The 55,604-nt window shown below is 63.6% G+C and carries 54 protein-coding genes and 1 pseudogene (1 of these 55 running past the window's edge); 26 read left to right on the forward strand and 29 right to left on the reverse strand.

Annotation, left to right across the window (positions count from 1 at the left end):
• Nucleotides 1–224: 224 nt before the first annotated feature.
• The 9 genes from NKJ11_RS12640 to NKJ11_RS12680 all read left to right on the forward strand — a co-directional run bounded on the left by NKJ11_RS12640 (nt 225) and on the right by NKJ11_RS12680 (nt 11,587).
• Nucleotides 225–1,256, forward strand: a complete 1,032-nt coding sequence (locus tag NKJ11_RS12640) for a substrate-binding domain-containing protein (protein WP_013529471.1) — start codon at nt 225–227, stop codon at nt 1,254–1,256.
• 95 nt (nt 1,257–1,351) lie between these two features.
• Nucleotides 1,352–2,887 carry a sugar ABC transporter ATP-binding protein gene (locus tag NKJ11_RS12645; protein ID WP_352612860.1) on the forward strand — a complete coding sequence of 512 codons (1,536 nt, stop codon included), beginning with the start codon at nt 1,352–1,354 and terminating at the stop codon, nt 2,885–2,887.
• A 76-nt stretch (nt 2,888–2,963) separates the two neighbouring features.
• Nucleotides 2,964–3,887, forward strand: coding sequence for an ABC transporter permease (locus tag NKJ11_RS12650; RefSeq protein WP_236383556.1), 924 nt, complete (start codon nt 2,964–2,966; stop codon nt 3,885–3,887).
• Nucleotides 3,888–3,912: 25 nt separating this feature from the next.
• Nucleotides 3,913–4,893, forward strand: a complete 981-nt coding sequence (locus tag NKJ11_RS12655; RefSeq protein ID WP_128304541.1) for a sugar-binding transcriptional regulator — start codon at nt 3,913–3,915, stop codon at nt 4,891–4,893.
• A complete protein-coding gene (locus tag NKJ11_RS12660) occupies nt 4,890–5,885 on the forward strand; it encodes an aldo/keto reductase (RefSeq protein WP_352793448.1) in 996 nt (331 codons plus the stop codon). Before NKJ11_RS12655 ends, NKJ11_RS12660 begins: the two co-directional genes overlap by 4 nt.
• A 21-nt stretch (nt 5,886–5,906) precedes the next feature.
• A complete protein-coding gene (locus NKJ11_RS12665) occupies nt 5,907–7,604 on the forward strand; it encodes a glycerol-3-phosphate dehydrogenase/oxidase (RefSeq protein WP_128304539.1) in 1,698 nt (565 codons plus the stop codon).
• The gene (locus tag NKJ11_RS12670) at nt 7,595–8,437 is read left to right on the forward strand and encodes a class I fructose-bisphosphate aldolase (RefSeq protein ID WP_352793449.1); all 843 of its coding nucleotides are present in this window, start codon (nt 7,595–7,597) and stop codon (nt 8,435–8,437) included. The genes NKJ11_RS12665 and NKJ11_RS12670 overlap by 10 nt, the downstream gene beginning before the upstream one ends.
• Nucleotides 8,438–8,459: 22 nt before the next feature.
• Complete coding sequence (locus tag NKJ11_RS12675; protein WP_352793450.1) at nt 8,460–9,974, forward strand: FGGY-family carbohydrate kinase; 1,515 nt, start codon at nt 8,460–8,462, stop codon at nt 9,972–9,974.
• The gene (locus NKJ11_RS12680; RefSeq protein ID WP_352753820.1) at nt 9,971–11,587 is read left to right on the forward strand and encodes a GMC family oxidoreductase; all 1,617 of its coding nucleotides are present in this window, start codon (nt 9,971–9,973) and stop codon (nt 11,585–11,587) included. The genes NKJ11_RS12675 and NKJ11_RS12680 overlap by 4 nt, the downstream gene beginning before the upstream one ends.
• A gap of 12 nt (nt 11,588–11,599) precedes the next feature.
• On the opposite strand, the gene NKJ11_RS12685 is transcribed toward NKJ11_RS12680, so the two are convergent.
• Complete coding sequence (locus NKJ11_RS12685) at nt 11,600–12,517, reverse strand: LysR family transcriptional regulator (RefSeq protein ID WP_352793451.1); 918 nt, start codon at nt 12,515–12,517, stop codon at nt 11,600–11,602.
• 131 nt (nt 12,518–12,648) lie between these two features.
• Between NKJ11_RS12685 and NKJ11_RS12690 the strand changes: the two genes are divergently transcribed.
• Entirely contained in the window at nt 12,649–13,287 is a 639-nt protein-coding gene (locus NKJ11_RS12690; RefSeq protein ID WP_352440803.1) for a DsbA family protein, read from the forward strand.
• 35 nt (nt 13,288–13,322) lie between these two features.
• Nucleotides 13,323–13,934 (forward strand): NAD(P)-dependent oxidoreductase, encoded by a 612-nt coding sequence (locus tag NKJ11_RS12695; protein WP_352440804.1) that lies wholly within the window; start codon nt 13,323–13,325, stop codon nt 13,932–13,934.
• A gap of 171 nt (nt 13,935–14,105) precedes the next feature.
• Here the strand turns inward: NKJ11_RS12695 and NKJ11_RS12700 are convergent, their stop codons facing one another.
• The 5 genes from NKJ11_RS12700 to NKJ11_RS12720 all read right to left on the reverse strand — a co-directional run bounded on the left by NKJ11_RS12700 (nt 14,106) and on the right by NKJ11_RS12720 (nt 19,568).
• Complete coding sequence (locus tag NKJ11_RS12700) at nt 14,106–14,882, reverse strand: ABC transporter ATP-binding protein (RefSeq protein ID WP_352440805.1); 777 nt, start codon at nt 14,880–14,882, stop codon at nt 14,106–14,108.
• A complete protein-coding gene (locus NKJ11_RS12705; RefSeq protein ID WP_352440806.1) occupies nt 14,879–15,883 on the reverse strand; it encodes an ABC transporter ATP-binding protein in 1,005 nt (334 codons plus the stop codon). Before NKJ11_RS12705 ends, NKJ11_RS12700 begins: the two co-directional genes overlap by 4 nt.
• Entirely contained in the window at nt 15,880–16,710 is an 831-nt protein-coding gene (locus NKJ11_RS12710; RefSeq protein ID WP_352440807.1) for an ABC transporter permease, read from the reverse strand. Before NKJ11_RS12710 ends, NKJ11_RS12705 begins: the two co-directional genes overlap by 4 nt.
• Nucleotides 16,707–17,693, reverse strand: a complete 987-nt coding sequence (locus NKJ11_RS12715) for an ABC transporter permease (RefSeq protein WP_352793453.1) — start codon at nt 17,691–17,693, stop codon at nt 16,707–16,709. The genes NKJ11_RS12710 and NKJ11_RS12715 overlap by 4 nt, the downstream gene beginning before the upstream one ends.
• 264 nt (nt 17,694–17,957) lie before the next feature.
• Complete coding sequence (locus NKJ11_RS12720) at nt 17,958–19,568, reverse strand: ABC transporter substrate-binding protein (RefSeq protein ID WP_352440809.1); 1,611 nt, start codon at nt 19,566–19,568, stop codon at nt 17,958–17,960.
• Nucleotides 19,569–19,938: 370 nt separating this feature from the next.
• On the opposite strand from NKJ11_RS12720, the gene NKJ11_RS12725 reads away from it, so the two are divergent.
• Nucleotides 19,939–21,129, forward strand: coding sequence for a M24 family metallopeptidase (locus NKJ11_RS12725; protein ID WP_352440811.1), 1,191 nt, complete (start codon nt 19,939–19,941; stop codon nt 21,127–21,129).
• A 130-nt stretch (nt 21,130–21,259) separates the two neighbouring features.
• Here NKJ11_RS12725 and NKJ11_RS12730 read toward each other — a convergent pair whose 3' ends face one another.
• The 3 genes from NKJ11_RS12730 to NKJ11_RS12740 are packed head-to-tail and all read right to left on the reverse strand — an operon-like array spanning nt 21,260 to nt 23,755.
• A complete protein-coding gene (locus tag NKJ11_RS12730) occupies nt 21,260–21,676 on the reverse strand; it encodes a cupin domain-containing protein (protein WP_352793454.1) in 417 nt (138 codons plus the stop codon).
• A gap of 5 nt (nt 21,677–21,681) precedes the next feature.
• Nucleotides 21,682–22,545, reverse strand: a complete 864-nt coding sequence (locus NKJ11_RS12735; RefSeq protein WP_352793455.1) for a phosphoenolpyruvate hydrolase family protein — start codon at nt 22,543–22,545, stop codon at nt 21,682–21,684.
• A 13-nt stretch (nt 22,546–22,558) separates the two neighbouring features.
• Nucleotides 22,559–23,755 (reverse strand): Tm-1-like ATP-binding domain-containing protein, encoded by a 1,197-nt coding sequence (locus tag NKJ11_RS12740; RefSeq protein ID WP_352793456.1) that lies wholly within the window; start codon nt 23,753–23,755, stop codon nt 22,559–22,561.
• A gap of 111 nt (nt 23,756–23,866) precedes the next feature.
• Here NKJ11_RS12740 and NKJ11_RS12745 point away from each other — a divergent pair, with 111 nt between their 5' ends.
• The 7 genes from NKJ11_RS12745 to NKJ11_RS12775 all read left to right on the forward strand — a co-directional run bounded on the left by NKJ11_RS12745 (nt 23,867) and on the right by NKJ11_RS12775 (nt 30,591).
• Nucleotides 23,867–24,562: a TetR/AcrR family transcriptional regulator gene (locus NKJ11_RS12745; protein WP_352793457.1), complete on the forward strand. Its 696-nt coding sequence runs from the start codon at nt 23,867–23,869 to the stop codon at nt 24,560–24,562.
• A gap of 359 nt (nt 24,563–24,921) precedes the next feature.
• Entirely contained in the window at nt 24,922–26,238 is a 1,317-nt protein-coding gene (locus NKJ11_RS12750; protein WP_127293507.1) for an ABC transporter substrate-binding protein, read from the forward strand.
• 65 nt (nt 26,239–26,303) lie between these two features.
• The gene (locus NKJ11_RS12755) at nt 26,304–27,209 is read left to right on the forward strand and encodes a carbohydrate ABC transporter permease (RefSeq protein ID WP_013529495.1); all 906 of its coding nucleotides are present in this window, start codon (nt 26,304–26,306) and stop codon (nt 27,207–27,209) included.
• 1 nt (nt 27,210) lies between these two features.
• Entirely contained in the window at nt 27,211–28,170 is a 960-nt protein-coding gene (locus tag NKJ11_RS12760) for a carbohydrate ABC transporter permease (RefSeq protein ID WP_013529496.1), read from the forward strand.
• Complete coding sequence (locus tag NKJ11_RS12765) at nt 28,167–28,388, forward strand: hypothetical protein (RefSeq protein ID WP_127293505.1); 222 nt, start codon at nt 28,167–28,169, stop codon at nt 28,386–28,388. The genes NKJ11_RS12760 and NKJ11_RS12765 overlap by 4 nt, the downstream gene beginning before the upstream one ends.
• Nucleotides 28,385–29,488 carry an ABC transporter ATP-binding protein gene (locus NKJ11_RS12770; RefSeq protein WP_352440816.1) on the forward strand — a complete coding sequence of 368 codons (1,104 nt, stop codon included), beginning with the start codon at nt 28,385–28,387 and terminating at the stop codon, nt 29,486–29,488. The genes NKJ11_RS12765 and NKJ11_RS12770 overlap by 4 nt, the downstream gene beginning before the upstream one ends.
• Nucleotides 29,488–30,591, forward strand: coding sequence for an ABC transporter ATP-binding protein (locus NKJ11_RS12775; RefSeq protein WP_128304526.1), 1,104 nt, complete (start codon nt 29,488–29,490; stop codon nt 30,589–30,591). The genes NKJ11_RS12770 and NKJ11_RS12775 overlap by 1 nt, the downstream gene beginning before the upstream one ends.
• Before the next feature lie 13 nt (nt 30,592–30,604).
• On the opposite strand, the gene NKJ11_RS12780 is transcribed toward NKJ11_RS12775, so the two are convergent.
• The 3 genes from NKJ11_RS12780 to NKJ11_RS12790 form a co-directional block, all read right to left on the reverse strand.
• Nucleotides 30,605–31,036 (reverse strand): DUF4437 domain-containing protein, encoded by a 432-nt coding sequence (locus NKJ11_RS12780; RefSeq protein ID WP_128304525.1) that lies wholly within the window; start codon nt 31,034–31,036, stop codon nt 30,605–30,607.
• Nucleotides 31,037–31,207: 171 nt separating this feature from the next.
• Entirely contained in the window at nt 31,208–32,179 is a 972-nt protein-coding gene (locus NKJ11_RS12785) for an AraC family transcriptional regulator (RefSeq protein WP_352793458.1), read from the reverse strand.
• 290 nt (nt 32,180–32,469) lie between these two features.
• Nucleotides 32,470–33,453, reverse strand: coding sequence for an AraC family transcriptional regulator (locus tag NKJ11_RS12790; RefSeq protein WP_352440818.1), 984 nt, complete (start codon nt 33,451–33,453; stop codon nt 32,470–32,472).
• A gap of 92 nt (nt 33,454–33,545) precedes the next feature.
• Here NKJ11_RS12790 and NKJ11_RS12795 point away from each other — a divergent pair, with 92 nt between their 5' ends.
• Nucleotides 33,546–34,760: an MFS transporter gene (locus tag NKJ11_RS12795; protein ID WP_352774980.1), complete on the forward strand. Its 1,215-nt coding sequence runs from the start codon at nt 33,546–33,548 to the stop codon at nt 34,758–34,760.
• Nucleotides 34,761–34,856: 96 nt separating this feature from the next.
• Here the strand turns inward: NKJ11_RS12795 and NKJ11_RS12800 are convergent, their stop codons facing one another.
• Nucleotides 34,857–35,204 carry a GFA family protein gene (locus tag NKJ11_RS12800; protein WP_023812455.1) on the reverse strand — a complete coding sequence of 116 codons (348 nt, stop codon included), beginning with the start codon at nt 35,202–35,204 and terminating at the stop codon, nt 34,857–34,859.
• A gap of 106 nt (nt 35,205–35,310) precedes the next feature.
• Here NKJ11_RS12800 and NKJ11_RS12805 point away from each other — a divergent pair, with 106 nt between their 5' ends.
• Entirely contained in the window at nt 35,311–36,606 is a 1,296-nt protein-coding gene (locus NKJ11_RS12805) for an amidase (protein ID WP_128304521.1), read from the forward strand.
• Between the two features lie 18 nt (nt 36,607–36,624).
• Here the strand turns inward: NKJ11_RS12805 and NKJ11_RS12810 are convergent, their stop codons facing one another.
• Genes NKJ11_RS12810 through NKJ11_RS12830 form a run of 5 tightly spaced genes read right to left on the reverse strand, consistent with a single transcriptional unit; the run spans nt 36,625 to nt 40,876 of the window.
• A complete protein-coding gene (locus NKJ11_RS12810; protein WP_128304520.1) occupies nt 36,625–37,011 on the reverse strand; it encodes a hypothetical protein in 387 nt (128 codons plus the stop codon).
• A gap of 42 nt (nt 37,012–37,053) precedes the next feature.
• Nucleotides 37,054–38,034 (reverse strand): hydroxyacid dehydrogenase, encoded by a 981-nt coding sequence (locus NKJ11_RS12815; protein WP_128304519.1) that lies wholly within the window; start codon nt 38,032–38,034, stop codon nt 37,054–37,056.
• A gap of 5 nt (nt 38,035–38,039) precedes the next feature.
• On the reverse strand, nt 38,040–38,756 hold the full coding sequence (locus NKJ11_RS12820; protein ID WP_023812459.1) for a FadR/GntR family transcriptional regulator: 717 nt from the start codon (nt 38,754–38,756) through the stop codon (nt 38,040–38,042).
• 2 nt (nt 38,757–38,758) lie between these two features.
• Nucleotides 38,759–39,928 carry a mandelate racemase/muconate lactonizing enzyme family protein gene (locus NKJ11_RS12825; RefSeq protein ID WP_023812460.1) on the reverse strand — a complete coding sequence of 390 codons (1,170 nt, stop codon included), beginning with the start codon at nt 39,926–39,928 and terminating at the stop codon, nt 38,759–38,761.
• Nucleotides 39,929–39,988: 60 nt separating this feature from the next.
• Nucleotides 39,989–40,876 (reverse strand): sugar phosphate isomerase/epimerase family protein, encoded by an 888-nt coding sequence (locus tag NKJ11_RS12830; protein ID WP_023812461.1) that lies wholly within the window; start codon nt 40,874–40,876, stop codon nt 39,989–39,991.
• Nucleotides 40,877–41,276: 400 nt separating this feature from the next.
• Here NKJ11_RS12830 and NKJ11_RS12835 point away from each other — a divergent pair, with 400 nt between their 5' ends.
• The 3 genes from NKJ11_RS12835 (at nt 41,277) to NKJ11_RS12845 (ending at nt 44,563) form a co-directional block, all read left to right on the forward strand.
• Nucleotides 41,277–42,332: a sugar phosphate isomerase/epimerase family protein gene (locus tag NKJ11_RS12835; RefSeq protein WP_352793460.1), complete on the forward strand. Its 1,056-nt coding sequence runs from the start codon at nt 41,277–41,279 to the stop codon at nt 42,330–42,332.
• A gap of 150 nt (nt 42,333–42,482) precedes the next feature.
• Nucleotides 42,483–43,670 (forward strand): Gfo/Idh/MocA family protein, encoded by a 1,188-nt coding sequence (locus NKJ11_RS12840; RefSeq protein ID WP_352793462.1) that lies wholly within the window; start codon nt 42,483–42,485, stop codon nt 43,668–43,670.
• Between the two features lie 41 nt (nt 43,671–43,711).
• A complete protein-coding gene (locus tag NKJ11_RS12845; RefSeq protein WP_352793463.1) occupies nt 43,712–44,563 on the forward strand; it encodes a sugar phosphate isomerase/epimerase family protein in 852 nt (283 codons plus the stop codon).
• A 263-nt stretch (nt 44,564–44,826) separates the two neighbouring features.
• Here the strand turns inward: NKJ11_RS12845 and phnE (NKJ11_RS12850) are convergent, their stop codons facing one another.
• From phnE (NKJ11_RS12850) to NKJ11_RS12885, 8 genes and pseudogenes are all read right to left on the reverse strand, one after another.
• The gene (phnE, locus tag NKJ11_RS12850) at nt 44,827–46,194 is read right to left on the reverse strand and encodes a phosphonate ABC transporter, permease protein PhnE (protein ID WP_352793464.1); all 1,368 of its coding nucleotides are present in this window, start codon (nt 46,192–46,194) and stop codon (nt 44,827–44,829) included.
• A 2-nt stretch (nt 46,195–46,196) separates the two neighbouring features.
• On the reverse strand, nt 46,197–47,153 hold the full coding sequence (gene phnE / locus NKJ11_RS12855; protein WP_352728065.1) for a phosphonate ABC transporter, permease protein PhnE: 957 nt from the start codon (nt 47,151–47,153) through the stop codon (nt 46,197–46,199).
• A 57-nt stretch (nt 47,154–47,210) separates the two neighbouring features.
• A complete protein-coding gene (gene phnD / locus NKJ11_RS12860; RefSeq protein WP_352723355.1) occupies nt 47,211–48,119 on the reverse strand; it encodes a phosphonate ABC transporter substrate-binding protein in 909 nt (302 codons plus the stop codon).
• A gap of 151 nt (nt 48,120–48,270) precedes the next feature.
• Nucleotides 48,271–49,128 (reverse strand): phosphonate ABC transporter ATP-binding protein, encoded by an 858-nt coding sequence (phnC, locus tag NKJ11_RS12865; RefSeq protein ID WP_352793466.1) that lies wholly within the window; start codon nt 49,126–49,128, stop codon nt 48,271–48,273.
• 277 nt (nt 49,129–49,405) lie between these two features.
• Complete coding sequence (locus NKJ11_RS12870; protein ID WP_128306073.1) at nt 49,406–50,023, reverse strand: DapH/DapD/GlmU-related protein; 618 nt, start codon at nt 50,021–50,023, stop codon at nt 49,406–49,408.
• Nucleotides 50,020–50,727: a phosphonate C-P lyase system protein PhnL gene (gene phnL, locus NKJ11_RS12875; RefSeq protein WP_023812471.1), complete on the reverse strand. Its 708-nt coding sequence runs from the start codon at nt 50,725–50,727 to the stop codon at nt 50,020–50,022. Before phnL ends, NKJ11_RS12870 begins: the two co-directional genes overlap by 4 nt.
• 322 nt (nt 50,728–51,049) lie before the next feature.
• On the reverse strand, nt 51,050–51,826 hold the full coding sequence (gene phnK / locus NKJ11_RS12880; RefSeq protein WP_023760811.1) for a phosphonate C-P lyase system protein PhnK: 777 nt from the start codon (nt 51,824–51,826) through the stop codon (nt 51,050–51,052).
• 134 nt (nt 51,827–51,960) lie between these two features.
• Nucleotides 51,961–52,788: pseudogene (locus NKJ11_RS12885) on the reverse strand (alpha-D-ribose 1-methylphosphonate 5-phosphate C-P-lyase PhnJ); the annotation flags it as partial.
• A 65-nt stretch (nt 52,789–52,853) separates the two neighbouring features.
• Here NKJ11_RS12885 and NKJ11_RS12890 point away from each other — a divergent pair.
• A complete protein-coding gene (locus tag NKJ11_RS12890; RefSeq protein ID WP_023812473.1) occupies nt 52,854–53,057 on the forward strand; it encodes a hypothetical protein in 204 nt (67 codons plus the stop codon).
• 2 nt (nt 53,058–53,059) lie between these two features.
• On the opposite strand, the gene NKJ11_RS12895 is transcribed toward NKJ11_RS12890, so the two are convergent.
• The 3 genes from NKJ11_RS12895 to phnG are packed head-to-tail and all read right to left on the reverse strand — an operon-like array spanning nt 53,060 to nt 55,248.
• Nucleotides 53,060–54,172, reverse strand: coding sequence for a carbon-phosphorus lyase complex subunit (locus NKJ11_RS12895; RefSeq protein ID WP_352793467.1), 1,113 nt, complete (start codon nt 54,170–54,172; stop codon nt 53,060–53,062).
• A gap of 3 nt (nt 54,173–54,175) precedes the next feature.
• The gene (phnH, locus tag NKJ11_RS12900) at nt 54,176–54,787 is read right to left on the reverse strand and encodes a phosphonate C-P lyase system protein PhnH (protein WP_352555810.1); all 612 of its coding nucleotides are present in this window, start codon (nt 54,785–54,787) and stop codon (nt 54,176–54,178) included.
• Nucleotides 54,787–55,248 carry a phosphonate C-P lyase system protein PhnG gene (phnG, locus tag NKJ11_RS12905; RefSeq protein ID WP_023812476.1) on the reverse strand — a complete coding sequence of 154 codons (462 nt, stop codon included), beginning with the start codon at nt 55,246–55,248 and terminating at the stop codon, nt 54,787–54,789. The genes phnH and phnG overlap by 1 nt, the downstream gene beginning before the upstream one ends.
• Nucleotides 55,249–55,380: 132 nt before the next feature.
• On the opposite strand from phnG, the gene phnF reads away from it, so the two are divergent.
• A protein-coding gene (gene phnF / locus NKJ11_RS12910; protein ID WP_023812477.1) for a phosphonate metabolism transcriptional regulator PhnF crosses the window boundary here: on the forward strand, nt 55,381–55,604 show its beginning. It continues 526 nt past the right edge of the window; 224 of the gene's 750 nt are visible here — the first part of the coding sequence; it begins with the start codon at nt 55,381–55,383; the stop codon falls past the right edge of the window.

The raw sequence follows: 55,604 nt of genomic DNA on the forward strand, positions 1-55,604 counted from the left end.
GGCTTCAAATCGGAACACCGGCCGGAATGAAATCGGAATGACTGGCCGGCTTCAAATCGGAATCGATGGCCGGCTTCGTCGGAATACGCAGACAACATGCGCCGAGGCTGTAATGTCCCGATCGTCGGCTTTCGGAGGAAGGTCGGCATCATCAAATCCATACGGCAGCGCTCGCTGAGCGTCTGCGACGGTCATTGAGGATGGCTTCGGCCAAGGGAGGAAACTTGCGCAAATTTCTGAGCACGCTCGCAATCGCGGCGGCTGCATCGACCTGCTTTGGGTCGATGCAGGTACGCGCCGAAACCCCCAACCCGTTCAAATGCGAGCCGGGTGAAAAATACGTCATGAACGTCATGGTCTCGGGCGTCGAATACTGGTTCCCGGTCTATGAAATGTTCAAGCAGGCCGGCCAGCAGTTCGGCTGCGAGACCGCCTATACGGGTACGCCGGAATACGACGTCAACAAGCAGATCGCGACCTTCGACCAGGCGCTGGCGCAGAAGCCTGCCGGCATACTGGTACACCCGATGAATTCCGATCCGTTCATCGAGCCGATCAATCGCGCCATCGAACAGGGCACCGCGGTGGTGACCTTCGCCGCCGACTCGCCGAATTCCAAGCGCGTCTCCTACATCACCTCCGACAACAATGCCGAAGGCACCTATGCCGCCGACGCCGTTGCCAAGGCGATGGACGGCAAGGGCGAATATGCGGTGCTGGAGAATCCCGGCCAGGACAACCACGACAAGCGCGTCAACGCGTTCGTTGCCCGCATGGAAGCCAAATGGCCTGACATGAAGCTCGTCGGCCGCGCCGCTTCGAACCAGGATCCGACCAAGGCCTATCAGGCGGTTCTGAGCCTGGCGCAGGCGCATCCTGATCTTGGCGCCGTGTTCATGCCGGAGGCCAACTCGGCCATCGGCGCTGCCCAGGCCGCCAAGGAAGGCGGTGGCAAGATCCGCGTCATGCTCGCCGACGTTAATGCCAAGATCCTCGACATGATCAAGGCCGGCGAGATCTTCGGCTCGGTCAATCCAAACCAGGGCATGCAGGGCTATATGGGCTTCATGCTGTTGTGGATGGCCAAGCATCCCGGCCTGATCGACCCGATGAACGACGCCAAGCGTTCGGGTTTCAACCCGATGAGCGTGCCCTTCGTCGACAATGGCTTCTCCATCGTCTCCAAGGACAATGCGGACGACTTCTACTGGGACAAGTACCTCAAGCGTCGCGGCACCAAGGGCATCGAGGAATAGTCTCGATCTCGCCGCCCGGCCTCGGCATGGCCGGATTAACCGGGAAGGAGGCTTCGGCCTCCTTCCTCCCCGCAGGTTCATCGCAGGAGCACGGCGTGACCCAGGCGCCCATTCTTGAAATCCGTGGCCTGTCCAAGGCGTTCGGCCCGGTCAAGGCGCTGAGCGACGTACGGTTCGAGCTGCGGCGCGGCGAAATCCATGCACTGTGCGGAGAGAACGGCGCCGGCAAGTCGACGCTGATGAACATGATCGCCGGTGTATTGCAGCCCGACGAGGGCGACATCCTGATCGATGGTGAGCGCATTTCGATCCACTCGCCCGCGGCCGCCCAACGCCTCGGCATTGCGCTTGTTCACCAGGAAATCGCGCTCTGTCAGGACGCGACGGTTGCCGAAAACATCTACATGGCCGCGATCAACAGCCGGCGCGCGCCGCTGATGAATTTCCAGAGGCTCTACGCCGATGCCCAGAAGGTCATGGATCTGCTCGCGCCCATTCCGGTGCGAACCAGGGTCGCCGACCTTTCCATTTCCAACCAGCAACTCGTCGAGATCGCCAAGGCGCTGACGCTCGACTGCAAGGTGCTGATGCTCGATGAGCCGACCGCGGCGCTGACCGAAAGCGAAGCGCAGCGGCTGTTCTCGATCGTGCGCGGGCTCAAGGAGCGTGGCATTTCGGTGGTCTATATCAGCCACCGCATGGCCGAGATATTCTCGCTGTGCGACCGAGTCACCGTCTTCCGCGACGGCCGCTACGTGGCGACCGATCAGGTCGCCGCCGTCTCACCGGACGATGTCGTGCGCAAGATGGTGGGCCGCGAAATCACCCAGCTCTATCCCGACAAGCTGGCGCCGCAGGTGCCTGGGCGCCTGCTCCTCTCGGTCGAGGGGCTTTCCGATGGGCGCCGCTTCGCCGACGTCGATCTGCAGCTTCGCGCCGGCGAAATTCTGGGCATTGGCGGCCTGATCGGCGCCGGCCGCAGCGAGATCGCACAGACGGTCTGTGGCCTCAGGCCAATGACGGCAGGAACCGTCGCGCTCGACGGAAAGCAGCTCCGGCTGCGCGGCTATGGCGATGCGGTCAAGGCGGGGCTGGTCTATCTCTCTGAGGATCGCAAAGGCTCCGGCGTGTTCCTCGATCTGCCGATCGCCGCGAACATCTCGGCGCTCGACCTCGGCCGGCTCACCGGGCGCCTCGGCCTGCTCGACCGCAAGGCCGAGGATCGTCAGGCGAGGGAACTGACCGGCAGGCTCGGCGTGCGCATGGCCGGCATCGAGGCCGCCGTCTCGACGCTGAGCGGTGGCAACCAGCAGAAGGTTGCCATCGCTAGGCAGCTGTCCGTCAGTCCCAAGGTCATCATCATGGACGAGCCGACGCGCGGGATCGATGTCGGCGCCAAGGTCGAGATCCACCGGCTGCTGCGCCAGCTTGCCGGCAGCGGTGTCGGCGTCATCGTTATCTCGTCGGAACTGCCGGAGCTGATTGGCTTGTGTGACCGCGTTCTCGTGGTGCGCGAAGGCAGGATCGCCGGCGAACTCACCGCCGACGAGCTCGGCGAGGAAGCCATCATCATGCTCGCCTCTGGCGTTCAGGATAGTTCAAATCAAAGGCAGGCCCAGAATGTCGCCTAGGGAATCAGGAGAAGCGCTCGTGCACGCCGAGATCAAGGCCGCCGGGCGGCGCATCAATCTCGCTCAGCTCGCCTCGATGCGCGAGGCCGGGCTGATCGTCATCATCCTGGCGCTGTGCATCGCCATGAGCTTCGCCTCTCCGCACTTCCTGACATGGGGCAATTTCCGCGCCATGCTGATGAGCTTCTCCATCGAAGGGATCGTCGTCGTCGGCATGACGATCCTGCTCATCGTCGGCGGCATCGACCTTTCCGTCGGCTCGGTCGTATGTTTCTCGATGGTGGTCTCGGGTGCGCTGTTCCTCGCCGGCCTCGACCCCTGGACGGCAAGCCTGATCGGCATCGGCGTCAGCGCGCTGATCGGCGCGGCGATGGGCTTCTTCGTGACCGTGATAGGCCTCAATCATTTCATCACGTCGCTGGCGGCCATGGTCATCGTGCGCGGCATGTGCCTGGTGGTCACCAAGGGCACGCCGCTGTCGCTGTTCACACTGCCGCCGGCTTTCAAGGCCATCGGCCAGGGCAGTTTCAACAACATTCCCTATGTCATCCTGATCTTCATCGTCGTGGTGGCCATCTTCGACTTCCTGCTGCGTCGCGCCACGGCCTTCCGCAAGGTTTTCTACACCGGCTCCAACGAGAAGGCCGCGCAGTTCTCCGGCATCAGGACCAATCAGGTGAAGTTCTGGGTCACGGTGCTGTGCTCGACCCTCGCTGGACTGGCCGGCGTCATCTACATGGCGCGCTTTGGCGCGGCGACGCCGACCTTCGGCGCCGGCATGGAGCTCAACATCATCGCCGCGGCCGTCATCGGCGGCGCCTCGCTGAATGGCGGCTCGGGCACCATCTTCGGGGCAATCCTCGGCATGGCGCTGCTCTCGGTGGTGACGAGCTCGCTTATCCTGCTCGATGTCTCGGTCTATTGGCAGGACATGATCAAGGGATGCATCCTGCTGGCGGCGGTGTCGATCGATCACTTCCTGCACCGCAAAAAGTCCTGAACCTCAAAGGCGGCGAAGCAAGACCATGGCCCCTCCCAACACCCGCGACGACATCGCCGCTGTCCGCCAGATGCATCAGGCGCTGGTCCTGCATTATGTCGAAGGCAAGACCCAGGCCGAGATCGCCGGGGAACTCGGCATCTCGCACGCCACCGTCAACCGGCTCATCAAGCGCGGCCACCAGCTCGGCCTCGTCGAGATCAAGATCAAGTCACCGATCGACCATCTGGTCGACCTGGAAGCGCGGCTGGTGGCGCTGGGCGGCATCGAGCGGGCGATGGTGGTTCCGTCGGTCTCCGAAAATCCGCACACGGCCCTGCAGCGCGTCGGCGAGGCGGCGGCTGGGCTGCTGCTCGACACCATCAAGGATGGCGACACGATTTCGATCACCGGCGGCAAGGGTGTCAGCGCGCTGGTCGCCGGTCTCAAGCCGGGGCGCCGCTACGACGTCGAAATCATTCCCGCCACCGGGCTGGTCCAAGGCAAGCACTACACCGACGTCAACCACGTCGCCTCGCTGATGGCCGACAAGCTCGGCGGCCGCGCCTATCAGATCCATGCGCCGCTGTTTGCCGATACCGCGCAGCAGCGCGAGATGCTGATGGGCATCAGCTCCGTCGCAGACGTGTTTCGCAAGGCGCGCGAGGCCGATGTCGCGGTGGTGGGTGTCGGCTCCATCCTGACCGACGATTCCAGCTACTACGACCTGCATCCATCCTCGAATGCCGATCGCCAGGCGATCGAAAAGTCCGGGGCGACAGGCGAGCTGCTCGCTCATCTCATCGACCGCGGGGGCAAGCTTTGCAACTACTCGCTCAACCGTTCGCTGGTCTCGTTGACGCTGGACGAGTTCGCGACCATCCCGCGCTCGATCGGCATTGCAAGCGGCCCCAGCAAGGTCGCGCCGATCCTCGCCGCCCTGCGCGGCAACCATCTCGACACCATCGTCACGGACGAGGCCACGGGGCTCCAGATCCTCGAACTGGCCGAACAGGAGGCAGCATGAATTCTCGACAACTCCAGCGGCAGATCGGCAAGTCCGGCATATCGGCGTCGGCCGTGGGCTTGGGCACCTGGGCGATTGGCGGATGGATGTGGGGCGGCACCGACGAGAAGGAGTCGGTCAGGGCTATAGAAGCCTCGATCGATGCCGGCCTCAGCCTGATCGACACAGCGCCGGCCTACGGTCTTGGCCGCAGCGAGGCGATCGTCGGCACCGCCATCAAGGGCAAGCGCGACAAAGTGGTGATCGCGACCAAATGCGGGTTGAACTGGCATTCCGGCAAGGGCGGCCATTTCTTCGATCAGGACGGCAAGCCTGTGCATCGCTATCTCGGCGCCGCCGGCATCGCCTATGAGGTCGAGCAGAGCCTGCGCCGTCTGGGTACCGACTACATCGACCTCTACATCACCCATTGGCAGGACCCGACGACGCCGATCGCCGAGACGATGGCGGCGCTGGAAAAGCTCAAGGCGGCCGGCAAGATCCGCGCCATTGGCGCCAGCAACATCAGCGCCGAGGATCTCGGCCGCTATATCGATGCCGGCCAGCTCGATGCGATCCAGGAGCGCTATTCGATGATCGACCGCGACATCGAGAGCAGCCTGCTGCCGATCACCCGCCGCCATGACATTGCCACCCTCAGCTACTCGTCGCTGGGGTTGGGGCTACTTACCGGCACGGTCGACCCTGAGCGCACATTCGGCGGCGACGACCAACGCAAGGACAACCCACGCTTCTCCACGGCCAACCGGCAGAAGGTCGCAAAGCTGAAAGAGGCAATCGCCCCGATCGCGGAAAGCCACCAGGCGTCGATGGCGCAGATCGTCATCGCCTGGACGCTCGCCCAGCCGGGCATCACCTTCGCCCTGTGCGGCGCACGCAATCCTGAGCAGGCGCTCGACAATGCACGGGCCGGGGAGATCACGCTTGCCGCAAGCGAGCTTGCGGCAATCGACGCCGCGGCAGCCGCACATCTCACCGCGATGGATGCCTGAGAAAAAAAGGCAACAGCCCCGATGAAGCGTAGTCATACAATCGCCGGTCTGCGCGACCGGCCGGACATTGCCGTGCTCGTCATTGGTGGCGGCATCAACGGCATCAGCGTCTTTCGCGAACTGGCCTTGCAAGGGGTCGATGTCGTGCTGGCGGAAAAGGGCGACTATTGCAGTGGTGCCAGTGCCGCCCTGTCGCGCATGGTGCATGGCGGCCTGCGCTACCTCGAAAACGGCGAATTCAAACTGGTGCGCGAATCGCTGCTCGAACGCGACCGGCTGCTGAGGAATGCGCCGCACTATGTGGCCCCATTGCCGACGACGGTGCCGATCTTTGATATGTTTTCCGGCCTCGCCAACGGTGCGGTGCGTTTCCTGGGGCTGACGCGGCGGCCCAGCCGGCGCGGGGCGCTGGTCATCAAAGCCGGGCTTGCCATGTATGACCTTTTCACCGCTGCACGGCGTTTGATGCCGACGCACCGGTTCAGGGGCCGCGCCGAAACCCTGAAGACATGGCCGGCGATCAACCCGGCGATCCGCAATTCGGCGACCTATTACGACGCCTGGGTAAGCCGGCCCGAACGCCTCGGCCTGGAGATGCTGCTGGACGCCACGGCGAGCGCGGCGAACGCCCGCGCCTTAAACTACGCTCAGGTATCGTCGACAGGTGACGGCCTCTCCATTACCGACACGCTGACGGGCGAACAACTGCCGGTGCGGCCGCAACTGGTGATCAACGCCAGCGGCGGCTGGATCGACCTGACCAACAAGGCCATCGGGGCAACGGCGCAGACTATGATGGGTGGCACCAAGGGCTCGCATCTGATCGTCGACAACAGCGAACTGTTCGACGCGCTCGGCGGCCACATGGTCTATTACGAGAACGAGGACGGACGCATCTGCATCCTGTTTCCCTATCTAGGCAAGGTGCTGATCGGCTCGACCGACATCCGGGTCGATGATCCGGACAAGGTCCGTTGCGAGGCGGACGAGCAGCGCTACATCCTGCAGTCGCTCGCCTTTGTTTTTCCCTCAATCAGAGTGGCCGAAAACCAGATCGTGTTTCGCTTCGCTGGCGTGCGTCCTTTGCCGGCCAGCGAGGACAGTTTTACCAGCCGCATACCGCGCGATCACTTTTGCGAGTTCGTGGAAGCGAACGGGCATCTGCCGGCGACGTTGTGCATGATCGGCGGCAAGTGGACCACCTTCCGTTCGTTTGGAGCGCTGGCCGCCGACATGGCGCTGAAGCGGCTCGGCCTCGCGCGCAGCAAGGGCACGCAGGACATGGCCATCGGTGGCGGCCGTGGTTTTCCGGCCGACCCGCAGGTCTGGTGCGCATCATTCGCTGGCGAGCATGGCCTGCCGGTCGAGCGCGCGCACACACTTCTGCAGCGCTACGGCACGTCGGCCGGGGATTTCGTTTCGCATCCGGCAGGCGAACAAATGCTGCCGCAGTCGGACTATTCGGCAAGCGAGATCGGGCGCATCATCGAGCGCGAGCAGGTCGAGTGCGTTGCCGACCTGTTCCTGCGCCGCACCACCATCGCCATTTCGGGTGGCCTCAGCTTCGACCTCGTCAACGCCGTTCTCGACATGCTGGCGGCGCACAAGGGTTGGAGCACCAGCGAGGCCGCCACTGAGCGCTCGACCTTCCTCGCCTTGCTGGCAGACCGGCACGGCATCGACCTCCAGACGCATCAAAGGAGCGCCCTATGCGCGTAAACAAGAAAGTCCGCATGAACCGTCTGTTCGGCGGCGGCCGCTGTCTCGACGTCGCCATCGATCACGGCGTCTGCAACGAGCCGAGTTTCCTTGCCGGGCTGGAAGACATGGCCAGCGTCGTCACCCAGCTGGTCAAGGCCGGCCCCGACGCCATCCAGATGAACTACGGCCAGGCCGATCTGCTGCAGGCCGTGCCGGGCAAGGACAAGCCGGCGCTGGTGATGCGCATCGACATGGGCAATCCCTATAACAGGATACGCCACCGGGCGATGTGGGCGGTGCTGCAGAACGAAGCCGAGCCCTTGCTTGGCGCCATCGAGATGGATGCGGCTTGCGTCGTGGTCAATCTGTTCATGCTGCCCGACGAGCCGGACCTGTTCCGGCAATGCGTGCAGAATATCGCCCGCGTGCGCGCGGATTGCGAGAAATACGGCCTGCCGCTGATGATCGAGCCGCTGGCCATGCTGCCGGTCGCAGAGCATGGCGGCTACATGGTCGACGGCGATTCCGAAAAGATCGTCACCTTGACCCGGCTTGCCCGCGAGATGGGTGCCGATATCGTCAAGGCCGATCCGACCACCGATCCCAACGACTTCCACCGCGTCGTCGAGGCGGCGCGCTGCCCGGTGCTGGTGCGCGGCGGCGGCAAGGAGGATCTGCGTGCCGTGTTCGACAAGTCGGCTGCCTTGATGGCACAGGGTGCGCTTGGCATGGTCTATGGCCGCAACATCTACCAGCATGCCAACCCGAGCGCCGTCGTGCGCGGGCTGATGGCGATCATTCACGACGATGCCAATGGCGGCGTGGCCTGGGATCTGTACAACCAGGCATAGGCTGCGGCCTCGGGAGGCGCCAATGGCAAGCTACATCCTCGGCCTCGATGCCGGCAACACCGTCATCAAGGCCATCCTCTTCGACTTGTCCGGCCGCGAGCTGGCATTCGCCGCCCGTGACGGCCGCTCGTCCATGCCAAAGCCCGGACATGTCGAACGCGACCTCGACGAACTCTGGCGCAACGCGGTTTCGGTCATCGGTCAATGCATTGCTGAAGCCGGTATCGACGCCGGCGAGATTGTTGCCATCGGCTGCGCCGGCCATGGAAACGGGCTCTACGCGCTCGATCGCGATGGTGCGCCATTGATCGGCATCCAGTCGCTCGATACACGCGCGGTCGGCATCGTTGCCGAATGGGCAAAAGAGAATGTCGGCGACCGCACTTATGCACATTGCCTGCAACGGCCGTGGGCGGCGCAGACACCGACCCTGCTTGCCTGGCTCAAGCGCTTTTCGCCGGCTTTGTTCGCCAACATCGGAACTGTGTTCCTGTGCAAGGATTTTGTCGTCAACCGTCTGACAGGTGCGCGCAGCAGCGATACTTCAGATATGTCGGGCTGCGGTCTGCTGCAGATGCGGGATCGCCGCTACGAGCCGGATCTGCTTGCCGCCTATGGGCTCGGCGATTGCATGGACCTGCTGCCGCCAGTGCTGGAATCGGCCGACATTGCCGGCCATGTGGGCGCGGAGGTGGCGGCCCTGACTGGACTGCGCGCCGGCACGCCTGTCGTCGCCGGGCTGTTCGATGTCGTCGCCAGCGCGGTCGGTTCGGGCGTGACCAGAACCGGTGCCGCCTCGGTCATCGCCGGAACCTGGAGCATCAACCAGGTCATCACCGACGAACCGATCCGCGACCCTTCGATCTTCATGCTGTCGACTTTCGATCGCCAGCGCTATCTGGCGATCGAATCCAGCGCGACCTCGGCCGCCAATCTCGAATGGATCGTTCGCGAATTCCTCGAACATGGCGGCGAAGCCGGCAAGTCGCCGTTCGAATTGTGCAGCGAACTGGTGGCGTCAGTCGATCCCAACAGCGACATCCCGATCTATCATCCCTTCCTGTACGGCTCGCAGCAGAATGGCCATGCGCGCGCCGGGTTCTACGGCATCGCCGGCTGGCACAGCCGAGCCCATCTGCTGCGTGCGCTGTTCGAGGGCGTTGCCTTCGAGCACAAGCGCCATGTCGAGACCTTGCACAAAGCGGGCGCCGATTTCGACCAGGTGGTGCTGTCTGGCGGCGGCTCGCGCAGCAGCGTCTGGCCGCAGATATTCGCCGATGTGCTCGGCGTGCCCGTCACTGTGGCGCGCAGCCGCGAAACCGGCGCGCTGGGAGCGGCGATCGCGGCGGGCACCGGGGTCGGCATCTTCGCGGACTACAGCGCAGGTGCCGCCGCCATGACTGCGGCCGCTCGACACTTTGTGCCTGACGAGGCGGTTGCCGACGCGTATGCACGGCGGTATCGACTGTACGGCGAGATCAACCAGGCGATGACCCCGATGTGGGAGCGCATCGCCGGACAGCAGGCGCGCACGTGACCGAAGCTCCACCGTCCCCGTTCGGCAGTTACGACTACGTCATCGTCGGGGCCGGCTCCGCCGGCTGCGTGCTCGCCAACCGGCTCTCCGCCGATCCGCGCAACAATGTGCTGCTGCTCGAGGCCGGGGGCAGCGACCGCTATCACTGGGTCGATATCCCGATCGGCTATCTCTTCTGCATGGGCAACCCGCGCACCGACTGGATGATGAAGACCGAGCCGGAAGCCGGTCTCAATGGACGCAGCCTCAACTATCCGCGCGGCAAGGTGCTCGGCGGCTGTTCATCGATCAACGGCATGATCTACATGCGAGGCCAGGCTGCCGACTATGATGGTTGGCGGCAGGCCGGCAATGCCGGCTGGGGCTGGGACGACGTGTTGCCCTATTTCCTCAAATCGGAAGACTATCACGGCGGCAAGAGTGCCATGCACGGCGGTGGCGGCGAGTGGCGGGTCGAACGGCAGCGGCTGTCGTGGCCGATCCTCGACGCCTTTCGGGACGCTGCCGAGGAACTCGGCATTCCGCGCACCGAAGACTTCAACACCGGCACCAATGAAGGCTCGGGTTATTTCGAGGTCAACCAAAGGAAGGGCGTGCGCTGGAACACGTCGAAGGCGTTTTTGCGCGGCATCGCGGGGCGCAAGAACCTGCGCGTGGTGCTCGGCGCGGAGACCGAACGGCTCGAATTCGACGGCCGGCGCGTCACCGGACTGGTTTTCCGCCAAGGCGGCCGCCTGCACCAGATCCGCGCTGGACAGACGATCCTTGCGGCCGGTGCCATCAACTCGCCGAAGCTGCTCGAACTGTCGGGGGTGGGCCGCCCCGACCTGCTTTCGAGCATCGGCCTGGATGTTCGTCATGCCTTGCCGGGCGTTGGAGAAAACCTGCAGGACCATTTGCAGATTCGCACCGTCTTCAAGGTCGCCAACACCGCCACGCTCAACCAGCGCTACCACAATCTGGTCAGCCGTGCGTCGATGGGGCTGGAATACGCGCTCAAGCGCAGCGGGCCACTGTCGATGGCGCCGAGCCAGCTCGGCATCTTCGCCAGGAGCGATCCACGCCTCGCAACGCCCGATCTCGAATATCACGTGCAGCCGCTGAGCACCGACCGTCTGGGCGAGCCGCTGCATCGCTTTCCCGCGGTCACCGTCTCGGTCTGCAATCTGCGCCCCGAAAGCCGGGGCAGCGTGCACATGGGTTCAGCCGATGCGCGGGAGGCGGCGAAGATCCGCCCGAACTATCTTTCCACCGAGGGGGACCGCAGCGTGGCCGTCGCGTCGTTGCGCCATGTCCGCAGTCTGATGAAGGCACAGGCGGTGGCGCGCTTTGCGCCGGAAGAGATGCTGCCCGGCATGCAGTATGACAGCGACGAAGAGCTCATCCGCAAGGCCGGCGATATCGGCACGACGATCTTCCACCCCGTCGGCACCTGCAAGATGGGTTCGGATACGATGGCGGTGGTCGACGAGGCCCTGCGTGTTCACGGGCTTGGCGGGCTGCGCGTGGTCGATGCCTCGATCATGCCGACAATCGTTTCGGGCAATACCAACTCGCCGGTCGTCATGATCGCGGAAAAGGCAGCCGAGATGATCCTGCAAGAGGCCCGCTGACCGCCATCGGCTTCAAGCCGCGGCAACACCGCGCGATCGCCGTCTCTCGGCCGCCGCGAGCAGATCGACGAAGGTGCGCACCTTGGCGGGCCGGAACCGGGCCGGCGGAAAGACCGCGTGGATGCCGCCTGACGGCAGGCTCCAGTCGGCAAACACCGGCACCAGCCGCCCCTCGGCGATATCGTCGCTGACGCTGTAGTCCGGAAAGACGCCGAGCCCGATGCCGACGAGCACGCAAGCCAGGGCGGCGGGGCTCTTGTCGCACATGATGACCGGATTGAGTTCGGTCAGCACCGTTTCGCCGTCCCTGGAAAACAGCCATTGGCCGATGCCGCGCAACTGGGTGTTGCCGACCCAGGCCAGCGATCTTGCCTGGCGCGGCGTCACGTCGGGCGGCAGGCTCGCCGCGAAGCCAGGGCTCGCCACCACGATCTGCCGGATCGTCCCCAGGCGCCGCGCCTGGTTCGAGGAATCGGTGAGCCAGCCGACGCGGATGCCGAGATCGATCTGCTCGTCCACCAGATTGCTGACGGCGTCGTCGAAGATCGCCTCGACGCGCATATGCGGATAGGTTCTGAGATAGGCCGCCATGACCGGAGCCACCATCTTGGTGCCGTAGTCGAGTGGCGCCGTGAGCCTCAGCGTTCCGCTCGGTTCGACGGCTCCGCGCGAGATTTCGCCATAGGCCGCCTCCGCTTCGCGCAGGATGATCATCGCGCGGTCATAAAAGAGGCGACCCTCTTCGGTCGGCGTGACACGCCGGGTCGTGCGCTGCAGCAGCGTTGCGCCCAGCTCCTCTTCGAGCTTGCCGATCTGATGGCTGACCACGGCCTTGGCGACGCCAAGCCGGTCGGCCGCGGCAGTGAACGAGCCGGTTTCCATCACCGTGGTGAAATAAGCCAGCCGATTGAGGTTCAGAAGTTCGGCCAAGCTGGCTGCCCTTTGTATGATCAGATCAGACAGTTTGTATAATTGGGCGCCATTTATCGCAAGGCCGCCGTCTGCCACATACGAGCGACGGCCTCGATGAGTCCGGTGGCCGGACAGGAATGGCAGCGACTATGAGCAATTCAGAAGTGACCTATCTTTTCGATCCGCTCTGCGGCTGGTGCTATGGCGCCACCCCGATGCTCGACCGGTTGCCGGCCGCCGGCCTGAACGTCGAACTGCTGCCGACCGGCCTGTTCTCCGGCGCCGGCGCGCGTCCGATGGATGAAGGTTTTGCCGCCCATGCCTGGGCGAACGACCAGCGCATCGAGCGCCTGACCGGACAAGTGTTCACACCGGCCTACCGGCACAATGTCCTTGGCGTCCGCGGAACCCTGCTCGACTCGCATGCCGCCACGCTCGGTATCAGTGCCGCCGGCCTGGAAGATCCCAGCCGCCGGCTTGCCGCGCTGAAGACGATCCAGCGGGCGCGCTACGTGGATGGACGCGATGTCGTGACGATCGGCGGTGTGGCCGAGGTGCTCGCCGCCGCCGGCATGGCGGACGCCGCCGAGATGCTCAAGGCGCCGACCGAAACATTGCTGACGGCCTACCGCGAGATGGTCGGCCGCGGCCGCGCGCTGTTACAGCGCCTGCATGCCGATGGCGTGCCTTCGCTGGCGGTCATCCGCAACGATGCGCCCCGGCTCATCGGTTCGAACGCACTGTTCGGCAGCTTCGACAATCTCGTCGCCCATATCGCGGCGGCGTGATCCCCAGCAAATCTTCAACAAGGGAACTGAAAGACATGGCAAAAGTCGCTCTCATTGGTGCATCCGGCGCAGTTGGTTCGCGCCTTCTCAAAGAACTCTCCGATCGCGGCCACACCGTCACCGGCATTGCGCGCAACCCGGAAAAGATCGCGGCGCTGCCACGCGTGACGGCCAGGAAGGGCGACGTCTTCGACGAGCAGGGTCTTGCCGATCTGATCCGCGGCCATGATGTGGTGATCAGCACGGTGCATTTTCTGGACAGCGACGCCGACACGCTGATTGCCGCTGTGCGGGCCTCCGGCGTGAAGCGCTATCTCGTCGTCGGCGGCGCCGGCAGTCTCGAAGCCGCACCGGGCAAGCGGCTGGTCGATAGCCCCGACTTCCCGGCGATCTACAAGGCAGAAGCGCAGAAGGGCGCCGACTTTCTCGACAGATTGAAGACGGTCAGCGACCTCGATTGGACGTTCCTGTCGCCATCCGCGATGTTCGTGCCGGGCGAGCGCACCGGCAAATTCCGCCTCGGCAAGGACACGCTTCTCGCCTCCGACAAGGGGAGCAGCATTTCCTTCGAGGACTACGCGATCGTCATGGTCGATGAGATCGAGAAGCCGGCCCACATCAGGCAGCGCTTCACCGTCGGCTATTGAGCGAACGGGTGGTGGCGGCCGGAACTCAATCGAGGCCGGCCGACGCCAGCCGCATCAAGATTTCGCGGGCGGCGACGCCCCGGTAGGTCATCGGTGCCGACGCCGTCCCGTCTCGGTGCCTTGGGCAAAGCAAATGCTGGGCTGTCATGCCTGCGATCTCACTTTTCGGGATCATGGTCCGGCCCGGTTCAATCTTGGCGCGGCCGCCACCAGCGCCTTGCCGATGGCTGATTGCGGCGCGCCGATGACGGTTTGGGCATCGCCGTTTTCGGCAATTCGGCCGGCGTCGAGAAGGATGACGCGGTGGGCGACCGACCTGATGACGCCGAGATCATGTGAAATGAAGAGATAGGCGATCTTTTCCTGGCGTTGCAGGTCGAGCAAAAGCTCGAGGATCTCCCCGCGCACGGAGACGTCAAGCGCCGACACCGCCTCGTCGAGCACGATCAGCGACGGCTTCGTGACGATGGCGCGGGCAATGGCGACACGCTGCCGCTGGCCGCCGGAGATTTCATGAATGGCGCGCGGCGCGAGATTAGCCGTCAGCCCGACGCGCTCCAGCAACGCGGCGATGCGGCGCGGGCGCTCGGCGCGGGAGGCGATGCCATGGATGCGCAAGGGATCGTCGAGCACACGCGCCACCGTGGCGCGAGGGTTGAAGGCGGCCAATGGATCCTGGAACACCATTTGCAGGCGTGCGCGGCGTGCTCGCAGCGCGGCGCCGCTCAAGGCCAGGAAATCGTCGCTTTCGAATTCGATGCGTCCGTCGTCCGGCTCGATCAATCGCAGCACCAACCGCGCGATCGTCGACTTGCCGCTGCCCGAAGGTCCGGCCAACGCCAGCGTCTCACCGGGGTCGATGTGAAAGGAGACATCGTCGACGGCAGCGATGGTCTTGCCGCCGCGACGGTAGCGCTTGGTGAGGTTGGACACCGCCAGCAGGCTCATGCGTGGAGCCTGGCTCGGTTCAGCAACGGCCTGGTGTCGAGGCCTATATGGGCGTCGAGCAATGCACGCGTATAGGGCTGGGCCGGGGCGCCGACAATCTGCGCCGTCATGCCAAGCTCGACCAACTGGCCATGACGGAAAACGGCGATGCGCTCGGCAAGCTCGGCCGCCAGCGCGATGTCATGGCTGATGAACAGCAGCGTCATGCCGTCCTCGTTCACCAGTCGTCTGATCAAGGCGACGATCTCGGCCTGCACGATGGTATCGAGCGCGCTGGTCGCTTCGTCGGCGATCAGCAACTTCGGACCGGCCGCAATGGCGGCGGCGATCGCCACACGCTGCTTCTGGCCGCCGGAGAGCTGATGCGGGAAGGCGCGCAAGGCCGAGTCCGGATCTGGCAGGCGGACGCGCTCGAGCAGGCTTTTGGCCCTGGCATAGGACTGGGACCAGGTGAGGCCGAGATGCGTGCGCGCCACTTCGGCGATTTGCTTGCCGATGGTCATCACCGGATCGAGGCTGGCGGACGGGTCCTGGAAGACGAAGCCGATGTCGCGGCCGAGGCGGGGGATTTTGTTGAGTTCGGGTTTGAAAGGCTGGCGTTCCGTCACACCCCCCTCTGTCCTGCCGGACATCTCCCCCGCAAGGGGGGAGATCAGCAGCTTCGCCGACCGCTCCCCTTCCGCGACATTGGTGATTGGCGAAGGCAGAGGTGAGAGCGTAATCTCCCCCCTTGCGGGGGAGATGTCCGGCAGGACAGAGGGGGGTGCCTTGGCGCCCGATGAGGACAAAAACCAATCGATGCGACCTCCAACCTTGGCAGAAGCCGGCAGCAGCCCGGCAATGGCCAGTGCCAGCGTGCTCTTGCCCGAGCCGCTTTCGCCGATGATGGCGAGGCGTTCGCCAGCGGCGATGTCGAGGCTGACGCTCTTCAGTGCCGCCACCTCGCTGCCGTCGCGGCGGTAGGTCACCGTCAGGTCGCGGATCGTAGCCAGGGCGGTCACGAAAGGCCTCTCCTGACTGCCGTCGTCTCGACGATGCCTTCACCAGCGAGATAGACGCCGAGCACGGTCAGAACCAACGCTATGCCCGGGACGATCGACAGGAAGGGCGCGGTGCGCAGCACGGCGCGGCCTTCTGCTATCATGCCGCCCCAGGTGACCCGGTTGGGGTCGCCCAAGCCGAGGAAAGACAAGGCCGCTTCGGTGAGGATCGCGGCGGCGACGATCACCGACGACATCGCCAGCACCGGTGGCAAGGCGTTGGGCAGCACCTCGCGAAAGGCGATCGCCAGCGGGTGCATGCCGATGACCCTGGCCCCGGCGACATAATCGCGTTCGCGAATGGAGAGGACTTCAGCGCGGGCTACTCTAGCCGGTCCGGTCCAGGTGCCGAGAGCGATGGCAATCACGACGACGCCGAGCGACGGTCCGACGACGCTGACGAAGGCCAGCGCCAACAGGAAGCTCGGCACGGTCTGAAAGGCGTCGGTGACGCGCATCAGCACCTCGTCGACGAGGCCGCCGGCAAAGCCGGCCAATGTGCCGACCACCGCGCCGACGACAAGTGCCGCCGCCGCGGCCGCGAGCCCGACGGCCAGCGACGTGCGGGCGCCATGAAAAAGCTCGGCCAGCACGTTGCGGCCAAGCCGGTCGGTGCCGAGCGGCAGCGACCAGTCCTGGAACGGCGGCAGCAGTGCGGGGCCGGCGATGGCTTGGGGATCGCCTGGGAACAGCAGCGACGCCGACAGCGCCATGGCAATCAGCGCCGCGAGGAGGATGGCACCGGCAACCGCCTCAGGCACGCGCAGAAAGCGGCGGAGCGGGCTCATGCGCGGGCCTCGCTCGCGCCGACGCGCGGATCGAGGAAGGCGTAGGCGATGTCGACGAGCAAATTGATAACGATGACCAGGACGGCGCTGGTGAGGATAATGCCGAGCAGAAGCGGGGTGTCGCGGGAGGCGACCGCCTCCTGCGCCAGCCGGCCGAGGCCGGGCACGGAAAAGACGCTCTCGATGACGACGCTGCCGCCGAGCATCTGCGCCGACTGCAGGCCGAGCATGGTGACCAGCGGCAGCAGCGCATTGCGGGCGACGTGGGCGAGCACGATGCGACGGCGTGACAACCCTTTGGCGCGTGCGGCCAGGACGAAATCCTGCCGCCAGACCTCGGCCATGCCGGCGCGCATCATGCGCAGATAGAGCGCCAGATAGATGAAGCCGAGGGCGGAAACGGGCAGGATAAGATGGACAGCGATGTCGGCGACGCGATCAAGGCCGGTCTTGTCAGAGGCCAACGTCTCGATGCCGCCGATCGGCAGCCAGCGCAGATCGACGGCAAAGACGACGATCAGCACCAGTCCGAGCCAGAACCCAGGCACGGCATAAAGCGCCAGCGAACCGATCGACAGGAAGCGATCGCGAAAACTGCCCGGCCGCGCGCCGGCATAGATGCCGAGTGCCGAGCCGAGCCCGAAGGAAAGCGCGGTGGCGCTGACCATCAACAGCAGCGTGTTGGGCAGGCGCTCGAGGATGACGTCGCGGATCGGCCGGGAGAAGGTCACCGACTGGCCGAGGTCGAGATGCAGCAGCGCCCAGAGGTAATTGGCGAGCCGCGTCAGCTCCGACTGGTCGAGACCCCAGCGATGACGCAACAGCTCGATCATGCCGGCGTCGCCGCCGGTCGAGACGATATAGGCGTCGACCGCGTCGCCGGGAGCTGCTTCGAGCAGCAGGAAGGTGCCTATGACGACGATCAGCACAACGAAGATGCTGCCGACGAGGCGACGGCGGATGAGCGTGAGGGCGCGGGTCATGGGAAAAGGACGCCGGCCTGATCGTGAGAGGTGCGGTGTCTGGGCACCCCCCTCTGTCCTGCCGGACATCTCCCCCGCAAGGGGGGAGATTGGATGTCACCGACGGCTTCGCCAATTTTCGAGGTTGCATAATTGGCGGGGCGGACAAATAGCCGATCTCCCCCCTTGCGGGGGAGATGTCCGGCAGGACAGAGGGGGGTGTGAAGGAACTCGGCCTTCGGCCAAATTCCCCTTTTCTCGCGAACTTTCATCCGCGCAATTCTGTCACGATTCCAGATACGTGTCCGCCCAGTTCGACACCGCCCAGCGCGGGTTGTTTGCTATGTTGCCGACAGTGTCGCGCGCGACGCTGATAAAACTCCATTCGGCGACGTTGATCAGCGGCAGGTCGGTGGCCACCTCCTTCTGGAATTCCTTGTAGAGGTCGGTGCGGGCTGATGTGTCGAGCGTTTCTGATGCCTTGGCGATGAGCGCGTCGAGCGCGTCGTTCTTGTAGCCGCCCTGGTTGGAGAACGGCACGCCGTCCGGAATGCCGCTCTGCACCAGGATGGTGGTCGAGATCGCCGGGTCGCCGCGGAACACCGGCGGGCCGACCGCGAGGTCGAAGGCGTGGTCGGTGTAGACCGCCTTGATGTGCGCGGCCGAGTCGTTGTTGACCAGTTGGGCGTCGATGCCGATGGCGGCGAGCGCCTGGCGCAGATAGTCGCCGAACTGCTTGGTCTCGTTGAAATAGGGCGCAGGCAGCAGTTTTAGCGTGAAGCGCTTGCCGTCCGGACCTTTCTTGTAGCCGGCCTCGTCGAGCAGCGCGTTGGCCTTGGCGACGTCGAAGGCATAGGTCGGCACATCGGCGGTGTAGAATTGCGGATCGTTCTTCGGCACCGGACCGGTGGCCGTGGCGGCATAGCCGAGGAACACCGTCTTGACGACGAAATCCTTGTCGATGGCGTGCGCGATCGCCTGGCGCACTTTCAGGTCGGCCAGTTCCTTGCGGCGATGGTTGATCTCGACGACGAGCTGATAGGTCAGCCCTTCGTAACCCTTGGAGATCACCTTCAGGCCTGGCACCTTGGAGATGCGGTCGAGGTCGGCCAGCGGCACGGCGGAGAAGGCCGCCAGTTGGATCTCTTCAGCCTCCAGCGCGCTCGCCGCTGACGTGCGATCCGGCAGCACCTGATAGATGATCTCGTCGAGATAGGGCTCGTCCTTGCCCCAGTAGTCGGTGTTTTTGGTCAGCCGGTAATATTGGCCGGCCTTGTACTCGCCGAATTTGAACGGCCCGGTGCCGACGGGCGCGTTGTTGGCCGGGTTTTCCTCGATCTTGCCGACCTCGTAGATGTGCTTCGGCACCACGCTGCTCAGCGCCGGCAGCGCGTTGCGGATCAGCTGGAACGGCGTCGGCTTGGCGAATTTGAAGACGGCGGTGAGATCGTCAGGGGTGTCGACGTTGGCCAGATCCTTGAACACAGTGCGGCCGAGATTCTGCAGCGGCTTCCAGATCTGCAGCGCCGAAAAGGCGACGTCGGCCGAGGTGAACGGCTTGCCGTCATGCCATTTGACGCCGTCGCGCAGTTTGAACGTCGCCGAGAGCCCGTCGGCGGCACCTTCCCAGCTCAGCGCCAGCCGTGGCGCAAGCCCGTCCTTGCCGTCGAATGAGGCTTCGGCCAGCGTTTCGACGATCTTGCTGGAGATGAAGAACACGCCGTTGGAGGCGACGATCGCCGGGTTGAGGTTGCGCGGTTCGGAATCGGCGGCAAGCACCAGCCGCCCGCCCTTCTTCGGCGTCTGCGCCCAGCCCGATGTCGGCATGGCGGTGGAGGCCAGCAGCATTGCCGAGCCGGCAAGCATCGTGCGTCTGGAAATCGTGAAACCTGACATGATCGAACTCCGTCCTCTCCGCGACCCGGTCGGGTGCGCCAATACCCCTCGGACGCCGGCAAGCCCGCCAGCATCCCTTGCGGCGGTGATTATGAGCTTTGCCGAGGGTTTCGCCAGAGACGGAATTGGCGCATCCTCGCTTGGCTTTGAAATTTTCGTCCGCTGGACCAGTTTGGAGGGCGTGGCTCATTTGATCATTCTGGTAGGACCAGATTGATTGAATATGCGACGAATGACAACAAAGAGACATAGAGAGACGACATTTCATCTCTTTCTGGCTGGACCAGAACGGGCAAAATGGTGCAGATTTGACCACTGCCAAGGGATCGGGAGCGGAACAGCGGCGATCCGGCTATTCAGGGAGAGAGAGATGAACATTGCTCCGGGCAAGAATGCGGTCGGCAATATCCCGTTCGACCAGGCAAGGGTCGACCGGCTGATGGAGGACGCCGGCATCGATGTGCTGCTCGCCACCTCCAAGCACAACACGCAATACCTGCTGGGCGGCTACAAGTTCATCTTCTTCGCCGCCATGGATGCGATCGGCCACAGCCGGTATCTGCCGATCGTCGTGTACGAAAAGGGCGGGCCGGACCATGCCGCCTATATCGGCAACCGCATGGAAGGCGGCGAACATCAGAACAACCCGTTCTGGACGCCGACGCTGCACGCCGCCTGCTGGGGCACGCTCGACGCTGCCAATCTCGCCGTCGAACATCTGCAGAAGATCGGCAAGGCCGGCGCCCGCATCGGCATCGAGCCTGGCTTCCTGCCGTCGGATGCCTATACGCTGATCCGCAAGGCGTTGCCGGACGCCAGACTGATCGATGCGACCGATATGCTGGAGCGCATGCGCGCCATCAAGACCGATGCCGAACTGGAGAAGCTGCGCACGGCCTCCGAACTGATCACCGATTCCATGCTGGCGACCATTGCCTGGGCACGCGAAGGCACGACCAAGGCCGAGATCATCGAGCAGCTGCGGCGCGAGGAAACCAATCGCGGCATTCATTTCGAATATTGCCTGCTGACGCTGGGCTCCAGCCACAACCGCGCCGCTTCACCGCAGGCGTGGAAGCAAGGCGAGGTGCTGTCGATCGATTCAGGCGGCAATTATCACGGCTATATCGGCGACCTCTGCCGCATGGGCATCCTCGGCGAACTGGATGCCGAACTTAGAGATTTGCTGGCCGAGGTCGAGACGGTGCAGCAGGCGGCCTTCTCCAAGGTCAAAGCGGGCACGCTGGGCGGCGACATGATTTCCCATGCCGAGGGCGTGCTGAAGGCCTCGAAGGTCGCGCCCTACACGGATTTCTTCGCCCATGGCATGGGCCTGATCACACATGAGGCGCCGTTCCTGATGACCAACCACCCGGTGACCTATGAAGGCACCTATGCGGCCAAGCCGCTGGAGAAGAACATGGTGCTTTCGGTGGAGACAACCATGCTCCACCCGACGCGCGGCTTCATCAAGCTGGAGGACACGCTGGCGGTGACGGATGCTGGTTATGCGATGTTCGGTGATCGGGGCCGGGGGTGGAACAGGGGTGCGAGCGCCTAGCTGGTATTGAGGCTGCTGCCCCCTCACCCGGAGCCGGCGATAATGCTCGTCCCTTCTCCCCTCGGGGAGAAAGTGGCCGCGAAGCGGCCGGATGAGGGGCCCGCCAGCAAACGCGGGAACCGAGGAAAGATCACTGCCCCGGCGGGATCAGCCTGAAATCCGGCAGCTCACGCAAAACCAGTTCAGGCCCGGCCGGCGAATAGACGACGAAAAGCTGCATCGGCCCGTTGCCGGTGTTGAGCGTCGAATGAAAGCGGCTTTCCGGGACATAGATGGTGCAGCCGGGGCCCACTTTTTCGACCACCGGATTGCCTTTCTCGTCCTCGACCATCTGTTCGCCATGGCCCGAAATGACGAAGATGATTTCCTCGGCACCGGGATGATTGTGGCGCGTGTGACCCTTGCCGGACGGCAGATCCACCACGCCGCCGGAAAAGCGGGTCGCGCCATTCACTTCGGGCGCCACCGTCAGCGCCAATTTTCCCCAGTCGAAGCCGAAGGCGCTGACGTCCTTCGGGTAGACAAACATTTTGCTCTTGTCGGTCATCTCTCTCATCCCTTCTTTTTCTTCGTGGTCTTCTGGCCACCAAACGTCACCGATTTGAAATCAGCGGTCTGCCGGGCGATCGCGGCTTCCGCCGGCAGCCGCTCCATCGAGCTGGCGCCATAGAAGCCGTGCAGACCCTTGCAGCGGTCGAGAATGTAGCGGGCGTCGTCCGGCATAGAGATCGGGCCGCCATGGCAAAGCAGGATGACATCCTTGCGCACCGAGCGGGCCGCGTTGGCAATGGCGTCGATCTCGACAACGCAGTCGTCGAGCGACTTGGCCGACGTCGCGCCGATCGAACCGCCGGTCGTCACACCCATATGAGCGACGACGATGTCGGCGCCGGCCTTGGTCATGGCGCGCGCTTCGTCGGGATTAAAGACATAGGGTGTGGTCAAGAGGTCGAGCTTGTGCGCCTCAGCGATCATGTCGACCTCAAGCCCGAAGCCCATGCCGGTCTCCTCGAAACTCTGCCGCATACTGCCGTCGAACAGACCGATGGTTGGAAAGTTCTGCACGCCGGAAAAGCCCATGGTCTTCAGCTCGGCCAGCAGCAGCGGCATGATGATGAAGGGATCGGTGCCGTTGACGCCGGCCAGCACCGGCGTCTTCTTGACTACCGGCAGCACCTCGTAGGCCATTTCCTTGACGATCTCGTTGGCGTTGCCATAGGCGAGCAGGCCGGCGGCCGAGCCGCGCCCGGCCATCCGGTAGCGGCCGGAATTGTAGATGATGATGAGGTCGATGCCGCCGGCTTCCTCGGCTTTCGCCGACAGGCCGGTGCCGGCGCCGCCGCCGACGATCGGCACGCCCTTGTCGATCATTCCCCTGAATTTCTTCAATATGTCCTTGCGCGGTATGGCGGGCATTTTTTGAGATCTCTCACTGTCTGGCGATGTCGAGGAAGGCTGATGTTGCAGCCTTTGCGAATTCCGGGTCGTTGATGTGCAGCGGCAAGTGCGTCACGCGGCGCTTGCCGTTGGGTTCGATGGTGCGCTCGATGGCATCGAACAGAACGGCATCGGCTTCCGGGTCGAAGAAGGCGCCGCCTTCGATGTCGAGCGCCGAGACGCCTTTTTCCGGGATGAGAAAATGCACCGGCCCCCCGCAGCGGGCGAGCCTGGTGCCGATCCACTCGCCGATCGCACGGCATTCGTCCGCCGTGGTGCGCATCAGCGTGACATTGGGATTGTGTTCGTAGAACAGCCGATCGCGATAGTGCTCCGGGATGGTCGAAGGCGCCCAGAAGTTCACCATGTCGAGCGCGCCGACGGAGCCGACATAGGGCAGCCCCGTGCGAGCGATGGCGCCGAAACGATCGTCAGTCGCCGGCAGAACGCCGCCGAACAGCAGATCGCAGACTTCGGTCGTGGTGATGTCTACGACGCCGGACAGCAAGCCGCTGTCGGCCAGCTTTTCCATGCTGCGGCCGCCTGTGCCGGTGGCGTGGAAGACTATGCAGTCATATCTAGAACGGAGCTGGTCGGCGATGGCCGTCACGCAAGGCGTGGTGACGCCGAACATGGTGAGGCCGATCGACGGTCGGCCGTCTGGCGGCGGCGCCGGTCTGGCCGCCATGCCTGATATGGCTTGAGCCGCATTATGCAGCACGACACGGGAGAGCCGGTTCAGTCCGGCCATGTCTGTCACCGCCGGCATCATGATGATGTCGGAGACATCGACGTAGGGTGCGGTATCGCCGGAGGCGAGCGTCGAGACCATGATCTTGGGCAAGCCGAGCGGCAGGGCGCGCATGCCCGACGCGATGATCGATGTGCCGCCACCGCCGCCGATGCCGATCATGGCTGCGATGTCGTTGCGCGATTGGGCAAAGCGGGCGAAGGCGATGCCCATCGCGGCGACCGCGGCGCCACGATCATTGCCGCCGAGCACGGCGTCACGGCCGCCGGGATGATGGTCGGCGATTTCCCTCGCGCTGATATCGACGGGGATGGTTGCGCCGCGCGTTCCGACATCGACACGGCTAACGAGGGCGCCCGCAGCAGCGATCGCATCGGCCAGGAAGGCGAGTTCCTCGCCCTTGGTGTCCGCGGTACCCACCACATAGATACGCTTCATTGCGCTCCTCCAATCCTGGCAGGCGCGATGCCGCCTCCATCGCTCATTGCCCGGGCCACTCGACGATGCGGACGCCATTGCAAATTTTTGAGACGCGCGTATCGTATTGGCATGAATGTCTCACGTCAACAATCCGCTGCGAGTGACGACGCTGAACGGGCAACCGGTCCAGTGCCCGAACGTGGGCCGCGCGCGCGGACGAAACGGCTGATGCTGGAGACGGCAACAAGGCTGATGCAGGCGGGCGTCACACCCTCGGTCAGCGAGGTCGCCGAGGCCGCCGAGGTTTCCCGCGCCACCGCCTATCGTTACTTCCCGAGCCAGTCGGCACTGGTGCAAGCGGTCGTCGACGAGGGGCTGGGGCCAATCCTCACCTGGCGATCGACCTCCGCCGATGCCGAGCGCCGGATCGCCGAGCTGTTCGATACGGCCATGCCGCGCATCGAGGCCTTCGAAGCCACGTTCAAGGCAGCACTGAAGCTGTCGCTCGATCAATGGGCGCGGCGTCAGGCCGGCACGCTGGGCGGTGAGCCCGCCTTTACGCGCGGCCATCGCATCGACTTGCTGAAAGATGCGATCGCGCCGCTCAAGGGCCGTTTGCCGCCGCGCGACTTCAAGCGGCTGGCGCAGGCGCTGTCGCTTATCTTCGGCGTCGAGGTGCTGATCGTGCTCAAGGATATCTGGGGGCTGGACAGCCGCCGGACGAGGGCGGTCGCACAGTGGGCGGCCGGGGCGCTGGTGCGTGCGGCAGTCGCGGAATCGGTCGATGAAGGAGGCAGCCTCGATCCGAAGGCAGTCATGAAATAGAGCCTAACTGGTTCGACCAGATTGGCATGCACACTACCGATCTTAGCCGTTGGGTGGAGTATCGGACAATACCCAATCATATCACTGAGTAGGAAAATCTTGGTAAAACAGGCAGATAAAGCGGGAATCCCATGGCAATGGCCATGTCAAGCTGCCAAGAAAGGGCTTGACGTGCATGCAAAATTGGTAATACCAGATTGGATCAGAAATGCGGATCGAAAGTGAGGGCTGCGATCCATTTTCCGGCGGGGCGAGGAGGCTCGAAACCGGAAAGGTGCGATCACGGGAGGAACTACCAGGGCCGGCCACGTTGCCGGCTCGCACGATAAGGTAGAACGCGCACAAGGGAGGAAATCATTATGCGCAAGTTAGTGACCAGCGTACTTGCTGGTATCGGCTTAACGCTTGCCTGCGGAACGTCCGTTTACGCGCAGGAAAAGTCACTCACCATCTTCTGGGCTGAATGGGATCCCGCAAACTATCTGCAGGAACTCGGCAACGAGTACGAGAAGCAAACCGGCGTCAAGATCACGGTGGAAACCACCCCGTGGGCCGATTTCCAGACCAAGGCCTTCACCGAGTTCAACGCCAAGGGCAGCGCCTATGACCTGGTCGTCGGCGACTCGCAATGGCTTGGTGCCGCCTCCGAGGGCGGTCACTATGTCGACCTCACGGACTTCGTCAAAGAGAACCAGGTTCTCGACAAGATGGCTCCGGCGACGGTCAAGTTCTACTCCGAATATCCCGGCAACAGCGGCAAATACTGGTCTATCCCGGCCGAGGGCGACGCAGTGGGCTGGGCCTACCGCAAGGACTGGTTCGAGGACCCGAAGGAAATGGAAGCGTTCAAGGCCAAGTATGGCTACGAACTTGCCGTTCCCAAGACCTTCAAGGAAATGACCGACATCGCGGAGTTCTTCAATAGGCCCGACCAGAACCGCTACGGCATCGCCATCTACACCCAGAACCAGTATGACGGCCTGGCGATGGGCTTCGAGAACGCGCTGTTCTCGTATGGCGGTGAGCTCGGCGACTTCGGCACTTACAAGGTCGACGGCATCATCAACTCGGACAAGGCGGTAGCCGCGGCAGAAAACTACCGCAAGCTGTTCGGCTTCACGCCTCCGGGCTGGACCAACGCCTTTTTCGTCGAGAACAACCAGGCCATCACCGAAGGCCTGGCGGCGATGAGCATGAACTACTTCGCCTTCTTCCCCTCGTTGATCAACGAGGCGTCGAACCCGCATGCCAAGAACACCGGCTTCTTCGCCAACCCGGCAGGTCCAGGTGGTGAGCAATTCGCCGCGCTCGGCGGCCAGGGCATTTCCGTCGTCTCCTATTCCAACAACAAGGAAGAGGCGATGAAATTCCTGAAGTGGTTCATCCAGGACGATACGCAGAAGAAGTGGGCAGCCCTCGGCGGCTACACCTGCAACAAGGCCGTGCTGGAATCGGCCGAGTTCCAGAACGCCACGCCCTACAACAAGGCCTTCTACGACACGATGTTCAAGGTCAAGGACTTCTGGGCGGTGCCGGAATATGCGGAACTGCTGCAGCAGCTCAACCAGCGTGTCTATCCGTACATCGTAAATGGCGATGGTACGGCCAAGGAAATGCTGGATGCGCTGGCGAAGGATTGGGACGCCACGTTCAAGAAATACGGCCGCGGCCAATAACCGACATGTAGTGCGGAGGAGGCCCGTGCCTCCTCCGTTTTCTTTTTCAGGAATGGGAGCAGGTCTTGGCGACCACAATGATCACACCGCTGAATACCTCCTCCAGAGCCGCCTCTCGCGGCCTCAGCGACATTTCGATACGCAACCTCTTCATCATCCCGACGATCGTGTTCCTGATCGTCTTCAACATCTTTCCGCTGATCTATTCGCTCGGCTATTCCTTCACCGACTTCCGCGCGTCGACCAATGCGCCGGCCAATTTCGTCGGACTGAAGAACTATCGCGAACTCCTCAGCGACCCTTATATCTGGAACAATTTCGCGGTGACCGCGAAATACGTCATCGTCTCGGTCGTCGGTCAGGTTGTCGTCGGCTTTGGAACGGCGATGCTGCTCAATCGTACCATTCCGCTCAAGGGCCTGATCACGACATTGCTGCTCTTGCCGATGATGCTTTCGATGGCGGTGGTCGGCCTGTTCTGGAAACTGCTCTACGATCCGTCCTGGGGTGTCATCAACTACGTGCTCGACCTCGGCAAATTCCAATGGCTCGGCGATCCGAAGATGGCGCTCTACGCGGTCGCGTTCACAGACATCTGGATGTGGTCGCCCTTCGTCATGCTGTTGTCGCTCGCCGGGCTTTCGGCGGTGCCGAAGCATCTTTATGAAGCTGCCGCGATCGACCGCGCCGGGCCGTTCTATACCTTCTTCCGCATCACGCTGCCGCTGGTCGCGCCGATCCTGATGATCGCGGTCATCTTCCGCACCATGGAAGCCTTCAAGACTTTCGATCTTGCCTATGTGCTCTCGACGCAGCCGAGCACCGAGGTGATTTCCATCCGTCTCTACAAGATGGCTTTCCAGGAATGGCAGACAGGGCGCTCCTGCGCGCTTGCCTATATCGTGCTGATCATGGTGCTGGCGATCACCAACATCTATGTGAAATACCTCAACAAAGTTAAGGAGCGCTGAGATGGCGGCCGTCCAGACTTCGGGTGAACGGGCGCTCAACAAGGTCGCTATTGTCGCCGTCCTTTTGGTGACGATCATCTTCCTGGCGCCGATCTACTGGATCGTGGCGACCTCGTTCAAGCCACGCAACCTGGCCACGACGATCCCGCCGACCGTGATGTTCGAGCCGACCATCTCGCCTTTCGTCAAACTTTTCACAAAGCGCTCACAGTTGCGCAGCCCGCCGTCGGCTGAAGAATATGCCGCCGCCCCGTGGTGGGAGCGCGTCGTGTTCGACGGCGGCGAGAAGATCGTGCGCGACGGCAAGGGCCAGGTGCAATGGTCGGGATATCCGAGCCGCTTCCTGAACTCGCTCATCATCGCCATCACCTCGACGGTGTTGGCGGTCGGCATGGGGACATTCACCGCCTATGGCTTCTCGCGCTTCAAGGTGAAAGGGGAGGCGGACCTGCTCTTCTTCATCCTGTCGACGCGCATGTTGCCGGCGGTGGTGGTCGCCATTCCGATGTTCCTGATGTACCGGGCAGTCGGGCTCAACGACACGCATCTGGGCCTGATCATTCTCTACACCGCCTTCAACCTGTCCTTCTCCGTGTGGCTGATGAAGGGTTTCATGGACGAGATCCCGAAGGAGTATGAGGAGGCAGCGCTTGTCGACGGCTACACGCGCATGGAGGCGTTCTTCAAGATCGTGCTGCCGGAGGCCGCCACGGGCATCGCCGCCACCGCCGTGTTCTGTTTCATCACCGCGTGGAACGAATACGCCTTTGCGCTGATCATGACCAACCGCCGCGCCCAGACCGCGCCTCCCTTCATCCCGAGCCAGGTCGGTTCGGGCCTGCCGGACTGGACGGTGATCGCCTCCGGAACCTTCCTGTTCCTGCTGCCGGTCGCCATCTTCACCTTCCTGCTTCGCAACCATCTGTTGCGCGGCATGTCCTTCGGAGCGATCCGCAAATGAGTTTTCGCGCCATCAACCAGAAATACCTCGAGCCCGGATCGCAGATCCTGATGGTGCTCGGCATCATCGCGCTCTGCCAGCCCTGGAGCATGCTGCTGCACACCTATGGCCTGACCATCATCCTGATCGGACTCGTCGGCTTCAACGTAACCTCCAAGATCGCGCCCGAGGAAAAGGCCGGCACCGGCCAGGTGCGCAATCCGGGAGCACAGCATTGACCCAGATCGAGCTTCGCGGCGTCCAGAAATTCTTCGGCGCCGTCCAGGTCATCAAGGACCTGAACCTCAAGATCGCCGACAACGAGTTCATCGTGCTGCTGGGCCAGTCGGGCTGCGGCAAGACGACAACGCTGCGCGCCATCGCCGGGCTGGAAACCATCGACGAGGGCGACATCTTCATCGACGGCAAGCCGGTACAGCATTTGAAGGCCGCCGACCGCGACATCGCCATGGTGTTCCAGTCGTTCTCGCTCTATCCGCATATGAGCGTCTACGAGAACATCGCCTTCCCCTTGCGTGCCACGCGCAAGAGCAAGACGGAGATCGACAGCGAGGTTCGCTCCGTCGCCAAGACGCTGCAGATCACCGACCTGCTGGACAAGAAGCCGTCGGCGCTCTCGGGTGGCGACATGCAGCGCGTCGCCATCGGCCGGGCGCTGGTGCGGCGGCCGAAGGCCATGCTGATGGACGAGCCGATCGGCGCGCTCGACGCCAAGCTGCGCGAGGAGATGCGCGCGGAAATCAAGCGGCTGCACATCAAGCAGGGCTCGACCACCATCTATGTCACGCACGACCAGATCGAGGCCATGAGCCTGGCCGACCGCATCGTCATCATGCACGCAGGCGTCTTGCAGCAGGTCGGCACGCCCGACGAGGTCTATTCGCAGCCGGCAAATCTGTTCGTGGCGCAATTCGTCGGCAGCCCGGTGATGAATGTCACCGATGCCGCAGTCGCCGAGACCGGATCCGCGGTCTCGGTAACGGTCGGCGGCGCGGCTTCCGGCTTCGAATTTCCGCAGGCATTGCTGTCGAAGCTCAACGGCCATGCCGGGCGGCAGCTCGCGCTGGGCATCCGACCGGAGGGCGTGCTCATTCGGCGCGAAGCAACCGAGGGCTTCGTTGCTGTCGACACGCATATCGTCGAGCCGCTCGGCTCCTTCGACATCGTCGATCTCAAGGTGGGAACCGAGTTGCTGCGGGCCCGCACCAAGAGCGGCTTCGTTGCCGGACCCGGTGAAAGGGTCTTCGCCAGGATCGACCCGACCCAGGCGCACTTCTTCGACAAGGCAAGCGGCAAGTCGCTTGAGGTGAGACTCTGATGGCCCATATCCAGCTCAAGAACATCTCGAAGACCTTCGGCAACCACACTGCGCTCACCGGGCTCGATCTCGATATTGCCGATGGCGAGTTCTTCGTGCTGCTGGGCGAGACGGGCGCCGGCAAGACGACGACGCTGCGGCTTATCGCCGGCCTGGAAAAGCCGAGCGAAGGCCAGGTCTTCATCGACGGCGTCGACGTCGCCGACTGGGGTGCGGCCGAGCGTGACGTGGCGCTGGTGCTGCAGCAATACTCGCTTTATCCGCGCTACACGGTGCGCGAAAATCTAGAATTCCCGCTCAAGCCGAAAATCCGCCGGCTGCCCGACGCCGAGATCAAGGATCGCGTCGACCGTGCCGCCCGTACGCTGCGGATCGAGCATCTGCTCGACCGCAAGACGGATCGGCTGTCCGGCGGCGAGATGCAGCGCGTCTCGATCGGCCGCGCCATCGTGCGCAAGCCGCGTGTGTTCCTGATGGACGAGCCGCTGTCTGCGCTCGACGCCAAGCTGCGCGAGGCGCTGCGGACTGAACTGAAGAACCTGCAGATGCAGCTCGGCGCCACCTTCCTGTTCGTCACCCACGACCAGATCGAGGCGATGTCGATGGGCGACAAGGTGGGCGTGCTCAACCATGGCCGCATCGTCCAGACCGGTACGCCGCACGAGATCTACAACAACCCGCGCGACACCTATGTGGCAAGCTTCGTCGGCTCGCCGCCGATGAACCTCATCGACGGCAAGCTTGTGAACGGCCGCGCGGTGATGGCTCCGTTGAACTTCGAACTGCCTTTCTCGCAGGGCGCCAAGACTTTTGGGGGGCTAAAGGCGGGTGCGGCGACCGACGGTCGCCCGCTCGTCTTCGGCATTCGTCCCGAGGACGTCTATCTCGAGAGCGGCGCGCCGGTCGAGGCGCGCGTCCACGACGTCGAGAATCACGGCGTCGAAAAGATCCTGACGCTGCGCGTCGGCGACGCGACGCTGCGTGCCACCGTGCCGGCCAGGACTGACGTCGCCATCGAGCAGGCGGTGCGCTTTGCCTGGAACCCCGACAAGGTGGTGCTGTTCGACAAGGGCAGCGGCGTCAGCTTGCGACACGCCTCATAGGCTGCATCCCAGCCTATTTCTGGAAGTAGGTTTCGTAGGGCGTGTCGTTGATCAGCAGGATCACGCATTCCGTGTCGGAGACGCAGGCGTCGTCATGCATCTCATCGGCCTTCTGGGTCCAATAGGATCCAGGAGGCAGTTCGACCTTGGTCGCCTCGCCGCCATCCATCTGCCAGTGCGCCCACAGCCCCTTTATGACCACCGCGCGATAATCCGCGGTGTGCGCATGGACCGGTGCACGCCAGTTGCCGGGAACCTTCAGCAACGTGCCTGCCGGGCCCTTGGCCCGCTCGCCCCACAATGGGCCAAGACGATGCGGCTGGTCGGGTACTTCCGCCACATAGGGGATCTTGTCGGCCGGCAGGTAGCTGTCCTCGAGGGCAAAGGCGCGCCCAGGAACCGCAAGCATGACGGCGAGTGCGATGACCTTCGGATAATTTGGCATTGGTTCTCCTCTTCGGACCGACTGGACGCCGGCCTCTGGCTGCTTGGTTCTGGCAAGCTATTGCATGCGGGTGGCCCGGCAATGGCATTGCGTCCGGAAGGCTTGGCAATTCATCCAGACCCGGCAATTCATCCAGACCCGGCAAGCCACGGCCGCGGATCCGGGATCGCCTCAGCGGTTTTCGGAGGTGCAGTCGACGGTGCGCAGGTGGCTGGGCGCGATGCCTAGGATGCGCTTGAACGCCCGGCTGAACGATGCTTCGGAATCGTAACCCAGTCTGGCGGCGACCACTGAAACCCGCATCCGATCGTCGATCAGCCATTGCCGCGCCTGGTGCATGCGTATCCGGGCGACATATCTCGCCGGTGTTTCGCCAACGATGGCCGTGAAGCGTTCGGCGAAGGCCGATCGCGAGGCGCCCATTTCGCGCGCCAGCGCTTCGACAGTCCAGTTCCTGTCGGGCTGCAGATGAATGGCGGCAAGTACGCGGCCGATGTCGCGATCCTTGATCGCCGCGGTCCAGCCTCTGGTGTCGCCGCCACTGTTTTCTACCCAGGAACGGATGATGCTTGCAGCCAGCACGTCGGCCAGTCGCGCCAGCATGCCGCCAGAGCCGGCCCGGTTCATGGTGATTTCGCCGGCCATAGCTTCCAGCAGATGCGGAATACCTGGCTCGCCAGCCATCAATTCCTTGGCGCGCATCATGTCCGGCATCATGCCCAGCAAGGGGTGCGACCCGTCCAGGTTGAAGTGCATGCTGCCGCAAAACAGCAAGGTTTTCGGGCCGTGGCCGCCGTTGGAGACATTGAAGACATTGTCCTGCAAAGGCTCGACAGTGTAGCTTTCGATCGGCACGGCCGGAATGCCAGGCGCGCTGGCAACGACATGCTCGGCACCGCGCGGCAAGAGCAATGCATCGCCGGGTGTCAGCTCAATCCATTCCCCGGCTGGCGAAAACAGCCAGCATTGGCGGCGGCCGATAAAGTGAAACCTTGCTGCCTTCTGGGCAGGAAACAACACGGCCCATGGGTTTGAAAGTTCGCAGCGGCCATAGTCGACGCCATCGAGCCACAATCCGCGCAAGATGTCGGTTAGCGGACCGTCCGAGGCCGGCAGGCCAGTCTTGGGCGAGGTGAAAACCATGCTGATTTCTCTAGCCTGGAATCACCAGTCCGTCACGGCCTCCATGCGTCAGCTCAGGGGCAACAAAAACGGGTTCCTCCGCCGGGGCGTCGGCTGACGTAGTATCAGACGCAAAACCCACCTGTGCGGCGGGTCACTGGCGCAAATCAGCACCATGGGCAAAAATGTAGCATAGCTGAGGTCACCGAGTCAAGAAAAAATTCCTATCGCGAAAAGCTGCCGGCAAAAAAACTGCCGGGACCGCCGAACTGGGTGCTGCCTTTGTCAAGCTGAGTTCGGAACCCTGTGCGTCAGCTGGCCTGGCGGATATCGGCCTGTTCCTCGGCCCGGAGATGGCTGGGCGCCGAGCCGATGACGCGCTTGAAGGCGCGGCTGAAGGCGGCGTCCGATTCATAGCCGAGACGCGCCGCAACGACGGAGATCTTAATCCGGTCGCGGACCAGCCATTGCCGTGCCTGATGCATTCTGACCTGGGTGACATATTTTGCCGGGGTTTCGCCAACGGTGGTGGCGAAACGCTCGGCAAATCCCGATCGCGAGGCGCCCATCATCCGGGCCAGCGACTCGACCGTCCAGTCATGGTTCGGTTCGAGATGGATGGCTGCCAGCACGCGTCCGATTTCCGGGTCCCTGACGGCGGCGATCCAACCGGAGGCGTCACCGCAGCCGCGCTCGACCCATGAGCGGATGACGGTGGCGGCCAGCACGTCGGCCAGCCGCGCCAGGATGCCGCCGGAGCCGACGCGCTCCATTGTCACCTCACGCGCCATCGATTCCAGCAGATGCGGAATGCCAGGCTCATAGGCTTCCAACTCATGCGTGCGCATCACATCCGGCATCATGCCGAGCAGGGGATGCAGGCCATCGAGATTGAAGTACATGCTGCCGCAAAACAACAGGGTTCCCGGCCGGCAGCATTCCGACATGCCTTCGTTCGACGTGCAGTAGACGTCCTTGCAGACCTCCTCGACTTCGTAGCCATGGATCGGCCAGGCCTGGGCGCCGGGCTCGCTGGCCAGCACGTGCGCCGCACCGCGCGGCAGCAGCACCGCGTCGCCTGCCTTGAGTTCCACCCATTCGCCGGATGGCTGCTTCAGCCAGCAGCCTTTGCGGCCGATGAAATGAAATCGCGCCGCTGGCTGGGCTGGAAACTGAATGCCCCAGGGTTCCTTCAGTTCGAAGCGGCCGTATTCGACGCCATCGAGGCGCAAGCCACGCAAAATGTCGGTGAGCGGGTCGCCAGTGATCGGAATTTTGGACGAATTGTCAAGCATGATGGGGTTTCTAGCATGGAAGCTCCAGGTGGTCACTCCCTATGTTGCGTTGCAGCCAGATGCTGCGCTGCAAAACAACTCGGAGACTGACCATGGCCGAACAGGCGACAGGCGTCATCGACGCCACACTTTTGAACCCTGCGGACTCTGACGAACGAACCGAGCCGGCCTGGGGCGCCGTTGTTTCGCTGGCACTTGGTGTTTTTGGCCTCGTCACCGCTGAATTTCTCCCCGCCAGCCTGCTGACACCGATGGCGCGCGATCTCGGCGTCAGCGAAGGCGTGGCCGGACAGGCGGTGACGGCAACCGCGATCGTCGGAGCCATTGCCGCACCCACCATGGCCATCATCACCAGGCGTATGGATCGCAGGCTGGTGATGTGGATGCTGACTGTATTCCTGATCCTGTCCAATCTTCTGGCCACCTTTGCCTCATCGCTGCCCGTGCTTCTGCTTGCCCGTGTCGTGCTCGGCGTAGCACTTGGCGGCTTCTGGGCGATGTCGGCAGCGATGGCGCTGCGGCTGGTGCCGATGCGGCTGATGCCGCGCGCCATGTCGATCATCCTGACCGGCGTTTCGCTGGCGACCGTCTGCGCGGCGCCGGTCGGCGCCTATGTCGGCGACATCTGGGGCTGGCGCACGGCATTCATGATTGCGACCGTCGTCGCCGCCCTGGCACTGCTGGTGCAACTGGCCACCATTCCGAAATTGCCTCCCGTGGGTGTTGCAAGCTTCCGCACCTTGCTCGACGTGCTGAAGCGTCCGTCGATCAGGGTGGCGCTGCTGGTCGTGCTGCTGGTCGCTTCGGGACACTTTGCCGGCTTCACCTATGTCCGTCCGTTCCTCGAGAAGGTGCCCGTGCTCGACATCGAGACGATCTCGCTGGTGCTGCTGGCCTATGGCATTGGCGGTTTCTTCGGCAATGTCGCCGGCGGCATCCTGGCCGAGCGCAGCCTCAAGGCAGCCGTTGCGCTGGCGCCGTTGCTGATCGCAATGGCCGCCGCCTCGATGCTGATTTTCGGGGCTTCGCCGACGATCGCCGCTGCCGCCGTCGCGGTCTGGGGCTTTGCTTTCGGCGCGGTGCCGGTCGGGCTGCAGAGCTGGCTGGTGCGGGCCGCGCCCGATCAGGCAGAAAGTGCCGGCGGACTGATGGTGGCGACGTTCCAGGTGGCGATCGCGCTCGGCGCCGTCTTCGGTGGCCTGCTGGTCGACCACACCGGCGTCGCCAGTGCCTTCGCCTATTGCGGCGCCGCGACATTGCTGGCGGCCATCGTTGTGTTCCTGCGCGGCCCGAAGCAGGCCGAGTAGCCTGGCCGCAATCAGGCTTCCCTGACACTGCGCGTCGGCCCGAGAACCATCACGGCTTTCGGGCCGGCGCCGTTGTGATGGCAGGGGCGAACAAACTCAGGCCGACCGCCCGTCGAAATCGAAAACCGACAGGGTCGAGGGGTCGAGATCGGCCACGCAGTTGATGTTGATGTAGGCACTGCGTTCGCTGCCTTCGCGGACATCCTCCGCAAAGGGATGGATGCCGCAGGCCCGGCAGAACCGGTGCGCGATGGCATGATTGCCGAATGTGTAGGTGCCGAGATCGTCGCCCCAGGCCAGGACCTGCAAGGTCCCGTGCGGGATGGCACACAACAGGGCGCCCTTGCGCGAGCAGATCGAGCAATTGCACCGCAAGGCGCCCGTCAGTTCGGCCTTGAATTCGAAGGCGACCTTGCCGCAGTGGCAGCTGCCTTTGTAGAGCATCGGATTTTCCTCGCATTAGACAGGGTGCAAAACCGCCTGCGCCGGGTTAAGTCTCGGCAAGCCATGCCCCAAGGACGTTCAAGGCGTTCGGAGTCCGACACCGAAAATGCAATCCGTTCGTGATCATCTGGAAACCATTCTCGCGCGCCTCGCCGCCCGTGCCGGCGAAGAGCGCGTGTTCACGAAGCTCTATGCCGAAGCCGCACGGGCCGCGGCTGATGCCAGCGATGCCCGCAAGCGGGCAAGTGTGACGCTAGGGCCGCTCGACGGCACCATCGTCTCGATCAAGGATTTGTTCGATGTCGCCGGCGAGCCAACCACGGCTGGCTCGCTGATGCTTAGGACCGCAGCACCTCCGCTGCGCGATGCCGTGATCGTCAGCCGGCTGCGGCAAGCCGGCGCGGTCATTATCGGCAAGACCAACATGACCGAATTCGCCTTCACCGCGATCGGCGACAACCAGCACTATGGCACGCCCGGCAATGCCGTGGACGCCAGCCGCATTCCGGGCGGATCTTCCTCAGGCGCCGGCGTCTCGGTCGGTGAGGCGACGAGCGAAATATCGATCGGTTCCGACACCGGCGGTTCGATACGCATTCCGGCTTCACTCAACGGTGTCGTCGGCTTCAAGCCGACTGCGCGGCGCGTGCCTCTTGCCGGCGCGTTCCCGCTGTCCGCCACGCTGGACTCGATCGGTCCGCTTGCCCGAACCGTCGCCCAATGTGCCGCCGCCGACGCCGTAATGGCCGGTGAAGTGCCGACCGCGCTGACGCCGATTGCCCTTGCAGGGCTTCGCGTCGGCATTCCACGCGGCGTTCTTTTCGAAGAGACGGAAGACGAGGTGGCGACCGCGTTCGACCGCTGCCTTGGCAAGATCGAACAGACGGGCGCGCGGATCGCCGACCTGTCGATCGACGATCTGCTTGCCGATATGCGGGCTGCCACCAAGCGGGGTTCGATCGCTGCGATGGAAGGGGCCGAAGTGCATGCCGACTGGCTGGCGACAGGGGCTTCGGTGCCGGTCGACCCGCATGTCAGCGGACCTTTGTCGCGGGCGGCAATGCTGCCGACGCCTGTCTACATCAGGGCAATGCGCCGCCGCACAGCGCTCGTCGCCGCCATGGACGAGCGGCTGGCATCGGTCGATGTGCTGGCTCTGCCGACCACGCCGGTGACGGCGCCGACCATCGTTTCGATGTCTGACGATGCCGAGTTGCGCGACCGCACCGAAGGCCTGCTGCTGCGCAACACGCAGGTCGCCAACCAGTTCGATCTCTGCGCAATCTCGCTGCCGATGCCGGGCACGGCGCTGCCCGCCGGATTGATGCTGGTGGCGCGCAACGGGCACGACCGGCGCCTGCTGCGGATTGCTGCTGAAATAGAACAGCTGCTTGGCGCGTGACCAGGGCTGACCTGCCTATCAGCGCGACGAACAGTGCTTGCGTTCGCTGTCCTTGGCGGTCCGCACAATATGGGTCGCGACCAGCCAGGGGAGATTGTGCTCCTTGCCGGTGATCGTCTGGGTGCGGTGCTCGATCGAGCCTCTGACGACGATCTTGCCGGCATAAAGCGCGTCGGAAAGATCGGTTATCGCCTTGTCGGCCTGCGGCAATCCGCTGGGGTCGATCGACACGCCCTTGATGATCGTGCCGGTGCCAAGGTCGAGCGCGCTGTTCGATGGGCAGGGCGCCTTGAAGCAGCGCAGCCCGTTGTCACAATAGACATAGCTGCTTTCGGCCGCGAATGACGGCATGGCGCAGAGCGAACACACGACGGCTACCAGGGATGCGAGGCGTGGATCGGACATGGCTCTCAACGTCGCGGAGAATTGGGGCGAAACCGCGATGTGTTACAGGCTCTCCGGAAACCGCCGCCGGTAGTGATCGACCACTTCCGGATTGCGCAGATTGACCGGCAGCTTGTTGGCCAGCACCAGCAAGGCTTCACCCGCCGCGCCGACGCCCATGCGCATCATCGATTCTTCGGTGATCCCGGCCATGTGCGGCGTGATGATGACAGTGTCGAAGCCGAAATAGGGATGATTCGACGGCAGCGGCTGCGTCGCAAACACGTCGAGCGCGGCGCCGCCGATACGGCGTTTCTGCAACGCCTCGATCAGCGCGTCGTCGTCGATGACCGGTCCGCGCGACACGTTGATCAGCAGCGCATTGGGCTTCATTCGGGCGATCCGCTCACGGTTGATCAGGCCGCGCGTTTCCGGCGTCAGCGGGCAGCAGAGCACGATGATGTCGCTCTGCTCGACCAGCGCGTCGATCGACAGGAAGCCGACCTTGTCCGGCGCCGGCTGCATGCTGCGCGTCGTTGCCACCACCTTCAAGTCGAAGCCGTGCGCGGCGATATGGCCGACCGCCTGGCCGACGGCACCGAGGCCGACGATGCCGATCGTCTTGCCGGCAAGCTCGATGTTGGAATTGGCGTGCTCGCGGCCGGCGAGCCAGCCTTTGGTGCGCAGGTCGCGGTCGACGGCGCGGAAATTGCGCAGCAAAGCAAGCGCCGCAAACATGACGTGCTCGGCAACCGAGCGGGCATTGACCGCCGGCACGTTCGCCACCAGCACGCCGGCGACGGTCGCTGCTTCCATGGGGATCATGTCGAGCCCGGCGCCATGGCGGATTGCCGCCTTCAGCAGCTTTGCGCCGTCGAAAAGCTGTGGTGGCAGCGGCGCGCGCACGATGACGATCTCGGCATTTTTAGCCTCGGCGGCCAGCGTGGCCGGATCGATGGCGGAGGCGACGACGAGTTCGCCGGCGCCTGAGAGCATGGCCGAGGCGCGCGGGTGCAGGGCGTGGGTCGTGAGGATACGGGCCATGTCGATCAGGCTCTTTCGAGCGCCGGGCTTTGCGGCTCCTCGCCATGGCCCTCGATCAGGCCTTTCCAGTAGCTCTCAGCCCCTTGAAGATGGGCGCTCATCAGCGCCTGGGCGAGATTGCCGTCGCGGCGCAGCAGCGCCTCATAGATCTGGATATGCTCGGCATGCGAGCGCAGGTTGCGCTCGGGGTCGTTGAAATAGATCGGCAGGCGCTGCTCGCCCATCATGTAGTAGACGCTGCAGACATTGTGGAAGACGCTGTTCTTGGTGGCGCGCACGATTTCGAGGTGGAATTCGCGGTCTTCCCTGGCAAGCCCTTCGCCGGCGGCGATGCGCTCTTCCGAAGCCTTCAGGATTTCGCGCAGCCGCTCGAAATTCTCCTCGGTGGCGCGCGAACAGGCAAGTTCGGCCGCCTTGATCTCGTGGATCTTGCGCAGTTCGACCGTCTCGTAGATCTGGATCGGGTCGAGCGGCAGGCCTGCGCGGGCAAAAAGCGCCATGGCCTCCACACTGGCCTGCTTGGTGTCGATGTAGATACCGGACTTGGCTCGACGCTCGACGATGCGCATGGCCTCCAGGATGGCCAGCGCCTCGCGGATCTGACCGCGGCTGACGGCGAAATGCTCCGCCAGTTCGCGTTCCGAAGGCGTTCGGCCGCTCTCCTTGTCCGAATGGGAGAACAGGTAGGCAGCGAGTTCTGCGAGGAGGTTCTTTTCTTTCATCGTCAACCGCGTTGCGCGTGCGCCTCCAGGAACCGCTCCGAAATGGTGAATCCCAGACCCGGTTTTTCCGGGATCGCTATCATACCGTCCCTGGCTTCGACAGTCTCTTCGACCAGATCATGGATCATCGGGTTGGCGCCAAGCGAATATTCGACGGTGAAACTCGACGGCGAGGCGGCGCAGACATGCAAGCCTGCGAAAAAACAGGGCGCGCCGGCCCACAAATGGGGTGCAAAGCGCAAATTGAAGGCGCTGGCGATGGTGCCGATCTTCATCGCCTCGCTGATGCCGCCGCAGAAAGCGGGATCAGGCTGGAAGATGTCGGCGGCTTTGAGCACGGCAAGGTCGCGGAAGGCATAGCGTGTCGCCTCGCTTTCGCCGGTGGCGATCGGGACGGCACCTGACGCCCGCACTTCAGCCATGCCGGGCTTGTCGTCAGCGATAATAGGTTCCTCGAACCAGGCGAGGTCCAAATCGTTGACAAGGTGGATGAAGCGCTTGGCCTCGGCCACCGTGTAGGTGCCGTGCGCGTCGACCATCAGTTCGACATCGGGGCCGAGCGCCTGCCGTGCGGCCCGCACGCGGGTGGCGGAAATGTGTGCCGCGCCATCCATGGCGCCAACGCGCATCTTCAGTGCCTTGAAACCGCCCTTGGCGATATAGGACTTCAACTGCTCGCCGATGGCGTCGGCGGCTGCCCAGCCGCCGGACGCATAGGCCGGCATGCGATCGAGCTTGCGGCCGCCGAGCAGCCGCCAGACCGGAACGCCAAGCGATTTGCCAAGAATGTCCCACAGCGCGATGTCGACGGCGCTGATGGCGGCGATGCTCATGCCGCGCCGCGCCAGTTGCGGCATGGCGTGGCCGCCACGCGCGGCGCTGTCGTGGCGCACGCCATTGTAGAGCATCTCCCATATGACGCCGATGTCGGCCGGATCGCGGCCGACCAGTTGCGGCCCGACCTCATGGTTCAGCATGTGGACGAGCGCACCGTAGCTGCCGGCACTGCCAGCGGCGTTCTTGCCTTCGCCCCAGCCGACCAGCCCGTCATCGGTCTCGATGCGCAGGATGGCGGCGTCGAAGGTCGTCACCTGACCGAAGTCGCTGCGGTGCTGCCGAGCGGCTTCGATCGGAACGCGGATCCACCAGGCTTGGACGGACTTGATACGCATATTCTTCCCCAGCCCCGCCGCCGGTCAGGGCGGAAGGGCGAATTTCCCAGAGGCAGTCGACTACTTGATCAGCGGCAGCAACGTTTCGGCGTTGATGCGCATCTGGTCGGTGTAGAATTTCTCGGTGAGCACGCTGGAGCCGTGGTCCTGGATGAACTTCAGCTGCTCGGGCGAGATGTCGACCGGATTGCGCTCGACCATGTCGGGATAGGGGGCTGCCGGCGTCCGGTCGACGGGCGCGACGAACTCGTTGGTCAGCGCGCCGTCGTAGCCGATCTCGCGCAAGGTGGCGACGATCTTCGGCCAGTCGATCTGGCCGAGGCCGGCGGCAAACCGGTTGTTGTCGGCGACATGGAAGTCGAACAGGCGCTTTCCGGCCTGCCGGATCGCGTCATAGACGTTAAATTCTTCCATGTGGATGTGATAGGCATCGAGGCAGACGCCGCATTCGGGGCTGACCGCATCGGCCAGCGCCAGCGCCTGGGCGCCGCGATTGAACAGATAGGTCTCGAAGCGGTTAAGCGGTTCGACAGCGATCTTGACGCCGACCTTCTTGGCGTGGGTGAAGCACTCGCGAGTGGCGTCGACTACCCACTTCCATTCCTCTTCCTCGGTCCCGTCAGGCACAACCTTGCCGACGGTCGCCGGAACCAGCGTGATGATCTCGCCATCGAGTTCGCTGACCATGGTCAGCACATCCTTGACATACTGAACGGAACGCTCGCGCTGGCCCTGGTTCCTGGCGGCAAGGTTGCGCTCGCCCAGCATCAGGGTCACCGCGCCCCAGCAGCGAATACCATGCTCCTTCAGCAGCGCCCGGGTCTCCTTGGTCTTGTACTGCTCGGGCTCGCCGGAAATCTCGATCGACTCATAGCCGAATTTCTTGATGCGCTTGAGCGTCGTCTCCAAGGGTTCCGCGCGCATCCAGTTGTGCGTCGAAAGATGCATGGTCTGTCCTTCCCAAATCGTCTCTATGGTTCGCCTGCGACATGCATCGCCAAAAGGCGACACAAAGGTTCCTCCCCAAGGCGTTCCCAGCCTTTTCTCGCAAACTGGTTCGACCAATTGGGCCTGAAGCGAGGTCTACAGCAAATTCTCCAGATCGGCAAGAAGCGCTGGGATGCAACTTTCGCTGTGGATTATTTGCTTGATTATATTGAGATATATAGGCCTGCACCGGGTGATTTTCGGGTCTTGGTGGCGCATTGCATGGCTTGACCAAATTTCCACATTTGGTAATACCAGAATGGCGGTGCGTGCAAGCACCCGTTGAGAAAAGACCAAAGTGGCTGGCCCTGTTTCCAATCGGCGCTATGCTCGGTCGCGAGAGAAATGAGGGAGGATGCCGATGCCGACGACAATGAAGGGCCCCGGGCTGTTTCTGGCGCAGTTCGCGGGCGACGCCGCGCCGTTCAACTCACTGGCGTCGATCACCAAATGGGCGGCCGGTCTCGGCTACAAGGGCGTGCAGATCCCGACCTGGGACGCGCGGCTGTTCGACCTCAAGAAGGCGGCTTCCTCCAAGGCCTATTGCGATGAGGTGAAGGGCATCTGCGCGGATGCCGGCGTCGAGATCACCGAACTGTCGACGCATCTGCAGGGGCAACTGGTGGCGGTGCATCCTGCCTATGACGCGCAGTTCGACGGCTTTGCGCCGGCTTCAGTGCACAACAATCCCAAGGCACGGCAAAAATGGGCGGTCGAACAGATGGAGTTCGGGGCCAAGGCCTCGAAGAACCTTGGCCTCAAGGCCTCGGTCAGCTTCTCGGGAGCGCTGGCCTTTCCCTACCTCTACCCCTGGCCGCAGCGGCCGGCCGGGCTGATCGAGGAAGCGTTCGCTGAGCTCGGCAAGCGCTGGAAGCCGATCCTCGATGTCTATGAGGATAATGGTGTCGATTTAGGCTACGAGATCCATCCCGGCGAGGACGTGTTCGACGGCGCCACCTTCGAGATGTTCCTCGATGCGGTCGGCGGCCACAAGCGCTGCAACATCAATTACGATCCGTCGCATTTCCTGCTGCAGCAGCTCGACTATCTCGAATTCATCGACATCTATCACGAGCGCATCAAGGCGTTTCACGTCAAGGACGCCGAGTTCAACCCGACCGGCCGGCAAGGCGTCTATTCCGGTTATCAGAGCTGGACCAACCGCGCCGGGCGCTTCCGTTCGCTGGGCGATGGACAGGTGGATTTCGGCGGCATCTTCTCCAAGCTCACCCAGTATGGCTACGATTCCTGGGCGGTGCTGGAGTGGGAGTGCTGCCTGAAGCATCCGGAGGACGGCGCGGCCGAGGGCGCGCCTTTCATTGAGCATCACATCATCCGGGTGACGGAAAAGGCATTCGACGACTTCGCCGGCGGCGCTACCGACAAGAAGTTGCTGCGCGCCATGATGGGAATCTGACGCGGTTTCCCCTCCCCCTCAAGGGGAGGGTGGCCCGAAGGGCCGGGAGGGGTCGGTTCATGCCGAACTCTGCCTCAACGACCCCACCCGATCCGCTGCGCGGATCGACCTCCCCTCAAGGGGGAGGTGAGCAACAGCGAGGAGCAAGATATGGTCGGCGCATCGAAGTCGGAAACGGGAGGCGGCCCGATCCGCTATGGCATGGTCGGTGGCGGGCAAGGCGCTTTCATCGGCGCGGTGCACCGGATCGCGGCGCGGCTGGACAATGATTTCGTGCTGGTTGCCGGTGCTTTGTCAGCCGACCCGGCCCGTGCCAAGGCCTCGGCCGCCGAACTGGGGCTCGACCCCGCACGCAGCTATGCATCCTATGCCGAGATGGCCAAGGCCGAGGCGAAGCGCCCCGACGGCATCGAGGCAGTGGCCATCGTCACGCCCAACAATGTCCATGTGCCGGCGGCAAAAGCCTTCCTCGAGGCCGGCATCCACGTCATCTGCGACAAGCCGCTGGCGACGACGCTCGCCGAAGCAAAAAAGCTTGCCGCGATAGTCGAGAAGACTGGCAAGGTGTTCGTGCTGACGCACAACTACACCGCCTATCCGATGATCCGGCAAGCACGCGAAATGGTCGCCAAGGGTGTGCTCGGCGACATCCGCATCGTGCAGTCCGAATATCCGCAGGACTGGCTGACCGAGGATTTGGCCGCGACAGGCCAGAAGCAGGCGGCGTGGCGCTCCGACCCCAAGCAGGCAGGCGCCGGCGGTGCGCTGGGCGATATCGGCACGCATGCCTACAACCTCGCCCGCTTCGTCTCGGGGCTGGAACTGGACTCCCTGTCGGCCGATCTCGACGCCTTCGTGCCGGGCCGGCTACTCGATGACAACGTCAACGTCATGCTGCGCTTCAAGCCGGTCGGCAAGACGCATCCGGCCAAGGGCATGATCTGGGCAAGCCAGGTGGCGCCCGGCCATGAGAACGGGCTGAAACTGCGCATCTACGGTTCGAAGGGTGGGCTGGAATGGTTGCAGGCCGACCCAAACTATCTCTGGTACACGCCGTTCGGCCAGCCCAAGCAACTGCTCACCCGCAATGGCGCTGGCTCGTTGCCGGTGGCGGGCCGTGTCAGCCGCGTGCCGTCAGGCCATCCCGAGGGCTATCTCGAAGGTTTCGCCAACATCTACCAGGAGGCCGCGCGCGCCATCCGCGCTGCCCGCAAGAAAGGCGGCAAGCCGGCAAAGGATGTCGTCTTCCCGACCATTCACGACGGTGTCGAGGGCATGGCCTTCATCGAGGCCTGTGTGAAGTCGTCGAAGAAGAATGGGGCGTGGACGAAACTCTGAAATAGAGGCGGTCCGGGGGATCCAAGGGGAGGGGGGCGTCGATGAAAATCGGCATGTGCATGTTCTTATGGACGACGGCCGTGTCGAAGACACACGAGCCACTGCTGCGCGACATCAAGGCAACCGGTTTCGATGGCATTGAGATACCGATCTTCGCCGGCACGCCGGACGACTATAAAAAACTCGGCGATCTGCTCGACCGCATCGGACTGGAGCGGACCGCTGTTTCGGCCATGGGCGATCCAGGGATGAATTTGATCTCGGCCGACGCGGCGACGCGCAAGGCCGGTGTCGACTACATGAAATGGGCGATCGACTGCGCGCAGGCACTTGGCGCCGACACGCTGAGTGGCCCGCTGCATTCGACGCTCGGGTCGTTTTCCGGCTCCGGACCGACCGCTGCCGAGAAAAAGCGCTCCGTCGCCTCGCAGCGGGCGATCGGCGACCATGCCGGCAACAAGGGCGTCACCATCGGGCTCGAGGCGCTGAACCGCTTCGAATGCTATCTCCTCAACACGATGGCTGATTTGTCTGAGCATATCGACGCCATCGACCGGCCGCACATCAAGGCGATGTACGACACCTTCCACGCCAATATCGAGGAGGCCGACCCGATCGGCGCCTACACGAAACACCGCCGGAATGTCGTGCATATCCATATTTCGGAGAACGATCGCGGCGTGCCGGGGCGCGGCAACATTCCGTGGAAGGAAACATTCTCGGCCATCCGCAAGAGCGGCTATGACGACTGGCTGACGATCGAAGCGTTCGGCCGTTCGCTGAAGGATTTGGCGGCGGCGACCAAGGTTTGGCGGGATTTTTCAGAGACGCCGGAAGCGGTTTATCGGGATGGGTATAAGCATATCAGGAACGGGTGGAGGAAAGCCGCTTAGGCACCCTTCGTCATGGTGGGACGGAGCAAAGCCTTCCAACACACCTGCCGCCGCGTTCCTTCACACCCCCCTCTGTCCTGCCGGACATCTCCCCCGCAAGGGGGGAGATCGGATGTCCGTCGGCCTTCGCTAATCTTCGGCGTTGGAAGGACGGCGCCGTCAGCGGAACCGCCCAATCTCCCCCCTTGCGGGGGAGATGGCCGGCAGGCCAGAGGGGGGTGCTGTCCCGCCGACTTTTCGCCCAATTGTGCACCACAGGACGATCACCCCTGCTCGGCCTGGATCCTGTTGTAGTCGTGGATCGTCTGGCTCAGCCGGCGGCGCAGGAAGTTGGAGATGTTGTCGAAGATGAAGACAACGGCCAGGATCAGCAGCACCATGTAGAAGACGTTGGCCCAGTTGGAGTTGGTGCGCATCGCTTCCCACAGCTTCAGGCCGATGCCGCCGGCGCCGACAGCGCCGATGATGGTCGCGCCGCGGGTGTTGGATTCCCACTGGTAGAGCGTCTGGCTGATGAACACCGGCACCACTTCCGGCAGCACGCCGTAGCGCTGCACCAGAAGGCCGTTGGCTCCGGTCGAGGTAATACCCTCGCGCGGTTTGTCGTCGATGTTCTCCAGCGCCTCGGAATAGGTTTTGCCGAGCGTGCCGATCTCGGCGAAGAAGATGGCTGCACTGCCCGCCAGCGGTCCCGGCCCGAAGGCACGGGTGAAGAACAGCGCCCAGATCAGCATGTCGATGGAACGCATGAAGTCGAAGAAGCGCTTGAGCACCTGGTTGACCAGCCGGCTGGGCGTGATGTTGCGAGCGGCGAAGAAGGCCAGCGGAAAGGCGACGATGCCGCCCAGCATGGTGCCGAGAAAGGCCATGACGATGGTCTGCAGGAGCTTCGTCCAGACATCGCCATGCTGCCACTGGGCGTTGTTCCAGATGTTGTCGCCGGCCAGTGCCAGGTTGGACGTGCCTGGTTTCAGTTCCGGTCCGGAGACGATCAGCGAGGCGACTTCGCTTGCCGACTTGCCGAAGAACGGCGAGCGGGTGTCGAAGACGAAGTTTGCCCAGCCGAGAAATCGCTTTCGGATCCTGACGCGGTCAACGGCGACACGGGCCTCGCCGGCAAAGCCCATGTCGGCGACGACCTCATCTTCATGCGCGGTGATCCAGCCGGGAACCGGCCCCGAGATCAGCGGCTTGCCGGTGCCAAGCACGACCGCAACGGTCTCACCATTGGCAGTTATCGTCGCTTGCGTCTTGCTGAAGGTGACCGACTTGGCGGCGCCGTCGATAAGGACCGTCACCGAACCATCGGCATTGGTCTTGACCCAGTCCGGATCTGGGTTCGGGCCGAGCACCGAGAAGCGTGGATATTTGGCGGTGATCCGCGTTTCGTCGAGGCGGAAGATCGGCTGCACGTCGTAGCTGATCCATTGGGTCAGAAACAGCGGCAGCCGCTCCCAGTGCGATTCCCGCATGACCTGCGGCAGGTTGAAGAACCACAAGGCATAGAGCAGGTAGAGGAAGATGCCGCCAAGCAGCATCAGCGGCCCGAAGCGCTTGTGGAACGGCCGCTGGAACACCTGCGGGAAGCGCTCTTCGATCGACTGGATTTGATCGGCGGTCAAGGCAGCCATGGTCAAGCCCCCACCACGAAAGCCTGCTCGCCGACCAGCTTGCGGCGCAGCCAGGCGGAGAACTGGTCGACGATGAAGATCGTCGTGAACAGGAGCAGCACGAGGGCTATCGTCTTGGCGCCGAAGCCGCGCGAGATCGACAGCTTCAACTCCTCGCCGATGCCGCCGCCGCCGACCGCGCCCATGATGGTGGAAATGCGGACATTTATCTCAACACGCAGCAGCGTGTAGGACATGAAGTTGGGCAGCACCTGTGGCAGGCCGGCAAAGCGCACCCGCTCGAACCAGTTGGCGCCGACAGCCCTCAGGCCCTCTTCGGCGCGCATGTCGATATTCTCGTTGATCTCGTAGAACAGCTTGCCCAGCGCGCCGATCGAATGCAGGCCGATGGCGATGATGGCGGCGATCGGGCCGATCGAGACGATGGCGGCGAACAGACCCGCGATGACGATCTCGGGAAAGGCGCGCAGCAGCTCCATGAGGCGCTTGACGATCAGCCGCAGCACCGGATGCGGCGTCAGATTGCGCGCCGCGATGAAGGAGAACGGCACGGCGAAGACGAAGCCGATGAAGGTCGAGACCAGCGCCACGTTGAGCGTGGTCAGCATCAGCTCGAAATATTCGGGGATGTAGAAGCTGCCCCAGACATAGGAGCGGCCAAGCGGAAAGTTGAATTCCTGTGTGCCGGTGTCATGCGGGGAAGCGATGTCGAACATCGCCCGCCAGACATCGTTCCAGTCCTTGGGGACGAGCCAGCTCAGGAAGTCCAGCAAATGCGGCAACCGGTCGAAGAAATGCCCGGCATTGGCCTCGTCGGCGAACCACATGGTGCTGCCGAGCGCGACGATGAGAAGGCCGACACCGATGGCGGTGTAGAGCCGGCGCAAGGACGTCTGGCGACGCCAGGCGTCGGCCATCTGGTGAGTGGCGCCGGAAGGGGCTGTCACGGAAAGGGTCATGATCGGACATGCAAGAAGGGCGGCGTTTTCTCGACGCCGCCCTTCCTGATTTCGCCGTTAGCCGCCAATGGCTGCCTTACGGGCTTCGACGATGACGTTGTAGAAGTCCGCCTTAACCGGGACGTAGCCGGTAAAGTCGCCGCCTTCGACGCCTTCGAAGCAAGCCTTGTCCTTCTTCGGCAACTGCGTGAAGAAGTTGGCGAGCTTGGCGGTCATCTCGTCGCCGAGCGCGGTGCGCACGACCAGCGGGCCGTTCGGGATCAGGCCCGAGCGCCAGACTTCGACGAAGTCGTTGGGGTCGACGGCGCCCTTGGCGACTTCCTTGTGGAAGGTGCCCGAGGTGTAGCCGTCCTTGAAGTCGCCGATACCGGAGGAATCGTCCACCGCCACATCGACCTTGCCGTCGCGCACGGCCAGAACGTTGTTCTCATGGCCGCCGTTGAACTGGGTCGAAGCGAAGAAGGTTTCGTTCGAAGCGCCGGTGTCCTTCGGGATCTGGGTCAGCGGGATCAGATAGCCGGAGGTCGAATCCGGATCGGCGTAGCCGAGCTTCTTGCCCTTGGCCGACTTGATATCGGTGATCCCCGAGGATTTCAGCGCCAGACCGATCGAATAGTAGCCGGTGGCGCCGTCGGTCTGCTGGGTGGTGAGGATCGGGGTGACCGCCTTCGGGTCCTTGAGAGCGATGCTGGCGTAGCCGGAAGCGCCGAGTTCGGCGAAGTCGAGCGTGCCGCCAAGCAGGCCCTGGATGACGCCGTCATAGTCGGCGGCGGGGAACAGCGAAACCTTTTCGAAGCCGAATTCGGCCTTCAGATGGTCGGCGAGGCACTGGTAGTTGCGCAGCCGGTCGGTTTCGTTTTCGCCGCCGAGGATGCCGACGCGAAATTCCTTCATGTCGGCGGCATGGGCCATGCTGGTCGCCATGGCGAGCACCGAAACGGCGCTGAAAACCATCTTCCTGAACATCTGTAATCTCTCCTGTAGGTTCCGGCCCCGCGCCGGCAGCGTTCTCGATTTTGACAGGTGCCCTTGACGCGGGCTGTCGATCCCAACCGCTCTCTCTTGTTTGTCCATGATCTTGCCCGAAAACCGGATTCCACTTTTCGGGATCATGGACTCAATATCCCGGGAATGCGGGTTCGAGCGGTGCGGCGGATGCGGCGATCTTTCGGCTGAAGGCAACGCTGGTCGAGGTGATGGCCTCGGAGATTTCCTGGCCATTGCTGTCGGCGCCGTAGACGAGACGCACGGCCTCGCGGTTGAGTTCTTCCGGCGGGCCGTCGAAGACGACCTTGCCGGCGGCCATGCCGATGATGCGGTTGCAGTAGGTGCGGGCGGTGTCCAGCGTGTGAAGATTGGTGACGACGGTGATGCCGTCGCGCAGATTGATGTCCTGCAGCGAATCCATCACCACCTTGGCGTTCAGCGGGTCGAGCGAGGCGATCGGCTCGTCGGCGAGGATCACTTTGGGCTGCTGCATCATGGCGCGGGCGATGGCGACGCGCTGCTGCTGGCCGCCCGACAAGGTGCCTGCGGGCTGCAGCGCGGTGCGGGCGATGTCAAGCCGCTCGAGTGCCGCGACCGCCTCGGCGCATTCGGCGCGCGAGAACATGCCGAACAGGTTGGTGATGGTCGAACGGTGGTTCAGCTTGCCGAGCAGCACGTTGGTCAGCACGTCGAGGCGCGGCACCAGGTTGAACTGCTGGAAGATCATGGCGCAGTCACGCTGCCAGCGCCGCAGCGGCGAGCCGCGCAACTGGGAAACCTCGGCGCCGTCAAAAAAGATCGATCCCTGGCTGGGATCGATGAGACGGTTGATCATGCGAAGAAGGGTCGATTTGCCGGCGCCCGAACGGCCGATAATGCCAACCATCTGACCCTGTGGGATGGCGATGTTGATGTCGCTGACGGCGGTGTTCTTGCCAAATCGGCGGCTGACACCGCGGATTTCGAGCGTGGCGGAATTTGCTGACATGGGGCAGGTTCCAGTCTGGACCATATTGATCGTCAGGCACTCGCCTAACGCAGCCACATGAACCTGCCGTGTCGCGGTGATGTCAGTTTTGTTACGCTCCACAGGTGTGGAGTTATGGCCGGCCCAGGGCCAGCAGGTCCTCGAAGTGCTCCATGTCCCTGAAGCCGCAGAAGGCGGGAGTTTTGATTTCGATCACGGGAGCCTGCTGCTCGAAAAAGCTTGAGAGAGTCATCGAACAGGTCCTGCCATGTGGCTGCCATGACGATGATGTGAAGAATTATCCTTCGTATTTTTCCAGGAAGGCCTCGGCCGATAGTTCCCGGAAATCGTCGAGCGAAGCGCGCAGCCTGGCATGATCCCAGTCCCACCAGGCAAGCGCCTGATAACGGTCGGCGGTGCGGCGGTCGAAGCGCTCACGGATCGGTTTGGCCGGCACGCCGGCGACGATGGTGTAGGGGGCGACGTCCTTCGAGACGACGGCTCCGGCGCCGATCGCCGCGCCGTCACCGACGGTGACGCCGGGCAGGATGGTCGAGCCGTGGCCGAGCCAGGTGTCGTGGCCGATGGTGACTCGCCTGGCGCGACGCTGGGCGAAGAATTCTGTCTCGTGCTCGGCGTCGTCCCAGTAGTCCGAGGCGCGATAGGTGAAATGGTGCAGCGTTGGCCGCCAGGTCGGGTGGTTGGTGGCGTTGATGCGCACGCTGGCGGCGATGTTGGCGAACTTGCCGATCGTCGCGCACCAGACGGCGCAGTCCTGCATCATGTAGGAATAGTCGCCAAGCTCGCTTTCCGACACCCGGCTGCGGTCGGCGATCTCGGTCCAGCGGCCGAGCGTCGAATTCTGCACATCCGCCGTCGGATGGACCAGCGGCGTCTCGGACAATTTCCTGGTCATGCGGCGATTTTTCCGGGAGCGAAAGCGGTGACGTCGATGATGCGGTCGGCAACCGCCTCGCGTACGTCGTGGTCATGGAAGATGCCGAGCAGCGCGACATCAGCCGCCTTCTTGGCGGCGATGAGTTCAATCACGACATCGCGGTTTTTGGCGTCGAGCGAGGCGGTCGGCTCGTCGAGCAGCAGGATCGGATGCTCGGTGATGAAGCCGCGTGCGATGTTGACGCGCTGCTGCTCGCCACCGGAGAAGGTCGCAGGTGGCAATGCCCAGAGTTTCTCCGGCAGGTTGAGCTGCGCCAGCAAGGCGCGTGCCTTGCCGCGGGCAATCTCGCGATCCTCGCCGCGCTCGACCAGCGGTTCGGCGACGACATCCAGCGCCGAAACGCGCGGCACGGTGCGCAGGAATTGGCTGACATAGCCGATCGTTTGCCGGCGCACGGCAAGCACGGTGCGCGGGCTGGCAGTGGCGAGGTCGATCAGCCCGTCATCGTGGCTGACGATGATCTGGCCTTCGTCGACGGCGTAGTTGCCGTAGAGCATCTTCAGGATCGAGCTCTTGCCGGCACCGGACGGGCCGCCGAGCACGGTGCATTCGCCGGCCCTGATCGAGAACGAGACACCGGCGATAACAGGCAATTTGATGCCGTCGCGCAGATGCATGGTGAAGCTCTTGGCGACGTCTGAGACAACGAGGGGCGTCGGCATCAGAAGGTCCTCCAATCGCTGTTGGTTTGCGGGCCAGCACCCCCCTCTGGCCAATGCAATTGCATGTGCGGAATAACGGTGAAATCTCGAAGCGGGTGTTTGCGAGGTGTCGGCGCGAGGCACCCCCCTCTGTCCTGCCGGACATCTCCCCCGCAAGGGTGGAGATTGGCAGTTTCACCCGCAGCGCTTTTCTTGCAGCCTTGGTAATTGGTGAAAGCAGCAGGGACAGCCGATCTCCCTCCTTGCGGGGGAGATGGCCGGCAGGCCAGAGGGGGGTGCCTCGCGCCAAGGTTTCGCGAACACGCGCTTTGAGACTTCATCGTCAAACCTGCAGAATCGAGGAAACGAGCAACTGGGTGTAGGGCGCGCGCGGGTCGTCGAGCACGCGGTCGGTGAGGCCGCTTTCGACGACGCGGCCGTCCTTCATCACCATCATGCGCTGCGACAACAGCCGCGCCACGGCAAGGTCATGGGTGACGACGATGGCCGCCAGGCCGAGATCGGTGACCAGCCCGCGCAACAGATCGAGCAGGCGCGCCTGGACCGAGACATCGAGGCCGCCGGTCGGTTCGTCCATGAACACCAGACGCGGGCCGGTGACGAGGTTGCGGGCGATCTGCAGGCGCTGGCGCATCCCGCCGGAAAAGGCGCGCGGTTCGTCGTCGATGCGGTCCTCGTCGATCTCGACGCGCGACAGCCAGTCGACCGCGGTGGCGCGGATCTTGCCGTAGTGGCGGTCGCCGACCGCCATCAGCCGCTCGCCGACATTGGCGCCGGCCGATACCGTCATGCGCAGGCCGTCGGCCGGGTTTTGGTGGACAAACCCCCAGTCGGTGCGCATCAGGAAGCGGCGCTCGGCCTCACTCATGCGGTAGAGTTCGCGGAACTGGCCATCGCGCATGCGGTAGCTGGCGGTGCCGGAGGAGGGCAGCAGCCGCGTCGACAGGCAGTTGAGCAATGTCGTCTTGCCGGAGCCGGACTCGCCGACCACAGCCAGGACTTCGCCCGGCCACAGGTCGAAGGAGACGTTGTCGCAGCCGACGCGCGAGCCGTAGAATTTGGAAAGTGCCGAGACGCGCAGCAGCGGTTCGTCGGTCATTGCTTCTCCTTACCCTCCCCCTTGTGGGGAGGGTCGGCGCGCAGCGCCGGGGTGGGGGTTGAGTGGGCCGTAGATTGGTCAAGACCCCCCGCGCCTTCGGCGCGACCTCCCCACAAGGGGGAGGTAGGGGCGTTGCGCCGCTTCTCGCAATGGTCTGTGTCCGAGCAGACGAACATGTGGCCGCCATGGTCGTCGAGGATGACCTCGTCGAGATAGACATTCTCGGCCGCGCACAGCGCGCAGGGCTGGTCGAAGGTCTGCACCTCGAACGGATGATCCTCGAAGTCGAGGCTGACCACGTCGGTGAACGGCGGCACCGCATAGATGCGCTTTTCGCGGCCGGCGCCGAACAGCTGCAGCGCCGGTGAGCGATGCATCTTGGGATTGTCGAATTTCGGCGTCGGCGACGGGTCCATCACATAGCGGCCCTCGACCTTGACCGGATAGGCATAGGTGGTGGCGATGCGGCCGTGTTTGGCGATGTCCTCGTAGAGCTTGACATGCATGAGGCCGTATTCCTCCAGCGCATGCATCTTGCGCGTTTCGGTCTCTCGCGGTTCAAGGAAGCGCAGCGGCTCAGGGATAGGCACCTGATAAACAAGCACCTGGCCCGCCGTCAGCGGACGCTCGGGGATGCGGTGGCGGGTCTGGATGATGGTGGCGCTGGCTGTGTCGGTGGTCACCGCGACGTTGGCGACCTTCTTGAAGAAGGCACGGATCGAGACTGCGTTGGTGGTGTCGTCGGCACCCTGGTCGATCACCTTCAAGACATCATGGGGGCCGATGATTGAAGCGGTGACCTGGACGCCGCCGGTGCCCCAGCCATAGGGCATCGGCATTTCGCGCGAGGCGAACGGCACCTGGTAGCCGGGAATGGCGATGCCCTTGAGGATCGCCCGGCGGATCATCCTTTTGGTCTGCTCGTCGAGATAGGCGAAGTTGTAGGTGGCGATGTCGGTCATGGCGATCACATCCACATTGTGCTATTGAATCGGCGTCCAGGACGCGGAAACAGGGGCGAAATCGGATGACCCAGACCGCTTGGCTGCATATCGGAATTCTGCTGCTGGCGTTCGTCGGCGTGGTCGCGTTTATCCTCCGAAGAATGGTTTTTCCCGCAGCCAGGGAAGGCGCGCATGGCGAGAGCGTTGGCATCGGCGGCGGCTACAGTGGCGGGCATGGCGACCATTCGCACGACAGCGGTGGCGGTGATGGCGGGTCGGGCGACTAGGCTCATTCCGCCGCCTCCTTCTTGTCTTCCAGCATGTCGGCATTTCCGCGGGCGTCGTGTTCGGCGCGCATGCGGCGCACGAGGTCGAGTTCGGCCTGGAAGTCGACATAGTGCGGCAGCTTCAGATGTTCGACGAAGCCGGTCGCCTGGACGTTGTCGGAATGCGAAATGACGAACTCCTCGTCCTGCGCGGCGGCGACGACATCCTCGCCGAGTTCGGAGGCGCGCAGCGCCCGGTCGCAAAGCGCCATCGCCATCGCCTTGCGCTCGCTCTGGCCGAAGACCAGGCCGTAGCCGCGGGTGAACTGCGGCGGCGCCTTGGCTGAGCCTTTGAACTGGTTGACCATCTGGCATTCGGTGACGCGGACAGTGCCGAGCGGGACAGCGAAGGGCAGTTCGGGCACGTCGAGCTCAAGCTCGACCTCGCCGATGCGGATCTCGCCGACGAAGGGATGGTTGCGGGCATAGCCGCGCTGGGTGGAATAGCCGAGCGCCAGCAAAAAGCCCTCGTCGCCGCGTGACAGCGCCTGCAGGCGGATGTCGCGCGCCATCGGGAATTCCAGCGGCTCGCGGGTGATGTCGCCGGGGACATGGTCCTGCGGCATGTCGCCGTCCGGTTCGATCAAGCCTTCGCGGGCGAGGATCGCCGATACGCGCGGCATGGCTTGCGCTTCCGTCTCGCGCAGCAAGGGCTGGGCGACGTCGGCGCCGACGGCAAGCTCGGGATCGAGCAGCCGGTGGGTGTAGTCGAATGTGGGCCCGAGCAATTGGCCGCCGGGCAGGTCCTTATAGGTCGCCGACACGCGCCGCTCGACCAGCATGCCGGCGGTGTCGATGGGCCTGGTGTAGCCGAAGCGCGGCAGCGTGGTGCGATAGGCGCGCACCAGGAAGATCGCCTCGATCAGGTCGCCGCGCGCCTGGACGATTGCGAGTGCCGCCAACTCACGGTCGTAGAGCGAGCCTTCGCTCATCACCCGATCCACGCCGAGCGCCAGCTGCTCGACGATCTGGTCGAGGCGAAGGGCCGGCACCGAACGGTCGCCGCGTCGGCGGTCGGCAAGCAGGCTGTGGGCGTTGGCGATTGCGGCTTCGCCACCTTTTACCGCGACATACATTTTTTACGCCTCCATTGTCTTGATGCGCGTCGTGCGCGGCAGGCAGGCAATGCCATCTGATGTGGCGAGTATGATGTCGACGCCGCGCGGAAAGCGCTGGTTATTCTGCTTCCACTGCTCGACGAAATGGCGCGGTATCTGTGCCGGCGCGATCGTGGCGCTGGTTTCGATGCCGGGACCTTCGAGCAACAGCGGCGTGCCGGACACGAGATCGCCGACTTGCAGGATCAGCGTGGTCGAACGGTCGGGATAGTCCTGGGTGCCCTGCGAAAAACCATCGAGCGACATCATCTCGGCCGGGGCCGCGATGAAGGCGAAATGCGCATCGGCCGGTGTGTTGGCCAATGGCGCGCCGGTGTGGAACCCAAGCCAGGGTCTGATCGCGGTGGAAGCTTGCAGGGTCTGGTCGAGCCAGAGCGGGGTGTCGTTATCGCACAGCGCCAGTGCGATGGCGCCGGCGGCCGCCGAGAGCGGCGCCGGCGGGCGGGCGAAGGCCGGCAGCGGCTGCACGCTGCCTGGCCGCGCCATTGCGTCCATGACGGCGCGGAACACCGTCTGGGCATTGAAGACCGGATCGGCGAAACCGCCCTCTATCGATTGCGCTGCAATGTCCATCAGTCTTCTCCGCGAACCATGGTGAAGAAATCCACCTTCGTTGCCGCCGTCTCGGCGCGGCGTTTTTCATGCGCTGCGGTCAGAGCCGACCGCAGGGGCGCTATCAGTCCGGTCTCGACTTCATTGCGGCGGGCAGGGTCCTGCCACAGCGCGTCGGCGATGGCCGCCAGCTTCGCCTTCTGCTTGTCGCGGCCAAGCGCATAGCAATGTCCGACCTGCCCGGAGGGCAGCCGGACGGTGGCGCGGGTGACGGTCGCCTCGCCGACGTTGAAGGGCGCGCCGCCGCCGCCGATGCGGCCGCGCACGGTGACCAGCCCGGTCTCGGGGCCGCGCAGCAGTTCTGCTTCCGAAGGCAATCCGGCTTCATTCCAGAGCCGGACGATGTCATCGCCGCTGGATTGCGCCAGTGTCGCCATGGCGGCCTTGCGCTCGGCCTGGTCGCGGGCTTCCTGTCCTCGCATCAGCAGCATTCCTCTTTGTCAATTTGTCTATTGATATAGACAACTATACAAATTATACCTATTATCTAACGCGTGTCCATGACGGGTGGATGACAGCGATATAAGACTGGGCGCTGGAAGGTTGGGGCAATGATAGTCGGGCGGCTGGCAGCGGACAGCATCGAGCGGCGCAGTGGCGTTTCGCTGTGGCGGCAGATCGCCGACAAGATCCTGCATGCGATCGCCATCGGCGATTTCACGGAGAATGCAGCGTTGCCGCCGGAGGTGGCGCTGGCAGAACGCTATGGCGTCAACCGTCACACGGTGCGCAGCGCCATATCGGCCCTTGTAAGGGAAGGCGTGCTGCGGGCCGAGCA

This window comes from Mesorhizobium sp. M0243, assembly GCF_040321775.1.
Lineage (GTDB): Bacteria > Pseudomonadota > Alphaproteobacteria > Rhizobiales > Rhizobiaceae > Mesorhizobium.

Excerpts from the sequence above, each read along its gene's own strand:
- NKJ11_RS12650 (WP_236383556.1), top strand. The coding sequence starts at position 2,964 with ATGCGCGAGGCCGGGCTGATCGTCATCATCCTGGCGCTGTGCATCGCC.
- NKJ11_RS12655 (WP_128304541.1), top strand. The coding sequence starts at position 3,913 with ATGGCCCCTCCCAACACCCGCGACGACATCGCCGCTGTCCGCCAGATG.
- NKJ11_RS12660 (WP_352793448.1), top strand. The coding sequence starts at position 4,890 with ATGAATTCTCGACAACTCCAGCGGCAGATCGGCAAGTCCGGCATATCG.
- NKJ11_RS12665 (WP_128304539.1), top strand. The coding sequence starts at position 5,907 with ATGAAGCGTAGTCATACAATCGCCGGTCTGCGCGACCGGCCGGACATT.
- NKJ11_RS12670 (WP_352793449.1), top strand. The coding sequence starts at position 7,595 with ATGCGCGTAAACAAGAAAGTCCGCATGAACCGTCTGTTCGGCGGCGGC.
- NKJ11_RS12675 (WP_352793450.1), top strand. The coding sequence starts at position 8,460 with ATGGCAAGCTACATCCTCGGCCTCGATGCCGGCAACACCGTCATCAAG.
- NKJ11_RS12690 (WP_352440803.1), top strand. The coding sequence starts at position 12,649 with ATGAGCAATTCAGAAGTGACCTATCTTTTCGATCCGCTCTGCGGCTGG.
- NKJ11_RS12695 (WP_352440804.1), top strand. The coding sequence starts at position 13,323 with ATGGCAAAAGTCGCTCTCATTGGTGCATCCGGCGCAGTTGGTTCGCGC.
- NKJ11_RS12700 (WP_352440805.1), bottom strand. The coding sequence starts at position 14,882 with ATGAGCCTGCTGGCGGTGTCCAACCTCACCAAGCGCTACCGTCGCGGC.
- NKJ11_RS12710 (WP_352440807.1), bottom strand. The coding sequence starts at position 16,710 with ATGAGCCCGCTCCGCCGCTTTCTGCGCGTGCCTGAGGCGGTTGCCGGT.
- NKJ11_RS12715 (WP_352793453.1), bottom strand. The coding sequence starts at position 17,693 with ATGACCCGCGCCCTCACGCTCATCCGCCGTCGCCTCGTCGGCAGCATC.
- NKJ11_RS12720 (WP_352440809.1), bottom strand. The coding sequence starts at position 19,568 with ATGTCAGGTTTCACGATTTCCAGACGCACGATGCTTGCCGGCTCGGCA.
- NKJ11_RS12725 (WP_352440811.1), top strand. The coding sequence starts at position 19,939 with ATGAACATTGCTCCGGGCAAGAATGCGGTCGGCAATATCCCGTTCGAC.
- NKJ11_RS12730 (WP_352793454.1), bottom strand. The coding sequence starts at position 21,676 with ATGACCGACAAGAGCAAAATGTTTGTCTACCCGAAGGACGTCAGCGCC.
- NKJ11_RS12735 (WP_352793455.1), bottom strand. The coding sequence starts at position 22,545 with ATGCCCGCCATACCGCGCAAGGACATATTGAAGAAATTCAGGGGAATG.
- NKJ11_RS12740 (WP_352793456.1), bottom strand. The coding sequence starts at position 23,755 with ATGAAGCGTATCTATGTGGTGGGTACCGCGGACACCAAGGGCGAGGAA.
- NKJ11_RS12745 (WP_352793457.1), top strand. The coding sequence starts at position 23,867 with ATGAATGTCTCACGTCAACAATCCGCTGCGAGTGACGACGCTGAACGG.
- NKJ11_RS12750 (WP_127293507.1), top strand. The coding sequence starts at position 24,922 with ATGCGCAAGTTAGTGACCAGCGTACTTGCTGGTATCGGCTTAACGCTT.
- NKJ11_RS12760 (WP_013529496.1), top strand. The coding sequence starts at position 27,211 with ATGGCGGCCGTCCAGACTTCGGGTGAACGGGCGCTCAACAAGGTCGCT.
- NKJ11_RS12765 (WP_127293505.1), top strand. The coding sequence starts at position 28,167 with ATGAGTTTTCGCGCCATCAACCAGAAATACCTCGAGCCCGGATCGCAG.
- NKJ11_RS12775 (WP_128304526.1), top strand. The coding sequence starts at position 29,488 with ATGGCCCATATCCAGCTCAAGAACATCTCGAAGACCTTCGGCAACCAC.
- NKJ11_RS12780 (WP_128304525.1), bottom strand. The coding sequence starts at position 31,036 with ATGCCAAATTATCCGAAGGTCATCGCACTCGCCGTCATGCTTGCGGTT.
- NKJ11_RS12785 (WP_352793458.1), bottom strand. The coding sequence starts at position 32,179 with ATGGTTTTCACCTCGCCCAAGACTGGCCTGCCGGCCTCGGACGGTCCG.
- NKJ11_RS12790 (WP_352440818.1), bottom strand. The coding sequence starts at position 33,453 with ATGCTTGACAATTCGTCCAAAATTCCGATCACTGGCGACCCGCTCACC.
- NKJ11_RS12795 (WP_352774980.1), top strand. The coding sequence starts at position 33,546 with ATGGCCGAACAGGCGACAGGCGTCATCGACGCCACACTTTTGAACCCT.
- NKJ11_RS12800 (WP_023812455.1), bottom strand. The coding sequence starts at position 35,204 with ATGCTCTACAAAGGCAGCTGCCACTGCGGCAAGGTCGCCTTCGAATTC.
- NKJ11_RS12805 (WP_128304521.1), top strand. The coding sequence starts at position 35,311 with ATGCAATCCGTTCGTGATCATCTGGAAACCATTCTCGCGCGCCTCGCC.
- NKJ11_RS12810 (WP_128304520.1), bottom strand. The coding sequence starts at position 37,011 with ATGTCCGATCCACGCCTCGCATCCCTGGTAGCCGTCGTGTGTTCGCTC.
- NKJ11_RS12815 (WP_128304519.1), bottom strand. The coding sequence starts at position 38,034 with ATGGCCCGTATCCTCACGACCCACGCCCTGCACCCGCGCGCCTCGGCC.
- NKJ11_RS12820 (WP_023812459.1), bottom strand. The coding sequence starts at position 38,756 with ATGAAAGAAAAGAACCTCCTCGCAGAACTCGCTGCCTACCTGTTCTCC.
- NKJ11_RS12825 (WP_023812460.1), bottom strand. The coding sequence starts at position 39,928 with ATGCGTATCAAGTCCGTCCAAGCCTGGTGGATCCGCGTTCCGATCGAA.
- NKJ11_RS12830 (WP_023812461.1), bottom strand. The coding sequence starts at position 40,876 with ATGCATCTTTCGACGCACAACTGGATGCGCGCGGAACCCTTGGAGACG.
- NKJ11_RS12835 (WP_352793460.1), top strand. The coding sequence starts at position 41,277 with ATGCCGACGACAATGAAGGGCCCCGGGCTGTTTCTGGCGCAGTTCGCG.
- NKJ11_RS12840 (WP_352793462.1), top strand. The coding sequence starts at position 42,483 with ATGGTCGGCGCATCGAAGTCGGAAACGGGAGGCGGCCCGATCCGCTAT.
- NKJ11_RS12845 (WP_352793463.1), top strand. The coding sequence starts at position 43,712 with ATGAAAATCGGCATGTGCATGTTCTTATGGACGACGGCCGTGTCGAAG.
- phnE (WP_352793464.1), bottom strand. The coding sequence starts at position 46,194 with ATGGCTGCCTTGACCGCCGATCAAATCCAGTCGATCGAAGAGCGCTTC.
- phnE (WP_352728065.1), bottom strand. The coding sequence starts at position 47,153 with ATGACCCTTTCCGTGACAGCCCCTTCCGGCGCCACTCACCAGATGGCC.
- phnD (WP_352723355.1), bottom strand. The coding sequence starts at position 48,119 with ATGTTCAGGAAGATGGTTTTCAGCGCCGTTTCGGTGCTCGCCATGGCG.
- phnC (WP_352793466.1), bottom strand. The coding sequence starts at position 49,128 with ATGTCAGCAAATTCCGCCACGCTCGAAATCCGCGGTGTCAGCCGCCGA.
- NKJ11_RS12870 (WP_128306073.1), bottom strand. The coding sequence starts at position 50,023 with ATGACCAGGAAATTGTCCGAGACGCCGCTGGTCCATCCGACGGCGGAT.
- phnL (WP_023812471.1), bottom strand. The coding sequence starts at position 50,727 with ATGCCGACGCCCCTCGTTGTCTCAGACGTCGCCAAGAGCTTCACCATG.
- phnK (WP_023760811.1), bottom strand. The coding sequence starts at position 51,826 with ATGACCGACGAACCGCTGCTGCGCGTCTCGGCACTTTCCAAATTCTAC.
- NKJ11_RS12890 (WP_023812473.1), top strand. The coding sequence starts at position 52,854 with ATGACCCAGACCGCTTGGCTGCATATCGGAATTCTGCTGCTGGCGTTC.
- NKJ11_RS12895 (WP_352793467.1), bottom strand. The coding sequence starts at position 54,172 with ATGTATGTCGCGGTAAAAGGTGGCGAAGCCGCAATCGCCAACGCCCAC.
- phnH (WP_352555810.1), bottom strand. The coding sequence starts at position 54,787 with ATGGACATTGCAGCGCAATCGATAGAGGGCGGTTTCGCCGATCCGGTC.
- phnG (WP_023812476.1), bottom strand. The coding sequence starts at position 55,248 with ATGCGAGGACAGGAAGCCCGCGACCAGGCCGAGCGCAAGGCCGCCATG.